The organism is Blautia sp. MSK17_66 (genome assembly GCF_020538025.1).
Lineage (GTDB): Bacteria > Bacillota > Clostridia > Lachnospirales > Lachnospiraceae > Blautia_A.
In genome coordinates, this window is sequence record NZ_JAJBNQ010000031.1 from 1 (window position 1) to 50,417 (window position 50,417).

At 44.9% G+C, this 50,417-nt stretch carries 52 protein-coding genes and 1 other annotated feature; of the genes, 5 read left to right on the forward strand and 47 right to left on the reverse strand.

Features of this window, described 5'->3' with window-relative positions:
- Positions 1-56: 56 nt before the first annotated feature.
- The 13 genes from LIR34_RS14975 to LIR34_RS15035 all read right to left on the reverse strand — a co-directional run bounded on the left by LIR34_RS14975 (position 57) and on the right by LIR34_RS15035 (position 13,286).
- Entirely contained in the window at positions 57-851 is a 795-nt protein-coding gene (locus tag LIR34_RS14975) for a zinc dependent phospholipase C family protein (RefSeq protein ID WP_173902351.1), read from the reverse strand.
- Between the two features lie 12 nt (positions 852-863).
- The gene (gene scpB, locus LIR34_RS14980) at positions 864-1,433 is read right to left on the reverse strand and encodes an SMC-Scp complex subunit ScpB (RefSeq protein WP_161284717.1); all 570 of its coding nucleotides are present in this window, start codon (positions 1,431-1,433) and stop codon (positions 864-866) included.
- A gap of 22 nt (positions 1,434-1,455) precedes the next feature.
- Positions 1,456-2,241 (reverse strand): segregation and condensation protein A, encoded by a 786-nt coding sequence (locus LIR34_RS14985; protein ID WP_173902352.1) that lies wholly within the window; start codon positions 2,239-2,241, stop codon positions 1,456-1,458.
- Entirely contained in the window at positions 2,219-3,070 is an 852-nt protein-coding gene (locus LIR34_RS14990; protein ID WP_173902353.1) for a metallophosphoesterase, read from the reverse strand. Before LIR34_RS14990 ends, LIR34_RS14985 begins: the two co-directional genes overlap by 23 nt.
- Before the next feature lie 17 nt (positions 3,071-3,087).
- The gene (locus tag LIR34_RS14995; protein WP_173902354.1) at positions 3,088-4,116 is read right to left on the reverse strand and encodes a molybdopterin-binding protein; all 1,029 of its coding nucleotides are present in this window, start codon (positions 4,114-4,116) and stop codon (positions 3,088-3,090) included.
- A gap of 116 nt (positions 4,117-4,232) precedes the next feature.
- Positions 4,233-5,546: a D-alanyl-D-alanine carboxypeptidase family protein gene (locus LIR34_RS15000; protein ID WP_173902355.1), complete on the reverse strand. Its 1,314-nt coding sequence runs from the start codon at positions 5,544-5,546 to the stop codon at positions 4,233-4,235.
- Between the two features lie 123 nt (positions 5,547-5,669).
- The gene (gene cls / locus LIR34_RS15005; protein ID WP_244092253.1) at positions 5,670-7,220 is read right to left on the reverse strand and encodes a cardiolipin synthase; all 1,551 of its coding nucleotides are present in this window, start codon (positions 7,218-7,220) and stop codon (positions 5,670-5,672) included.
- Positions 7,221-7,329: 109 nt separating this feature from the next.
- On the reverse strand, positions 7,330-7,506 hold the full coding sequence (gene rpsU / locus LIR34_RS15010; protein WP_004222305.1) for a 30S ribosomal protein S21: 177 nt from the start codon (positions 7,504-7,506) through the stop codon (positions 7,330-7,332).
- A gap of 163 nt (positions 7,507-7,669) precedes the next feature.
- Positions 7,670-10,309, reverse strand: coding sequence for an alanine--tRNA ligase (gene alaS, locus LIR34_RS15015; RefSeq protein WP_173902357.1), 2,640 nt, complete (start codon positions 10,307-10,309; stop codon positions 7,670-7,672).
- A gap of 12 nt (positions 10,310-10,321) precedes the next feature.
- Positions 10,322-11,551: a tyrosine--tRNA ligase gene (gene tyrS / locus LIR34_RS15020; protein ID WP_161284724.1), complete on the reverse strand. Its 1,230-nt coding sequence runs from the start codon at positions 11,549-11,551 to the stop codon at positions 10,322-10,324.
- Between the two features lie 42 nt (positions 11,552-11,593).
- Positions 11,594-11,813: a binding site (T-box leader), on the reverse strand.
- A gap of 68 nt (positions 11,814-11,881) precedes the next feature.
- Positions 11,882-12,622, reverse strand: a complete 741-nt coding sequence (locus LIR34_RS15025; protein WP_161284725.1) for a CpsB/CapC family capsule biosynthesis tyrosine phosphatase — start codon at positions 12,620-12,622, stop codon at positions 11,882-11,884.
- A gap of 144 nt (positions 12,623-12,766) precedes the next feature.
- Entirely contained in the window at positions 12,767-13,147 is a 381-nt protein-coding gene (locus LIR34_RS18135) for a hypothetical protein (protein ID WP_330659952.1), read from the reverse strand.
- Complete coding sequence (locus LIR34_RS15035; RefSeq protein WP_173902359.1) at positions 13,113-13,286, reverse strand: hypothetical protein; 174 nt, start codon at positions 13,284-13,286, stop codon at positions 13,113-13,115. Before LIR34_RS15035 ends, LIR34_RS18135 begins: the two co-directional genes overlap by 35 nt.
- Positions 13,287-13,367: 81 nt before the next feature.
- Here LIR34_RS15035 and LIR34_RS15040 point away from each other — a divergent pair, with 81 nt between their 5' ends.
- Both LIR34_RS15040 and LIR34_RS15045 read left to right on the forward strand, forming a co-directional pair.
- Positions 13,368-13,739, forward strand: coding sequence for a hypothetical protein (locus LIR34_RS15040; RefSeq protein ID WP_173902360.1), 372 nt, complete (start codon positions 13,368-13,370; stop codon positions 13,737-13,739).
- Between the two features lie 85 nt (positions 13,740-13,824).
- Entirely contained in the window at positions 13,825-13,989 is a 165-nt protein-coding gene (locus tag LIR34_RS15045) for a hypothetical protein (RefSeq protein WP_243149064.1), read from the forward strand.
- A 411-nt stretch (positions 13,990-14,400) separates the two neighbouring features.
- On the opposite strand, the gene LIR34_RS15050 is transcribed toward LIR34_RS15045, so the two are convergent.
- From LIR34_RS15050 to LIR34_RS15090, 9 genes are all read right to left on the reverse strand, one after another.
- Positions 14,401-15,003: a hypothetical protein gene (locus LIR34_RS15050; protein WP_173902361.1), complete on the reverse strand. Its 603-nt coding sequence runs from the start codon at positions 15,001-15,003 to the stop codon at positions 14,401-14,403.
- Positions 15,003-15,188 carry a hypothetical protein gene (locus LIR34_RS15055; protein WP_173902362.1) on the reverse strand — a complete coding sequence of 62 codons (186 nt, stop codon included), beginning with the start codon at positions 15,186-15,188 and terminating at the stop codon, positions 15,003-15,005. Before LIR34_RS15055 ends, LIR34_RS15050 begins: the two co-directional genes overlap by 1 nt.
- Positions 15,189-15,523: 335 nt before the next feature.
- Positions 15,524-16,795 carry a competence/damage-inducible protein A gene (locus LIR34_RS15060; protein WP_173902363.1) on the reverse strand — a complete coding sequence of 424 codons (1,272 nt, stop codon included), beginning with the start codon at positions 16,793-16,795 and terminating at the stop codon, positions 15,524-15,526.
- Between the two features lie 28 nt (positions 16,796-16,823).
- Positions 16,824-17,366 (reverse strand): CDP-diacylglycerol--glycerol-3-phosphate 3-phosphatidyltransferase, encoded by a 543-nt coding sequence (gene pgsA, locus LIR34_RS15065; RefSeq protein WP_161284729.1) that lies wholly within the window; start codon positions 17,364-17,366, stop codon positions 16,824-16,826.
- Complete coding sequence (gene rimO / locus LIR34_RS15070; protein ID WP_173902364.1) at positions 17,350-18,687, reverse strand: 30S ribosomal protein S12 methylthiotransferase RimO; 1,338 nt, start codon at positions 18,685-18,687, stop codon at positions 17,350-17,352. Before rimO ends, pgsA begins: the two co-directional genes overlap by 17 nt.
- Positions 18,688-18,743: 56 nt before the next feature.
- The gene (gene rpoZ, locus LIR34_RS15075; protein WP_161284731.1) at positions 18,744-19,079 is read right to left on the reverse strand and encodes a DNA-directed RNA polymerase subunit omega; all 336 of its coding nucleotides are present in this window, start codon (positions 19,077-19,079) and stop codon (positions 18,744-18,746) included.
- 33 nt (positions 19,080-19,112) lie between these two features.
- On the reverse strand, positions 19,113-19,736 hold the full coding sequence (gene gmk, locus LIR34_RS15080) for a guanylate kinase (protein WP_161284732.1): 624 nt from the start codon (positions 19,734-19,736) through the stop codon (positions 19,113-19,115).
- Positions 19,729-20,001, reverse strand: coding sequence for a DUF370 domain-containing protein (locus tag LIR34_RS15085; RefSeq protein ID WP_161284733.1), 273 nt, complete (start codon positions 19,999-20,001; stop codon positions 19,729-19,731). The genes gmk and LIR34_RS15085 overlap by 8 nt, the downstream gene beginning before the upstream one ends.
- Before the next feature lie 18 nt (positions 20,002-20,019).
- On the reverse strand, positions 20,020-20,898 hold the full coding sequence (locus LIR34_RS15090; protein ID WP_173902365.1) for a YicC/YloC family endoribonuclease: 879 nt from the start codon (positions 20,896-20,898) through the stop codon (positions 20,020-20,022).
- A gap of 278 nt (positions 20,899-21,176) precedes the next feature.
- Between LIR34_RS15090 and LIR34_RS15095 the strand changes: the two genes are divergently transcribed.
- Positions 21,177-22,934: an Rqc2 family fibronectin-binding protein gene (locus LIR34_RS15095; protein WP_173902366.1), complete on the forward strand. Its 1,758-nt coding sequence runs from the start codon at positions 21,177-21,179 to the stop codon at positions 22,932-22,934.
- Positions 22,935-22,985: 51 nt separating this feature from the next.
- Here the strand turns inward: LIR34_RS15095 and thrC are convergent, their stop codons facing one another.
- The 3 genes from thrC to LIR34_RS15110 form a co-directional block, all read right to left on the reverse strand.
- A complete protein-coding gene (gene thrC / locus LIR34_RS15100; RefSeq protein WP_173902382.1) occupies positions 22,986-24,476 on the reverse strand; it encodes a threonine synthase in 1,491 nt (496 codons plus the stop codon).
- 174 nt (positions 24,477-24,650) lie between these two features.
- Positions 24,651-25,520 (reverse strand): cell wall hydrolase, encoded by an 870-nt coding sequence (locus LIR34_RS15105; protein ID WP_244092254.1) that lies wholly within the window; start codon positions 25,518-25,520, stop codon positions 24,651-24,653.
- A gap of 226 nt (positions 25,521-25,746) precedes the next feature.
- Positions 25,747-25,941 carry a hypothetical protein gene (locus tag LIR34_RS15110; RefSeq protein WP_161284738.1) on the reverse strand — a complete coding sequence of 65 codons (195 nt, stop codon included), beginning with the start codon at positions 25,939-25,941 and terminating at the stop codon, positions 25,747-25,749.
- A 283-nt stretch (positions 25,942-26,224) separates the two neighbouring features.
- Here LIR34_RS15110 and LIR34_RS15115 point away from each other — a divergent pair, with 283 nt between their 5' ends.
- The gene (locus LIR34_RS15115; RefSeq protein WP_161284739.1) at positions 26,225-26,815 is read left to right on the forward strand and encodes a cytidylate kinase-like family protein; all 591 of its coding nucleotides are present in this window, start codon (positions 26,225-26,227) and stop codon (positions 26,813-26,815) included.
- A 35-nt stretch (positions 26,816-26,850) separates the two neighbouring features.
- Here LIR34_RS15115 and LIR34_RS15120 read toward each other — a convergent pair whose 3' ends face one another.
- The 7 genes from LIR34_RS15120 to LIR34_RS15150 all read right to left on the reverse strand — a co-directional run bounded on the left by LIR34_RS15120 (position 26,851) and on the right by LIR34_RS15150 (position 33,357).
- On the reverse strand, positions 26,851-27,942 hold the full coding sequence (locus LIR34_RS15120) for a DUF362 domain-containing protein (protein WP_173902367.1): 1,092 nt from the start codon (positions 27,940-27,942) through the stop codon (positions 26,851-26,853).
- A 139-nt stretch (positions 27,943-28,081) separates the two neighbouring features.
- Entirely contained in the window at positions 28,082-28,738 is a 657-nt protein-coding gene (locus LIR34_RS15125) for an ABC-2 transporter permease (protein WP_173902368.1), read from the reverse strand.
- The gene (locus LIR34_RS15130; protein WP_173902384.1) at positions 28,735-29,583 is read right to left on the reverse strand and encodes an ABC transporter ATP-binding protein; all 849 of its coding nucleotides are present in this window, start codon (positions 29,581-29,583) and stop codon (positions 28,735-28,737) included. Before LIR34_RS15130 ends, LIR34_RS15125 begins: the two co-directional genes overlap by 4 nt.
- Complete coding sequence (locus tag LIR34_RS15135) at positions 29,583-29,960, reverse strand: GntR family transcriptional regulator (protein WP_173902369.1); 378 nt, start codon at positions 29,958-29,960, stop codon at positions 29,583-29,585. The genes LIR34_RS15130 and LIR34_RS15135 overlap by 1 nt, the downstream gene beginning before the upstream one ends.
- A 193-nt stretch (positions 29,961-30,153) precedes the next feature.
- A complete protein-coding gene (locus LIR34_RS15140; RefSeq protein ID WP_173902385.1) occupies positions 30,154-30,708 on the reverse strand; it encodes a DUF5662 family protein in 555 nt (184 codons plus the stop codon).
- Positions 30,668-32,563, reverse strand: a complete 1,896-nt coding sequence (locus LIR34_RS15145; RefSeq protein ID WP_173902370.1) for a Type II secretory pathway, pullulanase PulA and related glycosidase — start codon at positions 32,561-32,563, stop codon at positions 30,668-30,670. Before LIR34_RS15145 ends, LIR34_RS15140 begins: the two co-directional genes overlap by 41 nt.
- A gap of 35 nt (positions 32,564-32,598) precedes the next feature.
- On the reverse strand, positions 32,599-33,357 hold the full coding sequence (locus LIR34_RS15150) for an exodeoxyribonuclease III (RefSeq protein WP_173902371.1): 759 nt from the start codon (positions 33,355-33,357) through the stop codon (positions 32,599-32,601).
- Between the two features lie 163 nt (positions 33,358-33,520).
- Between LIR34_RS15150 and LIR34_RS15155 the strand changes: the two genes are divergently transcribed.
- Entirely contained in the window at positions 33,521-33,895 is a 375-nt protein-coding gene (locus LIR34_RS15155; RefSeq protein ID WP_161284745.1) for a DUF1292 domain-containing protein, read from the forward strand.
- Between the two features lie 120 nt (positions 33,896-34,015).
- Here the strand turns inward: LIR34_RS15155 and LIR34_RS15160 are convergent, their stop codons facing one another.
- The 15 genes from LIR34_RS15160 to LIR34_RS15230 all read right to left on the reverse strand — a co-directional run bounded on the left by LIR34_RS15160 (position 34,016) and on the right by LIR34_RS15230 (position 50,266).
- Positions 34,016-34,531, reverse strand: coding sequence for a deoxyuridine 5'-triphosphate nucleotidohydrolase (locus LIR34_RS15160; RefSeq protein WP_161284746.1), 516 nt, complete (start codon positions 34,529-34,531; stop codon positions 34,016-34,018).
- 22 nt (positions 34,532-34,553) lie between these two features.
- A complete protein-coding gene (gene nrdG, locus LIR34_RS15165; RefSeq protein ID WP_173902372.1) occupies positions 34,554-35,045 on the reverse strand; it encodes an anaerobic ribonucleoside-triphosphate reductase activating protein in 492 nt (163 codons plus the stop codon).
- Positions 35,046-35,047: 2 nt separating this feature from the next.
- Positions 35,048-37,141: a polyribonucleotide nucleotidyltransferase gene (locus LIR34_RS15170; protein WP_173902373.1), complete on the reverse strand. Its 2,094-nt coding sequence runs from the start codon at positions 37,139-37,141 to the stop codon at positions 35,048-35,050.
- Between the two features lie 159 nt (positions 37,142-37,300).
- Positions 37,301-37,567: a 30S ribosomal protein S15 gene (rpsO, locus tag LIR34_RS15175; RefSeq protein ID WP_161284749.1), complete on the reverse strand. Its 267-nt coding sequence runs from the start codon at positions 37,565-37,567 to the stop codon at positions 37,301-37,303.
- 143 nt (positions 37,568-37,710) lie between these two features.
- Positions 37,711-38,616, reverse strand: coding sequence for a bifunctional riboflavin kinase/FAD synthetase (locus LIR34_RS15180; protein ID WP_173902374.1), 906 nt, complete (start codon positions 38,614-38,616; stop codon positions 37,711-37,713).
- A 23-nt stretch (positions 38,617-38,639) separates the two neighbouring features.
- Positions 38,640-39,524 carry a tRNA pseudouridine(55) synthase TruB gene (truB, locus tag LIR34_RS15185; protein WP_173902375.1) on the reverse strand — a complete coding sequence of 295 codons (885 nt, stop codon included), beginning with the start codon at positions 39,522-39,524 and terminating at the stop codon, positions 38,640-38,642.
- Positions 39,524-40,486 carry a DHH family phosphoesterase gene (locus LIR34_RS15190; protein ID WP_161284752.1) on the reverse strand — a complete coding sequence of 321 codons (963 nt, stop codon included), beginning with the start codon at positions 40,484-40,486 and terminating at the stop codon, positions 39,524-39,526. The genes truB and LIR34_RS15190 overlap by 1 nt, the downstream gene beginning before the upstream one ends.
- A gap of 62 nt (positions 40,487-40,548) precedes the next feature.
- The gene (gene rbfA, locus LIR34_RS15195; protein ID WP_161284753.1) at positions 40,549-40,935 is read right to left on the reverse strand and encodes a 30S ribosome-binding factor RbfA; all 387 of its coding nucleotides are present in this window, start codon (positions 40,933-40,935) and stop codon (positions 40,549-40,551) included.
- Between the two features lie 8 nt (positions 40,936-40,943).
- Entirely contained in the window at positions 40,944-43,643 is a 2,700-nt protein-coding gene (gene infB, locus LIR34_RS15200) for a translation initiation factor IF-2 (protein WP_330603645.1), read from the reverse strand.
- Between the two features lie 19 nt (positions 43,644-43,662).
- Positions 43,663-43,974, reverse strand: a complete 312-nt coding sequence (locus tag LIR34_RS15205) for a L7Ae/L30e/S12e/Gadd45 family ribosomal protein (protein WP_227239882.1) — start codon at positions 43,972-43,974, stop codon at positions 43,663-43,665.
- The gene (gene rnpM, locus LIR34_RS15210; RefSeq protein ID WP_161284754.1) at positions 43,958-44,239 is read right to left on the reverse strand and encodes an RNase P modulator RnpM; all 282 of its coding nucleotides are present in this window, start codon (positions 44,237-44,239) and stop codon (positions 43,958-43,960) included. Before rnpM ends, LIR34_RS15205 begins: the two co-directional genes overlap by 17 nt.
- A gap of 3 nt (positions 44,240-44,242) precedes the next feature.
- Entirely contained in the window at positions 44,243-45,421 is a 1,179-nt protein-coding gene (gene nusA / locus LIR34_RS15215; protein ID WP_173902376.1) for a transcription termination factor NusA, read from the reverse strand.
- A gap of 62 nt (positions 45,422-45,483) precedes the next feature.
- Entirely contained in the window at positions 45,484-45,948 is a 465-nt protein-coding gene (rimP, locus tag LIR34_RS15220; protein ID WP_161284756.1) for a ribosome maturation factor RimP, read from the reverse strand.
- A 128-nt stretch (positions 45,949-46,076) separates the two neighbouring features.
- Positions 46,077-48,323, reverse strand: a complete 2,247-nt coding sequence (locus tag LIR34_RS15225) for a DNA gyrase/topoisomerase IV subunit A (RefSeq protein ID WP_173902377.1) — start codon at positions 48,321-48,323, stop codon at positions 46,077-46,079.
- 17 nt (positions 48,324-48,340) lie between these two features.
- On the reverse strand, positions 48,341-50,266 hold the full coding sequence (locus LIR34_RS15230; RefSeq protein WP_173902378.1) for a DNA gyrase/topoisomerase IV subunit B: 1,926 nt from the start codon (positions 50,264-50,266) through the stop codon (positions 48,341-48,343).
- Positions 50,267-50,417: the final 151 nt, after the last annotated feature.

The following is a 50,417-nucleotide window of genomic DNA, read 5'->3' on the forward strand; positions in this document are numbered from 1 at the left end:
GGTGATTTGGAATGCATTTTGACCAAGTTACTGTGAACGGAGTGAACAGTAACAATTCAACCGCTATATGTCCTGTGCCATCTTTCGGAAAGAGGGCGGTCTTCTCTGGAAAGATTAAAAAGTTCTTCCAGATATCCGGGTGCTTCCCGGACTTCCCCTTCATAAAGTCCATATAAGTTGTGTACCGGAACTGCACTTCCGGGAACCGGATCCTTCGCCATAAAATACTCCATCACAGAATCAGACAGCTTCCTGCCCGCGAGTCTGGAAATTACCGTGAGGAGTTTCTTTCGTCTGCCTTTATTATCATAGACCATACAGTTTGTGATAAATTTCATACGGCTTAAGGAAGTCAGGATCTCACCTGAGGTCACCTTCGGAATTGCCCGGTGGATCACTCTGGCATACGTGATTCTTGGTATCACACCACACGCCGGATAGTAATGATATGGATTTTTGTGCGTTTTCAGCATAAGCATCCGGTCAAATTCTTTCTCCAGAAGGGTATGCGTGATCACCTTTTTGTCTGCCATATCCTCAATATAAGGATGGCAGGCACTGTCCAGAAGATAATGGCATCCGAACCCAAGCAGATATGCCAGAAGTTTCTCATCATGTGTATCCCGCACAAGTGCCATGCCTCTTTCAAAAAAAGGAGCAGCTATTTCCTTGTGCATTCGGATTCCGGTTTTGGATACTTCCGGTTTCAGCATATGATAAAACAGAATATCCGGTCCGTGGAGACCGATCCTGTACAGATTGACATTTCTTCGGATGACCGTCTGCATCTCCACCGGAAGTTCGTGATAAATCTTCTTGCCGAACAGATCATGTGCATACGTCGTAGGCATTTTAATTTCCTCCTAAACATCCAGGCGAAGCTGTATCTCTTCTTCCGCTTCTGCCTTAAAATCTTCCAAACGGACCGGATCCACAGTCGGAAGCTCATCCAGTCCCTGTACACCGAAACAGCGCAGAAACTCTTCCGTAGTTCCAAGAAGGATCGGCCGCCCCGGGGCATCCAGTCGTCCAAGTTCTCTTACAAGCTCATACTCCATCAGCTTGTTGATTGCATGGTCGCATTTTACACCTCGGATTTTCTCGATCTCTGCCTTTGTGACCGGCTGCTTGTACGCAATGATCGAGAGCGTTTCCAGCATGACATCTGTTAATGCCGGCTTCTTAGGATGCAGAGCCAGACGGATCAGACATTCATAGTATTCTTTCTTTGTACACATCTGATAGGACTGCTCCAGTTCAATAATCTGAATCCCGCGCTCCTCCGCCTGATAACGGTCCATCATATTATGAATGATTTTTCTTGTCGTTTCCTTATCCTGCTGGATCGCACCCGCGATCTGAGACAATTCCACAGACTCTCCCATCGTAAACAAAACCGCCTCTATCGCCGCTTCTAGTTTCTTTATCTCCATATAATTCCTCAATCTTTATTTTTTACTCATCTGCAAACTCTGTCAGATGTGTCCACTCCTGCGGCTCCCGGACCACCTCTACCAGAATATCATCAAACAATGCATCCTGTTCCACATGAATATATCCCATTTTCATAAGCTCCAGAATTGACAGAAATGTTACGATCAGCTGCACTCTTGATTTCTGACCGACAAGAAGCTGCCGGAAGCTGAATTTCCTGTGGCCTCCGGCATATTCCTTCATCTCCAGCATCTTTTCGGACAGACTGACCTCTTCTTTCTCGATCGTCCCGAATCTGCTTCGGATCGGATCGATCTTATCTTCCTGTTTCTTAAGGATCGACTGGTAAATGCTATGTAGTTTCTCCAGGGTAAGTCCCGCCAGAAGTTCCCTCGGATCTACCGGCTCTCTATATTTCATCACTTCTGCCGGGATCGTAGGCTGCTTATAAAACACCCCTACCGCCCCGTCCATTTTGTCTTTCAGTTCATAGGACATATATTTGTACATCTTATATTCCAGAAGCTTCTGGACGAGTTCCTCTCTCGGATCTTCTTCCTCGCCCTCTTCGTTCACTTCTTTCGGAAGAAGCATTCTGCACTTGATATCAAGAAGTGTTGCCGCCATGACCAGAAATTCGCTCATGATCCCCAGATCTTCTTTTTCCATGGAGTGGATATATTCCATATACTGATCTGTGATCTCTACGATCGGGATATCATAAATATCGATTTTATTTTTGTCGATCAGATGCAGCAGAAGATCCAGAGGCCCTTCAAACACATTAATCTTTACCGGTATTGCCATATAGTAATTTCCTTCCTGTCTTATGGGACTTTCTTTCTGTCGGGCAAAATTCGATCACAAGCAGCTCCCGTGGATTATGAAGCCGTATCGGTATCGTATGTTCCCCAAGGCCGGCACTGACGATCATCGTACTTCTGCCGCTCTGAAATCTGCCGCAGCAGTACGGAGGAAAAAGGAGGTACTGCGGGCAGGTCAGTCCGTGATTCTCATTGAAGCGCAAAATCCCCCCGTGGTAGTGTCCTGACAGAATAAGATCTGCCCCCCAGGAAAGATAGGTATTCCCATATTTTGGATTATGCGCCAGCAGAATATGTATTCCCGCTTTCGAGGGTGTTCCGATTAACTCTTCCAGGGCAGTGAGACTCAGTGCCGGAGAATTCGGCTTATGATAATATTCGATTGGAAGCTCCAGTCCATAAAATATAAAATCCGTTCCCCCAAACCTTGAAAATATGTGCTCATTATGAAGAAAGCAGACTCCTGCACTGGTAAGCAGACGTTCATAATTCAGATACTGCTGCCTGACCTCCGGATTCAGAAGCATCTTATACTCGTGATTTCCAAGTGCATAAAAAACCGGAACACGTTCACTCAGACGGACCAGAAGTCCTGCCGCCGTCTGAAGTGTTTCTTTTTCTCTGGTTACGATCATATCTCCCGCAACAAGCACAGCATCCGGCTTCTGCCGAAGAATCTCCTCATACAGATACTGATGGTTATTGCCATAGGTCATACCATGAAGATCTGTCAGAAAGGCAAATCTTACTTTCTGTCCACTTTTCAGTTTTCTGGAATGAATCTCATAGGTTCTGGTTCTGAATGTCTTCATGTGACTCCTTCATGTTTTTATTTGCCGAATCCACAGTTTGGAAATGTACAGGTCTGGCAGTTAAGACAAAGTCCGCCCTCCCCATAGGCAGAAATCTCTTTCGCACAGATTCTGTCATCTGCCATAACGCGCGGAAGGATCAGATCAAAGACTGTTCTTTTGGCATACATTACACATCCCGGAAGTCCCAGGATCGGAACCGTCCGGTCTTCTGTCTTATAATAAGCCAGAAGAAGCATTGCCCCCGGCAGTACCGGTGCTCCGTAAGTAACAATCTCCGCTCCTGTATCCTTGATCGCACCCGGTGTACGGTCATCCGGATCCACGCTCATTCCTCCGCTGCAGATCACAAGATCGGCACCTTCTCTGATAAAGTTCAGAATATCTTCTGTAATCTGTTTTCTGTCATCTCCGGGAGTAGTCTGACCGACAACCGAACAGGCATACTCATCAAGCTTCTCTCTGAGCACCGGTGTAAAAGTATCCTTGATCAGTCCTTTTTGTACCTCACTGCCGGTGGTAACGATCCCCGCTTTTTTGTTTCGGAACGGAAGAATGGAAAAAATCGGTGTCTCTCCTGCTACTTTCTCTGCGCGATCCATCTTTTCCTTTTCGATGACCAACGGAATGATACGGGTTCCTGCAATCTTATCTCCCTTTCTGACCGGGAAATCGCCATGTCTGGACGCGATCATCATTTCTCCCAGAGAATTCACCGCCTGCAGTGCATCTCTGCGTATCTTGAGAAGACCGTCACAATCTGCGATCAGCTCAATCTTACCCTCTTTGATCTCACTTCCGTGCATATGCTCTCCTGCTGAGATCTTATAGAGGATCTCGGCCGCCTCGTTTTCGTGCAACATCCCCTCTTTCTTCTCCCACACGAAAAGATGCTCTTTTCCTACCGAAAGAAGCGCCGGTATATCTTCTTCTCTTACAACATGCCCCTTTTTAAATAAAACTCCCTTTTTCTGATCTTTGATGATCTGTGTGATATCATGGCACAGAATCTGCCCAACTGCATCTACTGTTCTGATTTCTTTCATAGTTTTCTTCTCCTAGTTTTTGCTTACACATTCGAGTATTATTATAACTCTCACAGAGTCTCTTTGTCAAAAGATTGTTACTGCTCACTCCGCCTGTGGTTTTGCATCGTTACTGTTCACTTCGTTCGCAGTAACTTGGTCAAAATGCATTCCAAATCACCTTCGGTGATGGCATTTTGCCCCGTATGTCTCGGGATTTTGCCATATTCATGGCAAAACACCTCGCGGGATATTACCTGTGAACAGTTACTTTGCATCAACCACAGATAATTTATAACTTTACCAAGACTGTCTGAATACCCGGCACGCTCAACCGTTTCTCCGTAAACGATCTCCATACGTCCAAATTCCTTGCCTCCGGCAGAATAAATGATTTCTCCGGCTTTCGCCCCTTTTTGAACCGGAGCTTCCGTCTTTTGGGGAATCTTCATTTCTTTTTTCACTTCAGAAAAATCCCGCCCGTCTGTATCCAGATAGCGAAAAATCCCCTGACAGGAGAGAGAGACTTCTTCTTTTTTTCCTTTTCTGACTGGAAGCTTCGGAAGTTTTACCCCCTCTTCATCTACATAAAGACTGCATCTGGCAAACCCATAGTCCAGAAGTGCTGCCGCATCTTTCAGTCTGGCTTTATAATCCGGTGCCGCCATGATCACAGAAATCAGCATCAGATTATTTTTCTCTGCCACCGCACTGAGGCAGAATTTGGCTTTGCTGGTGCTTCCTGTTTTAAGTCCGATGCATCCCGGATAGGTCCGGATCAGGCGGTTTGTATTGGTGAGTCCGAATTCCTTGCTGCCCTGCCTTGTGACATGCGTAATGTTTTCCATCCAGATAGAAGAATATTCAAAAATCTCCGGGTAGTTCAGAATCAGTTCCCGGCTCATAAGTGCAATATCATACGCCGTCGTATAATGATCATCGGAATCTGTCAGACCACAGCAGTCAACAAAATGTGTATTCTTCATTCCCAGCTCATCCGCCCTTTTGTTCATCTCCTTCACAAAGCTCTCCTCGCTGCCCGCGATATGCTCTGCCATCGCAACACTCGCATCATTGCCCGAAGCCACTACGATGCATTTGATCATGGTTTCCACATCCTGTGTTTCTCCCTCTTCCAGAAACACCTGGGAGCCACCCATGGATCTGGCATGTGCACTTGTCGTCACCGTATCGGTAAGATGCAGATTTCCACTTTTCAGATGATCAAAGATCAGAAGAAGTGTCATGATCTTTGTGACACTTGCCGGACTTCTTCTGGTATCTTTGTCCTTTTCATAAAGAATGGTTTTGGTCTCCGGCTCCATTAATACAGCTCCGGGAGCAGAAATTTCCACCGCATTTTCTTCCGCCTGCACAGGAATACTGCAAAGCACAATACTGCATAACAGAAAAACAGATATCGTCTTTTTTATCCTCTTATAAAGCTTCATGCGATACCTCTTTTTACTTCTCCCTACTATTGTAAAATCTTCCCTGCAAAAATATACCTGAATAAAACAAAAAAGGAATGCGATGCACTCCATAAAGGATTCTCACATTCCTGCCGAAATTTCCTACAAAAGTGGAGCCAGAAGTCTGAGGATACTCTGAAATCCACGAACCAGAATATTTCTGTTTTTGCAAAATTCAATATTAATGGGATCGCAGTAATTCAGTGTTTCTTTGAAATCCTGAAAAATATCCGCGACCACTTTATTCTTATAAAACCAGACACCATTCTCAAAATGGAGATACAGGCTTCGGTAATCCAGATTGATCGTTCCGACAACTGCGATCTCATCATCACAGACAAACGATTTCGCATGCAGAAAGCCCGGCTGATACTCATAAACCCGCACTCCTGCTTCAAGAAGCTGCTCATAATAAGACTGCGTCAGCAGAAAAACCATCTTCTTATCAGGCACTCCCGGTGTCATGATCCGAACGTCCACGCCACTTTTGGCTGCCAGGCAGAGTGCCGTCATCATCTCATTATCAATGATCAGATACGGCGTACAGATATAGACATATTTTCTCGCACGGTTAATGATATTCAGATATACATTCTCACCAAGCACTTCTCCATCCAGAGGAGTATCACTGTACGGCTGTACAAAACCATCCTCCTCAAAGGCTTCCGGATGGTATCTGTGCGGCATATGAAGCTCATGCTCCATAGGAGTTCTCGAACCATTGACCACACTCCACATATGCATAAACATGACTGTCATATTCCAGACAGCCTCACCTTTCAACATGACTGCAGTGTCCTTCCAGTGCCCAAACCGCTCCTTCTGATTGATGTACTCATCTGCAAGATTGATTCCACCGGTAAAACCTGTTTTGCCATCGATCACGCAGATCTTACGGTGATCACGGTTATTCTGAACAATATTCAAGATCGGCCGGAACGGATTGAAGATCACACATTTGATGCCTTTTTCCTGAAGAATCTTGTCATATCTGTTCGGGAGCGTTGTAAGACAGCCAAATCCATCATAGATCAGGCGGACATCCACACCTTCCTTCGCCTTACGCTCCAGAATATCAAGGATTGTTCTCCACATCACACCGTCATTGATGATAAAATACTCAATATAAATATAATGCTGTGCCTGCTCCAGCTCCCGTACCAGAACCGGAAACATATCATCGCCGACCTGAAAATATTCTGCCGTTGTATTGCCATGGACCGGAAAGCCGGAATACCGATGAATGTATCTGGACTGAACTGCCGCACTCTCTCCCTGTTCTTTGAGCTCTTCGAAGGTTTTCTCATCCTGCCTCATGTAAGGAAGACTCTCTTCCTGAACCTGGGCGTATCTGTACTGGATCGCCTGCGCGATTCTTGACTTTCCAAACAGCAGATACAACAGTACGCCAAATACAGGCACTGTCAGGATCAGGATCGTCCAGCCAAGCTTATAGGATGGATTGATCTTTTTATTAACGATCCAGAGTACGACCAGAATGCTGATGACTGCAATCGCATTTGAAATATATTTTGAATATGCCGCCAGCCTCCATGCCATGATCAAAAGCCAGCCAAGCTGGAGCAACAGGGCAGCTGCAACATAAAAAATTCTATTAAACAGAAGTTTAAGAATTTTTTTTAAAAAACGCATAACATAACTCATCCTGTACCTTTGCTGCCCCCTGTTCTTATAAGTTATTTATTCCGGTAAAATCTTAAAAATCCCTGACGGATATATCGCCAGGGATTTTTGCGCACAATTAATTATATTTACGTTTTCTTGCGGCTTCAGATTTTTTCTTACGACGAACACTTGGTTTCTCGTAATGCTCTCTCTTACGGATTTCCTGCTGGATACCTGCTTTAGCACAGCTTCTCTTGAATCTGCGAAGAGCGCTATCTAAAGTCTCGTTTTCTTTTACGATAACGTTTGACATAGACTCACACCTAACCTCCCTCCAGTTGTAGATTGTGCTAAAATACAACTGTCTGGGTATTTTTCTTGCACGAGTGTTATTATATAACATAGTGATAACATTCGTCAACATATATTTTGGCTAATTTTAGAAAAAAATTCTTTTCCGTCAATTTTCGTGTTTTTTAGTGAATCTGCTGCTCCAGGATTCCTGCTGCTGCATCGATTGCTTCCTGTGCTTTTTCCGGATTCTTTCCGCCGGCCTGAGCCATATTCGGACGTCCGCCGCCGCCACCGCCTGCGATCGCTGCGACACCTTTGATCAGATTTCCAGCATGTGCTCCGGCCTTCTGTGCTGCATCGGTAGCCATGGCAAGAAGGTTTACTTTGCCGCCATTTACAGCCGCAAGAACAACAACGCCCTCTCCAAGCTTTTCTTTGAGCTGGTCGCCAAGGTCACGAAGTCCATTCATATCAACACCTTCTACTTTGGCAGCAAGAAGCTTCACTCCCTTAACCTCTACAACCTGGTTCATAACATCGCCGAGGGATCCCTGTGCCAGTTTGCTCTTGAGAGATTCATTTTCGCTCTGAAGAGATTTTACTTCTGCCTGAAGATGTGTGATCTTCTCTGCAACTTCTGCCGGCTGAGCCTTAAGAGCTTTGGCAGCCTCATGCAGCATAGCTTCCTGTTTCTTATAATATTCAATAACTCCGTTTCCTGTCAGTGCCTCGATACGACGTACACCTGCTGCAACACCAGCCTCAGAAACGATCTTGAAAAGCATGATAGTGCTTGTATTCTTGACATGTGTACCACCACAGAGCTCTCTTGAGAAATCTCCCATGGATACAACACGTACTTTCTGGTCGTATTTCTCACCAAACAAAGCCATTGCTCCGGATTTCTTGGCTTCCTCAATATCCATAACGTCTGTCACTACAGGAAGAGCCGCCTGAATTTCTTTGTTTACAAGTGCTTCTGTCTGAGCGATCTCTTCCGGTGTCATTGCCTGAAAATGTGCAAAGTCGAAACGAAGTCTGTCCGGAGTTACAAGAGAACCCTTCTGTTCTACATGAGAACCGAGAACTGTTTTAAGTGCCTTCTGAAGAAGATGTGTTGCACTGTGGTTTTTCTCTGTATCACGGCGTGCCTGTTCGTTGACTTTAAGAGTTACTGTCTCCCCTGTGGAAAGCATTCCGGATTCCATATGTCCGACATGACCGAATTTACCGCCACGAAGCTTGATGGTATCCTCTACCACAAATCTGCCATTTGCAGTCTCGATCACACCACAGTCACCTTCCTGACCACCCATGGTAGCGTAGAACGGTGTTTCTTTTACAAATACAGTACCTTTCTGACCTTCCATCAAAGAAGCTGCAATCTCTTTCTCTGTCGTAAGAACTGTGATCTCTGAATCGTATGTGAGATGATCGTAACCTACAAATTCTGTGGTTACATTGACATCGATCTCATCATATACAGTAGCATCAGCTCCCATATAGTTAGTTACCTCACGTGCTGTACGTGCCTTCACTCTCTGCTCTTCCATAGCCTTCTGGAAACCGTCTTCATCAATTCCATATCCCTTTTCCTCAAGGATTTCCTTGGTAAGGTCAAGAGGGAATCCATAAGTATCATACAGTTTGAATGCATTGTCTCCGGAAAGAGTCTTTTCTCCGGCTGCCTTCATCTCTTCTTCCATATCAGCAAGAATGCGTAAGCCCTGATCGATGGTCTTATTAAACTGATTTTCTTCGTTTGTCAGAACCTTGAAGATAAATTCTTTCTTTTCTTCCAGTTCCGGATAACCTGCCTTGGAACCGTTGATCACTTCTTCACTGAGTTTTGAAAGGAAGGTTCCCTTGATTCCCAGAAGACGTCCGTGACGGGCAGCACGACGGATCAGACGACGAAGTACATATCCACGGCCTTCGTTTGTCGGCATGATACCATCGGAGATCATAAATGTAGCAGAACGGATATGGTCTGTGATCAGACGGATGGAAACATCATCTTGATAGTTTTTCTCGTATTCCTTGCCTGCGATCTCGCATACCAGGTTACGAAGTGCACAGATAGTATCCACATCAAAGATAGAATCCACATCCTGTACAACAACTGCCAGACGCTCAAGGCCCATACCTGTATCAATGTTTTTCTGTTTCAGAGTCGTATAATTTCCATTTCCGTCATTCTCAAACTGTGTGAATACGTTGTTCCATACTTCCATATAACGGTCGCAGTCGCAGCCTACTGTACAGCCTGGTTTGCCGCAGCCATATTTCTCTCCACGATCATAGTAGATTTCTGAACAAGGACCGCAGGGACCTGCACCATGCTCCCAGAAGTTATCCTCTTTCCCAAAACGGAAGATTCTGTCTGCCGGGATTCCTACTTCTTTGTTCCAGATATCAAATGCTTCATCATCCTCCAGGTATACGGATGGATAAAGTCTGTTCGGATCAAGACCTACAACTTCTGTCAGAAATTCCCAAGACCAGTGAATTGCCTCTTTCTTGAAATAATCTCCAAAAGAAAAGTTTCCAAGCATTTCAAAGAATGTACCATGACGTGCTGTCTTACCAACATTCTCAATATCACCTGTACGGATACATTTCTGGCATGTGCTGACTCTTGTTCTTGGTGGTTTCTCCGCACCTGTGAAATATGGTTTCAGTGGAGCCATACCTGCATTGATCAGCAGAAGGCTCTTATCTCCCTGCGGTACCAGAGAGAAGCTTTTCATTACAAGATGTCCTTTGCTCTCCATGAAGTCAAGAAACATCTGACGAAGTTCGTTTACCCCGTATTTCTTCATGATCATTTCCTCCTATTTAACACAAACCTTGTTGAATTTCTTCTTACCACGTTTCAGGACAATGCCGTCACCTGTGAGGCTGTCTTTTGCGACAACGTGCTTAATGTCTGTGATCTTCTCGCCATCAATAGAAACTCCACCCTGCTCGATCGCACGGCGTCCTTCAGAACGGGTCGGAACAAGGCCTGCTTTGATCAGCATTGTGATAAGATCGATAGTTCCCTCTTCGGTAAAATCTTCATCTGTGAGTTCTGTGGTTGGCATATGTGCAGTGTCAGCCCCGCCGGAAAACAGTGCTCTTGCACCTTCCTGTGCTTTCTTTGCTTCCTCCTCACCATGAACCAGGTTTGTCAGTTCATATGCAAGGATTTCTTTGGCCTTATTCAGCTGGCTGCCTTCCCATGCTGCCATCTCATCGATCTGCTCGATCGGAAGGAAGGTAAGAAGACGCATACATTTGATAACATCTGCATCATCCACATTTCTCCAGTACTGATAGAAATCGAACGGAGAAGTCTTGTTCGGATCAAGCCATACAGCACCGGACTGTGTTTTACCCATCTTCTTTCCTTCTGAGTTCAGAAGAAGAGTGATCGTCATGGCATATGCATCCTTGCCCAGCTTACGACGGATCAGTTCTGTACCGCCAAGCATGTTGCTCCACTGGTCATCTCCACCAAACTGCATATTGCAGCCATATTTCTGGTATAACATGTAAAAGTCGTAGCTCTGCATGATCATGTAGTTGAACTCAAGGAAGCTTAAACCTCTCTCCATACGCTGTTTATAGCACTCTGCTGTCAGCATACGGTTTACAGAGAAATGTGCTCCTACATCGCGAAGCATATCTACATAGTTCAGATCCAGAAGCCAGTCAGCATTGTTGACCATCAGTGCTTTACCATCGGAGAAATCGATGAAACGGGACATCTGTTTCTTGAAGCAGTCAATGTTGTGCTGGATGGTTTCTTTTGTCATCATCTGACGCATATCTGTTCTTCCGGACGGGTCACCGATCATACCGGTACCGCCGCCGAGAAGTGCGATCGGACGGTTGCCTGCCATCTGAAGACGTTTCATCAGGCAGAGTGCCATAAAATGTCCTACATGAAGACTGTCTGCTGTAGGGTCAAAGCCAATGTAGAAGGTTGCCTTTCCGTTATTTACCATTTCTTTGATCTCGTCTTCATCTGTTACCTGGGCAATCAGGCCTCTCGCCTTAAGTTCTTCCCATACTGTCATAATATGTTCCTCCTGTTATTAAAAAAGCCCGGTTCCTGTCCTTCTTAGGACGAGAACCGGGTCCCGTGATACCACCTAACTTCGCAGAAAAAACTCCTGCCTCATTGAGCACGATAACGAGTGCCATTCCGTCGCAGCCTACTGCAGAATTTCGGTGCGAAGCTCCGGGATGTATTCACAGCAAGTTCTGCACGCGCCTCTCACCGTCCGGCTGCTCTCTGTGTGTGTTGCTTCTGTTACTTCTTCCCTTCAAAGCTGTTTCATATACTTCTAAAAGTATACAAATTGACTTTTTGTTTGTCAAGTGTGTTTTCTTTCTAGTTTAACAACTTAAAGTGATAAACAGTGCTTCGCATTATCCAGGATTTCCTGCGGATTATCGATAAATATCTCATCTGCCGCCTGACGCCCAAACTTCTTTGAAACATAGGCATAGGCATCTCCGATCCTTGTGACACGGCGTTTGCTGCCATGGCAGTCTGAACCAATAAACTGTACAAGCTCATCCTCAAGAAGCTTTCCACAGTATTTCTTCACTCCATGTCCGTTTTTTCCGATCACACTGTCTGCGTTGACCTGCATATAGGCTCCCTTATTTACGAGATACTCAACCAGTTCTATGTCCTTCATGCATTTATAACGCTCAATATGTGCCACGATCGGTTTATATCCACTGGAAAGCAGCTCATATATTCTGTCCCTGATATACTTTTCCTCTGTACTTGCAGAAAATTCTGTAAGTACATATCTGGATCCTGCCATCGAATACACTCTGTCAGCGTGCAGGTATTCCAGCATTTCTACATTCGCATGAAACTCACAGCCCAGAAAGACTTTAAGATCCGGTCCGATCTTTTCGGCAAGTCGTCTTAATACCAGGAAATGTTTTTTGACAATCTCCGGCGAGGTCTCAAACATCTCCCGTCTGAAATGCGGAGTTACAATAATTTTACGCACACCCTGCTCATACTCCATCTGAAGCATGGCAAAGGCTTCTTTCACACTCTGTGCTCCGTCATCTACCAACGGAACTATATGACAGTGCATATCAAACAGTCCTCTGTCTGCCATTCCACCCTCTCCTTTTCTGCTGTATTACCCGGGTAATTATATCCTATGAACGTTTCTTTTGCAACCGGATTTTATCACGCCGGACATCCTTCTCACATAAAATGAACTGTAGACAAAAAGCCGGAGGATTTTATAATGAGTGATTTAGCTGCTACAAACTGTGGATGCAACAACGATTGTGGATGTAATAACGGGTGCGGATGCGGCAGCGACTGTGGCTGCGGAACCAGTCTTTTTGGCGGCGGTTCCTCCTGCAGCTGCATTCTCTGGATCATCATTCTTATGTGTTGCTGCGGAAATAACGGATATGGCAATAGTTGCGGTGGATGCGGAAATGGTGATAATTGCTGGATCATCCTCGTTCTGCTTCTTCTCTGCGGCGGATACGGCAGCAACAATGGCTGCGGTTGTGGATGCAGCTGCGGATGCGGCAACAACTGTGGCTGCTGATTCTATTCCTGTAAGGGCATAACAGGCAAAAAGCAGAGGATCATTTCCTCTGCCTTTGTCTGTCTTTTTCTGCATTTCGCTCTTTTTCTCTCTGCAGTTTTTTCTGTTTATTTTTCAGACATTCCATGTCCAGTTCATAAAAAGCGTTTCCATCCAGTACCAGTTTTTCTTTTTTGTCGTCCATACGGATCCTCTCTCCTGTTTTTCCTACCATTTATCTTATGTCAGGCCATGCCTCTCTGTCATAATCTAAAAACAAAAAGCATATCTTCATATAAAAAAGGAGCCTTATTTTATGGAAGAAGAAATGATCTCCCAGACCAGATTTGACCAGCTGGTTTCTGATGACCAGTCACAGATGCTGAAGGCCTTTATTCCATATCTTCCGCCCAGAAGTCAGCAGGTTCTCTCTGTATTTACAAAAGCAAGAGAGCTTTCAAACACCATGGCTCTGTTTCAGGGCAGACCGCCAGAGATGCAGATCTGCGCCTCTCCTTCTGCTTCTCCTTCGGATCTTTTGGATGATATCCGTAAATTCAGCTATGGCAGAAGCCGGGAACAGATCGATCAGATCAGCAATTTTCTCGTGATGATACAATTAATGCAGGTGATGAACAGCTCCGGTATGGAAGAAGGTGATACCTCTGGAACAGAACTGGCAGAATGATCCCAGGCTCAATAACATTGACCCGTCAAAACTTGCTCTTCTTCAGAATCTCGCGGGACAAAGCGGAGGCAGATCTCCCTCAGATATGCTTCCTTTTCTGATGAGTGCAGCTGCACAGGGCAGGCAGAATGGACTTAATTTTTCTCCTGATGAAATTTCAACAATACTGAGTGTTCTTAAAACCGGAAAATCCCCCAGCGAAGCTGCAAAACTCGATCAGATCGTCCGGCTTATGCGTATGATCCGGTAAAACGGGAGGGTGTGGCTCATTCCGAGTCACATCCTCCCGTTCTTAAATCCCAGACAATATTATTGAACCATGGACATCGCAGACTCAACTAAAATATTGGCACTTCTTTCGCTGGATTCCTATGACCTTACTTTTTTTGTGTGTCTATATATATTTTTTGAATAAGTTTTTCCAGTGATTTATTTGATTTACTACTTTTAAGAACATACCTCAAGTGCTGTTATTGATAAGCATCAGAGTCCAACATTCCTATACAATTAATCACTTTCTCAATATCTTTGATATTTCTTTCAGTTTATGCTTGTAATATTAGCAACACAAGAAACTTCCTTCGACAAAGTTCGACATTTAATCCCCAACAAAACGTAAAAAAATAGGCATGCCAAGGATTGTACCTCCCTGATATGCCTATTAAAAAATAACATCTTCAATCTCTGACAAGGTTATTGCTAAAGAAGTACATCCTTCTGCTTTCGCATCATATGTACTCAAATATTCATCACACTCTATAAATCTATTATTTCTATAGAGTCTTTCTCCCTCATCATTTGCTCTAAGAAATACCATCTGAAATCCGATAGTATTCATTGACATATAATATAAATGCTCAAGAAACCATTTGAAAAAAATGCTTGAATAATGTTGTTGTTTTACCGGATCAAGTAAATATGCTACCTGACCTTTCAGTTTTCTACTGATTGCAAACATCTTTATCTCGACTGCTGGAATAGCCAATAAAAGTTTTCCTTCATCATTCATTTCTTTTGTGTGATACTTCTCTGCATCATCATAATAGTATAAACTATACGCTTTAATAGTTGCATAAGCATAAATACGCTTTCTGTCTTCTGCCACCAGAACGTATGTAACACCTTTACCCTCTATTGAATCATTTTTCGCATATTTATGCAGATATTCTGTCATGTCCTCGTTTCCACAATCAAACTGCTGTATCACTTCATCTGTGACTTTCGATTGATTCAGTTCGATAAAGTTTAGTTCTTGATTATCCATTAATCTTCCTTGTCCATCAGCTCATTCAGTGCATTAATTGATTCTGTATTCAAATTTTTGCGTAACTGTTCACACTCATTCCAAAATGCCTCAGTTGGTCGATTTTCATTTACTTTTTTAAAAAATGTTTTTTCTTTGCCATAAGTAATAATGCAACCTGGATTTCGTTTCTGTGCTAATGCCATATAATCAACCTCCTTCTGTTCTTTAGAATTTATATTATTATTCATAAGAATATAACACCCCAGTCATTCTATATCAATAACTGGGTTCATACAAATATCCTTATTTCTTGATTATATTGTATCATAAACCCAGTTTTGAATCAATTATTTACTCAATTATTATGCCCGTACTCTCTGCGATATACACATCAATACGGCTCTACCCGTATTGTAAGCAGCTTCTCATATATGTATTCTGGTATCTTGTCTCTGTATTTTGACACCGTAATTGCAATGTCGCATTCTTAAAAAAAGCCCATAACTTTTGTCATGGACTTTATCTTATCATATAGGCTTTATTTATTTTTCTTATCCGCGCGTTCCATCATGCAGTCGCGCAAAAATGCCAGTCCGTGCGCAACGGTCTGTTCTCTCACTCTCGCACGGTTTCCCTGGAAATGGAACTCTCTCACCCTGGTACAGCCCTTATAGGAGCAGCCCATAAAGACGGTTCCGACAGGTTTTTCTTTTGTTCCGCCGCCCGGTCCTGCGATTCCTGTAACGGAAAGGCAGATATCCGTCTCTGCCGCCTTACGTCCGCCCTTTGCCATTTCTGCCGCACATTCCTCGGACACAGCTCCATGCTTCTTAAGCGTGGACTTGCTGACATCAAGGCATCTTCTCTTGGCTTTGTTGCTGTAAGTGACCATGCCCTGAAGAAATACCTCAGAAGCTCCTGATACATTAACGATCCTTGCGGCGATCGCACCACCTGTACAGGACTCTGCCAGAGAAAGTGTCATTTCCTGTTCTTTCAGCATATCTACCACAGCTTCCTCCAGAGTTTTGGATTCTTCCGTCGCAAAAACGTTTCTTCCGAATCTTGCCTTCAGTTCTTTGACAACAGGTTTAATGAGTTTCTGACATTCCTTCTCATTCTTACCCTTGGCGGTAATACGAAGATGTACTTCACCTGTCTTGGCATATGGTGCGATCGTCGGATTTGTCTGTTTCTCGATCAGGTCCTGAATTTCCTCTGCAACCTGGCTTTCACCGATCGAGCAGATCTTCACCATCTGAGAATAAATGATCTCCGGCTGTTTCTCACGCAGATACGGGAAAACAGACTCTTCAAACATCGGTTTCATCTCACCTGGAGGTCCGGGAAGAAGAATTGCTGTTTTACCCTTTTTCTCAAGGATCAGTCCCGGTGCTGTACCATTATGATTATCCAGAACGATCGCCCCCTTTGGAACCATCGCCTGCTTATAATTGTTTGCTGTGATCTTTCTCTGTGGATTATTCTTCTTATACTTCTTAAGATATTCCTCCATCAGCTCTTTGCTGTGAAGATCCTCCACAAACTTCATTCCCATCACATCAGCCGTGACTTCCTTCGTCAGATCATCCTCTGTCGGTCCGAGACCTCCTGTCAGAATTACGACATCCGAACGGTCCAGTGCTGTCTGAATGGTTTCCCGCATACGTGCCTCATTGTCGCCCACTACTGTCTGATAATAGACAGACAGCCCAAGCTGTGCACATTTTTCGGAAAGATATGCACTGTTGGTATTTACAATGTTTCCAAGAAGTATTTCTGTTCCCACAGAAATCAGCTCTGTTATCATTTAGATAAGCCTCCTGTTTTGCTGCAGGTTATTCCTGCATGGACAGAACGCTGCGGTTCTGCCAGATGTAAGTCATAAGTGAAATAACGGTAAGTGCAAGAGAGAGCCAGATAAAAATCTGCTCCAGGATCACAAACACAGAAAGATCAAAGTGCAGGATCAACAGAATGATCATGATCATCTGTGATACGGTCTTGAACTTGCCCCAGTAGTTCGCCGCAATAACAATCCCGTTCTCTGCAGCGATCAGACGAAATCCACTGATAATAAATTCTCTTCCGATAATGATGATCACAAACCAGGCCGGAAGTCTGCCAAGCTCGATCATACAGATCATTGCAGAGCAGACCAGAAGCTTGTCTGCAAGAGGATCCATAAATTTACCAAAATTCGTCACTAAATGATTTTTGCGGGCCAGATATCCGTCAAACCAGTCCGTAATACTTGCTGCCACAAAAAGGATAAGAGAGATATAACGATTTGCCTCTCCACCCCATCCTGTCAAAAGAAACACTACAAGAAACGGCACCATGATCATTCTTGCCACTGTCAGTTTATTCGGTGTATTCATCAGCCAACTCTCCTATCAAATCGTATTCCAGTGCACCGGTCACGCGGACACGGGCAAAATCACCAGTTACAAGAAGCTCTCCTGTCTGAACAAAGAGATAACCGTCTACCTTCGGTGCATCTGCATAAGTTCTTCCAATGTAGGCACTCTCGCCGGACACCTTGCCTTCGATCATAACAAGAAGCTCCTGTCCGATCCGCTCACTGCCTTTCTCCAGGGAAATCTCCTGCTGAAGAGACATGATCTCATCCCTGCGCTCTTCTTTGACTTCCTCCGGAACCTGTCCTTCCATACTCTCCGCCGGTGTTCCTTCTTCCGGAGAATAGGTAAATACGCCAAGACGGTCAAATTCCATCTCGTCCACAAATTCCATCAGTTCCTCATGATCCTCCTGTGTCTCACCCGGGAAACCTGTGATCAGAGAAGTACGGAGCACAATATCCGGAATTTCGCGGCGAAGCTTTGTAATGATATCTGTAAGCTGCTTTCTGGTGGTACGGCGTCCCATTCTCTTAAGAATCCGGTCGCTTGCATGCTGGATCGGAAGATCAAGATAATTACATATCTTCTTTTCTTCCTTCATGACCTGAATCAGCTCATCATAAATCTCCTCCGGATAACAGTAGAGAACACGTATCCAGCGGATTCCCCTGATCTGGCAGAGCTTCTTGAGCAGAATGTGAAGTGTTTTCCTGCCGTAGAGATCCGTACCATAAACAGTAGTTTCCTGTGCTACAAGAATCAGTTCCTTCACTCCCTGAGAAGCCATATATTCTGCCTGCGCAAGAAGACGTTCCTCCGGAACACTTCTGAAACTGCCTCGAAGAGACGGGATGATACAGTAAGTACAATGCTTGTCACAGCCTTCTGCAATCTTGAGATATCCAAAATGACCACCTGTCGTCAGTACCCGTCTGCCGGAATCCTCCGGAAGTTCATTGATATCGCGGAATTCCTGAAAAACATGACCCGCCTGCACTTCATTTAATGCCTTTACAATATCCCCGTAGGAGGTTGTTCCAAGAACCGCATCCACCTCCGGGATTTCCTGTGTGATTTCTTCTTTATAGCGCTGTGCCATGCAGCCTGTTACGACCAGTGCCTTACATTTACCGGTCTTCTTGTATTCTGCCATTTCAAGGATCGTGTTGACACTCTCCTCCTTGGCATCATGAATGAAACAGCACGTGTTGATCACAATCGCTTCTGCCTCTTCCTCTGAATCAACGATCTCATGCCCGCTTCCCGTAAGAAGACCCAGCATCTCCTCTGAATCCGCAAGGTTCTTGTCACAACCCAGTGATATAAATAAAATTTTCATAATAAATCTCCTGATACACATAATCAGAAGACAAACTGCCTTCTGATTATCATACTTTACTGATTATTTTCTTCGTTTGTTTCTTCTGTTACAGCCTCTGCAGTCTCTGCAGTTTCTTCAGAAACAGCCGGTGCAGCTTCCTGTGTCTCTTCTTCCTCAGATGTTGCTACGATTTTGACTTTGCCCTTGTATAATTCATCAATGGCGATAGCAAGCGGTTTCTTACCTGCTGCACCATCAACAAGCGGCTCACTTCCTGCGATCAGCTGTCTTGCTCTCTTGCTGGTTGCCAGTACCAGAGAATAACGGCTGTTGAGCATCATTGTGTTATCATCTTCCTCTGCATTGTTGTTGATTGCCTGAATCAGTTCTGTATATGACGGATGTATCATATTAAAAATCTCCTTTCATGTGTCAGTTTTATTTTATTTAAAAAATTCGCGGGATTCCTTCTGAATCGTCCTGATAAATTCTCCGTTGCGCTCTGCACGGCGTCTTTCACTCAGGATAATCTCATGAAGTTCATCCACACAATTCTCCACAACATCATTCACGAGCAGATAATCGTAAGATTCGATTCCCTCTGCCTCCTCAGCTGCTCTTCTGAGACGTGACTCGATCACAGCCTGCGTTTCGGTACCTCTTCCTACCAGACGGTTCTTAAGTTCCCGGATCGTTGGCGGTGTCACAAATACCAGAACGGTGTCTGAGATTTTTTCCTTGATCTTCATGGCACCCTGGATCTCAATCTCCAGGATCACATTCTTACCTCTGGAAAGCATCTCTTCTACATAAGCACGCGGAGTTCCGTAATAATTCTCTACATACTGAGCATACTCCAGCAGCTCATCTGCCTCGATCATTGCCTCTACTTCTTCTTTTGTTCTGAAAAAATAATCTCTGCCATCCACTTCTCCCTCTCGCGGTTTCCTGGTAGTGACAGATATGGAAAGTACACAGTCGTCATACTTCTCGAGCAGACGTCTCATCACTGTACCCTTTCCGGCCCCGGAAAATCCGGATACTACGGTCAAAACTCCCTTACTCATGCTCCTCTTCCCTTTCCTCATAGTCATATGCCTCTGCAAATCTCCTGGCAATCGTCTCCGGCTGAAGTGCAGACAAAACAAGATAATCGTCAGATGTAACGATCACAGCCTTGGTCTTGCGTCCCTGCGTTGCATCAATCAGCGAACGGGTACCCTTGATACTCTGTACCATTCGCTTCACCGGTGCAGCATCAGGACTGACAACTGCCACGATCTTGCGGGAATTTACTACGTTTCCAAATCCTATATTAATTAATTTAGCCACAGAAACTGTCTGCCTCCATTACTCAATATTCTGAATCTGCTCGCGGATCTTCTCGATCTCTGTCTTAAGACCGATCGCAATATCAGAGACTTCAAGGTCACTGGACTTTGACAGGATCGTATTTGCCTCACGGTTCATCTCCTGTGCCATAAAATCCATCTTACGTCCCACACCTTCCTGCTCCTCAAGCATTTTCTTCATTCCGAGGATGTGACTGTGCAGACGGACAGTCTCTTCATCATTACAGATCTTATCCGAAAACAGTACCACCTCCGCCGCGATGCGGTTGTCATCAATCTGGCTGTCCTGCAAAAGATCACGAACCTTCTGCTCCAGTTTCTCTCGATAGATGCGCACCACCTCCGGAGAACGTACCTCCACTCTGCGGACCATTTCATCCAGACCATCCAGTTTCATAAGAAGATCCTCTCTCAAATGCTGTCCTTCTCTGGTGCGGGTCTCTACAAATTTCTCGCAGGCTTCCCTCAGAGGCTCCTCCAGAGATTTCCACAGTTCCTCCTCGTCTACCGTCTGCTCCTCCATCGTCAGAATCTCCGGATAACGGGAAAGAGCTGATACACGGATGTCATTCTCCAGACCAAATTCATCCGCCATCTGCTGCAGATATCCAAGATACGCCGCCGCCAGATCATGATTATATTTCAGTGCCACACCACCGCCTGTATAATCCTCATAGTTAATAAAAACATCAACTTTACCACGCTGCATATACTGCTTCATCAGGCTGCGCACCTGTCCCTCCAGCATATTGAATTTACGCGGCATCTTGATGTTCAGATCCAGATATCTGTGATTGACAGATTTAAGTTCTACTGTAATCTTCTGCTGTCCGGTTACTTTTTCTGCATGGCCAAAGCCTGTCATACTTTTTATCATAGGTTTTCTCACTTTGCAAGTCTGTTCTTTACTACATACAGATTTATTATAGTGCATTCTAAAATACTAGTCAATTTGTTTTTTTATTTATAACCCGGATTCTCGCGGAATATGTTACTGCTCACTCCGTTCGCAGTAACTTGGTCAAAATACATTCCAAATCACTATCAAACAGTAACCGTACATTGACATTTCCGGCTCGAAAAGGTTACAATAACAATAATTTCGTTATAAATGAAAATTTTGTATATCTGATAAATAAAAAGGAGATTTTAACTATGGCTTTTGATGGAATTACCATTGCGGCAATGGTTCAGGAATTACACCAGAATCTGGATGGCGGACGTTTTAACAAGATCGCCCAGCCTGAAGCAGATGCCTTAATGATCACAGGAAAGGGAGCAAACGGCCAGTGCAGACTTCTGCTCTCCGCCAATGCTTCCCTCCCTCTGATCTATTTTACGGATAAGAATAAACCAAGCCCGCTTACCGCACCAAACTTCTGCATGCTCCTGCGTAAGCACATCGGCAGTGCCCGCATCAGCAGTATCCACCAGCCCGGCATGGAACGAGTTGTGGAATTTGGACTGGAGCATCGCAATGAAATGGGAGACCCCTGTAAGAAATTTCTGATCATAGAATTGATGGGAAAACACAGCAATATCATCTTCTGCGATGAGAACCGTATGATCCTGGACAGCATCAAGCATGTTTCCTCTCATATGAGTTCTGTCCGCGAGGTTCTTCCGGGAAGAGATTATTTTCTTCCGCATACACAGGAAAAATCTGATCCGCTCACCATCACAGAAGCAGAATTTATCGAAAGAGTCTGCAGCAAACCCTGCAACATATCCAAGGCGATCTACAGCACTCTCACAGGTCTCAGCCCACTGATTGCAGAGGAGATATGCTACCGTGCTTCTATTGACGGAAGTGATGCCGCACAGTCACTGACTGAAACAGCCTCCATACACCTTTATCATACCTTCCGAAGACTGATGGATCAGGTTTCCGAAGGAGATTTTACTCCAAACATCATTTACCGCGGCAGCGAACCGATAGAATATTCTGTTCTTCCGCTGACTCAGTACGGAAAGGAATACCACAGTGAAACATTCTCTACTGTTTCCTCCATGCTGGAGACCTACTACGCATCCCGTGATACTCTGAACCGCATCCGCCAGAAGTCTTCCGACCTTCGCAGGATCGTACAGACTGCCCTTGAACGTAACCGCAAGAAATATGCACTTCAGCAGAAACAGATGAAAGACACTGCCAAAAAGGACAAATACAAAGTCTACGGTGAACTCATCAACACCTACGGCTATGGTCTGGAAGAGGGATGCAAATCTTTCAAGGCACTGAATTATTACACCAACGAAGAAATCACCATTCCTCTGGATCCAACTCTCACCCCACAGGAAAACTCCAAAAAATATTTTGACCGCTATGGCAAGCTCAAACGTACGGAAGAAGCTCTGAACGAACAGCTTGCCGATACCGAATCCGAGATCGAGCATCTGGAATCCATATCCAACGCACTCGATATTGCCCGTGCAGAAAGTGATCTGAGCCAGATCAAGGAAGAGCTTACCGAGTATGGTTACATCAAAAAACATTATTCCGGCAAAAAGGGTGCCAAAGCACAGACAAAATCCAAACCCTTTCACTATATTTCCAGTGACGGATTTGATATCTTTGTTGGCAAAAACAACTTCCAGAATGATGAGCTGACGTTTAAACAGGCGACCGGAAATGACTGGTGGTTCCATGCCAAAAAAATGGCCGGTTCCCATGTCATCGTCAAAACTTCGGATGGAGAACTTCCGGACCGTACCTTCGAAGAGGCCGGACGCCTCGCAGCTTATTACTCCAAAGGACGGACTGCACCAAAAGTCGAAATCGACTATATTCAGAAGAAACATGTCAAAAAACCGGGTGGTGCCAAGCCTGGATTTGTAGTTTACTATACCAACTATTCTTTGATGGCTGAACCGGATATTTCCGGAATCTCAGAAGCATCCGACGGGAAATAAAGTAACAAAGGCTGTGACTTAAAGTCACAGCCTTTTCTCTATGGTCTTATCTCAGTGAATTCCAAGAATATCCTTAACCGCTGCCGGCATATCCGGTGCATCTACAACTCTGTCGTGAAGAACCGGAGCTGTACGGATCTCTTCTACCGCTCTCGGAATCTTGACTCCGGAGATTCTGGTCAGTTCATCTGCCAGAGCAAAATCATCCAGTCCCTCTCCCTTATCAGAGATTGCAGCCATAACACTTCTTGTGAATTTGTATGGGCTTGCTGTGGATGCAATCACTGTCGGAGTCGTATCCTTGGTGTCCTCGGTATATTTCTTATATACTCCTGCTGCAACTGCTGTATGCGGGTCGATCACATAATCTGCATCCTCAAAGATTCTGCGGATCGCTTCTTTCGTTTCTTCTTCGCTGCAGTAGTTGCCATAGAAATCTGAAAGACCTGCTTTCATTTCGTCTGTAATGGTGTACTCTCCGCCCTGGCTTAATGCCTGCATCAGTTCCGCACATTTCTCTGCATCCTCACCTGTGAGACGATAGATCAGACGCTCCAGGTTACTGGAGATCAGAATGTCCATAGAAGGAGAAGTAGTAAGAATAAACTCTCTCTTTCTGTTATAGGTTCCTGTACGGAAGAAATCAAACAGAACTTTGTTCTCATTGGAAGCACAGATCAGCTTATGGATCGGAAGTCCCATCTGTTTTGCATAAAATGCTGCAAGAATGTTTCCAAAGTTTCCTGTAGGAACTACAACATTGATCTCATCTCCTGCCTTGACAGTTCCGTCTTTGACCAGTTTTGCATATGCATATACATAATATACGATCTGTGGCACCAGACGTCCAATATTGATGGAATTGGCAGAGGAAAACTGGAATCCGGCTCCGTCGAGTTCTGCTGCAAGTTCTTTGTCGTTGAACATCTTTTTGACAGCAGTCTGTGCGTCATCGAAGTTTCCTGTGATGCCTACGACTGCAGTGTTGGCACCCTTCTGTGTTACCATCTGTTTCTCCTGGATCGGACTTACTCCATGCTTCGGATAAAATACAATGATTCTTGTTCCAGGAACATCTGCAAAGCCTGCAAGGGCTGCTTTACCGGTATCTCCGGAAGTTGCAGTCAGGATCACGATCTCATTCTTTACCTGATTCTTTCTTGCTGCTGTTGTCATCAGATGCGGAAGAATGGACAGTGCCATATCCTTAAATGCGATGGTGGAACCATGGAACAGTTCCAGATAATAAGCTCCGTCTGCTTTATGAAGCGGGGCGATCTCTGTTGTATCAAATTTCTCATCGTATGCATTTGCAATACAGTTCTTCAGCTCTTCCTCTGTAAAGTCTGTAAGAAAACGGCTCATAACTTCATAGGCTGTTTCCTGATATGTCATCTGAGCAAGTTTCTCTACAGGAACATCCAGTTTCGGGATCGAAGTCGGTACAAACAGCCCTCCATCTTCGGAAAGTCCTTTCAAAATAGCCATGGACGCGGTTACTGTTTCACCTTTGCCTCTGGTGCTCTTATATAATACCTGCATGTATTCTTCCTGCCTTTCTTTGGTTATCTTTTTGATTTTTGTCATAGTATACCACGGTGACGTGTAAAATTCCATAGGAAATTTAAAAAGCTCCGAAAGATTCTGTTTCTTTCGGAGCTGTACGCCCTGTTATTCTTCTGCGGACATCTGCTTTACAAGCCCGGACACTAGCTTTTAATTCTCCGCGTTTTCTCTGAGAACCTCATCCGGATATGTATAAAACTCATGAACACCATGCTTAAATAATCTCTTGAGATTCTTATCAAACCAGGATATATTGCTCTTTGCAGCTGCCGATTTCTGAATAAAAAACAGTGCTCCCTTAGAATAATCCACCCCTTCGAGAACCTGCTTCACAGCTTCCTTCGTTTCCCTGGAAACAGTTACCTCAGAAATCCGGCCATCCTCAACCGGCGAAAACTGTGCTACACCATTATTGTATTCCCAGATCACATCTGTGACATTGTCCGGAAACTCACTGTACTTCACACGATTCATAATTACATTGGCAACCATGATCCTGCCTTTGATGTCCTCTGTACCTGCCTCAGCCTCTACAATCTGCAGAAGGTTCTGATAATCCTCATCTGACATCATCTTTGCAGAGGATACAACATTGGAATCAAAATTATCTATCGTAGTAGCCATGGATTCACTGACATTCATCTCAACAGCCTGGCTGGTGATCTTCTGTACACGCTGACCTACAATCACATCCTCACACGAAGTACCGATCCTGTTGATCGTTGCTCCTGCAGACGGAGTTCCGCTCACACCGGATGCCACGCCTGCAATTCCAGATGGAAGTTCATAACCCGCACCCTCATATGCACTGTTTACTGTACTCTCTGCTGCCGCATAAACTCTTTCCTGCCTGTTAAAACTGTCTGCGATCTTGAGGCCTCCTGAAACCGTCAGAACAGCAGCCGCACATACCGTCAGTGAAACAAAGCCTCTCATAGAAGCCGGCAGTTTCTTCCTGTTGTTATTCTCACCCTTAACGGGCGTTGGGATCTGATTTTCTGTTAATTCTGATTTCTTCATACTCTTATAATCCTTGCAATTTCATTATTTCTTTTTTTCTGAAATTATTTTTTCTGTAATATTTCTGTAATTTATAAGAAAATTATATTTAATAATCACCCATCTGTCAAGTGATTTTTATATTTCCCATTATAAGAGTCTTCGTTTTTGCGGTCAACAAATTTCGTTCGACAGAATCTGCCATTTCTTTCATCTGTTGCTGTTCACTCCGTTCTCAGTAACTTGGTCAAAATGCATTCCAGCTGATCAGCCCGCATAACGCAGTGCTTCTATTCTTTACTTCTGTCTGCTGCACGTTGTCTGTTTCTGTGGCTGCTGCCATCGGCCGTCTCACTTTCCTGCAGACCACCGCTCCTGATGTTCCTGTCACCGCCACAACAATGATCAGACTCAGGATTTTCTTTTTTTTAGATCTTTTCACTTTTCTTCCCTTTTGAAACATTTCTGCCCTCCAAGCTGTCCGTAACCGACTCTCCTGTTCTCTGTTTCTGAAACATACTTTAACAGGAAACTGTGTTCACTTATTGAGAGATCTGTGAAAGACCCATGAACTAACCTTAAGCGAACCTTAAAATCCGTCACATTTATCTGACTTATCAGATTTTCATAAAATATTTTCACTTTTTAGGATTTTATTGTGGATATTTTCCAACTATTATGTTATAATATTCACAAATAAAAGTCCATCGAAAGGAGGAATTTATATGAGTAAACGTATCATTACAATCAATCGAATGTACGGAAGCGGTGGACGTGCTATCGGAAAGGCTCTTGCAGAAGAACTTGGAATCGGATTCTATGACAGAGAACTGATCGAGATTGCCGCTAAGAAGAAAAACATTCCTCTCGGCGACCTCGCTGATGTAGACGAAAAGAGACCCGGTGTCTGGAGTTTTCCTGTAAATCATGAGATTCAGATCAACCCGGAATATCTCACAATTCCAATGAATGATGTTCTGTTTGAACTCCAGCGTGATATCATCCTTTCCCTTTCGGATAAGGAGGACTGCGTGATTGTCGGCAGATGTGCCAATCATATCCTCCTGGACCGGACCAGTGTGTTTATCTACGCACCGTTTGAAACCCGTGTAAAGACCATTATGGAGCGGCTTGACAGAGAAGAAAAGAGTGCCCGGAAGCTGGTTAAGCGAATGGATAAGGAACGTAAAGCTTATTACGAATTCTTTACCGATGAGAATTGGCTGGATATGGGGCAGTATGATCTTTGCATTGACAGCAGCAGATTTACTACGGAAGAAATCGTAAAAATCCTGAAAGAAGCATACGAACGATAAACGTGGGGGAATGTATTATCATTCCCCCACGCATTTTATCTGGAAATATATTCTTTTAAAAATTCATAGATCTGATTTTCTGTCGGCGGACAGCCTTCTGCATGATGTCTGAAGTTTCTGGTACAATGTCCGACTCCCAATTCTCCGCTCTTACCTCTGTATCCCTGTCCGATACAGATTTTTTCATGAAGTTTTTCGAGAAGCCCCTCCTGCTTCAGCATATCCAGTGCCGGGATCAGATATCCATAGCAGGCGCTACAGGAATCCACTTCCTCTACCGCATCAGCTACCTCTACTACCTTGCGTCGTTTCGGAATATTTTGCTGAACATCTTCACCCAGTATGCGGATATCTGCTTTTGAGATATCAGAACATCCGACTCCAAGCTCTCCGGCAAGCTTCACATACGGAACATCGGAAACTCTGTAATGAAGCTGCTGACAGACATATGCATCCACAAGTACCGGATCCAGTGCTGTCCAGATACGGTTCATGACTACCGGATTTCCACCGTCTTCAAAATCCAGGTCTCCACAGATATTGTCAACTACGATAAAGTCCTGATGGATTCCTGTGTTTAAATGTGCGATCGGCTTGTGAAGACCCATCGAATGGAAATGACGTTTCTCTGTGTTTGGGATCAGTCCTTTCATATTCTTAAGTGCACAGGTGATCTTTGTCTGACAGTGTCCCTTCATAACCGGCACATTAATCAGGAAGTCCACCTCTTTGACACTGTTGCAGATCTTGAGTTCCAGTCCTCTGCAGTCTTTTGTAAAGCTTTTGTCCTTCTGGGTATCATGAAATTCCACATCATAGCCATCACATATCTGCTGATAACCGCACACCTCAAATACATCTGAGGTACGATCCCCTACCCAGGAGCCTTCCAGGATCATCATTTTGCGGAAGCCATTTTCCTTCAGATATTCCAGGATTCCGGCAATGATCTCCGTATGTGTCGTGGCACCATTGGACGGATCCGATGCCGAAACCATGTTTGGCTTGATGCCAACCATTTTGTCACGGTCACCGATCAGCTCTGCCAGATTACTCTCTGCCAGAAGTTCTTTGGTGATCTTTTTGTATTCTGTTCCACTTTTTATAAAAATCTGGTTTTTCTCCATAAAATGCTCCTCCTGCCTGCATATATATCTTCTCTTTTTACAGGATAACGTATTTGGAAGAAATATTCCAGTTAATTATTTTAAGAGGGGGATTAGTTTTATTGTTTTGTTACTGTTTACTCCGTTCACAGCAGCCTAATCAGAACTCTTTCCTTTCCATGATCCGCTCGCTGGCTTTTACAGATACTGCCGTGCAGATCATCAGCAATACGATCAGCAGACATGCTGTCTGCCATCCGAAAATTCTTCCCAGAAACTCAAAACCTCTCGCAAAACCTTTCTTATATATATTGTACCCTTCCCTGCATACCGCCACCAGCAAAAAAAGTGCCGCTGCTGCCGCTACCATGATGATTCTGCTTTTCTCCGCTTCGTACTTTAACCGCAGTGGAATCGTTCCGCAAAGAATCATCCCTGCAAGGATCATTGAGACACCTGCACTGATCAGAAGGTCCTGCATTTCCTGATTTCCGGTAACCTGAACTTTCAATATCCCAATGAGCAGAGCAGCCACACCTGTCACTGCTGCAAAGCAGAAACCAAGCAGATATTTCGACCATACATACTGTTTTCTGGTAACAGGAAGGGTCATCAGATAATTCATTCCATGGTGATAAGCATCATAGGAAATCGTTCCGACAGAGACACCAATACTTACAAAAATCGAATAGGACACAAAGAAAGTGCTTCCATTCTTCTGTACGATCAGATACATAAATCCGATCAGGAAAACAGCCAGATATGTCTTCATATTTATTTTGAGCAGTTCCATATCTTTCGCTAACAATCCACTCATAATGTCTCTCCTTTCACCAGCATGGTGATCACCTCATCCACACTACCTTTCTCAACTACGATCTCCGGGTAGTTTTCCAGATAATAGTGCTTCTGGTCTGTCAGGCAGCTGTATCCAAACGGCTCCTTCCTCACACGCAGAAGATATTCTTTATCAAGTGCCTCGTATTCCTGCTCTGTCACTTTGAGAAATCCATATTCCTCAAGAATACGGTCCGTCTCCTCATGAAGAACAATTTCCCCTTCATGGATCATATACAGGTCATCGCAGAAATGCTCCAGATCCCCGGAAATATGGGAACTGACCACGATGGAACGCCCTGGGATCTCCATATATTCCCGCAGAAGATCGAGGATTTCTTCTCTGGCAACCACATCCAGCCCCGCTGTCGGCTCATCCAGAAGCAGCAATCTGCTGCCATGGCTGAGTGCAAGGAGTACATTCAGCTTTGCTTTCATTCCGGTAGAGAAATCTCTGATCTGTTTGTTCCGTGGAATCTGAAATTCCTCACATCTTTCAGCGAACTCTTCTTCCCTGAAGTCCGGGTAAAACCGCTTCATAACCGGAATAAGCTGATTCACTTTCAGATATTCCGAAAATCCGCTGTCTGAAAACACTGTGCCAATCTCCTGTTTCTGCTCGGGTTTCAGATCTTGCGCTGTCCTGTCCAATACTTTTACGCTGCCCTGATCCGGATGGATAAGACCAAGTATAAGCTTAAAGGTCGTACTCTTCCCGGCTCCATTTGCCCCGATCAGCCCGATGATCCGATCCTTAGGGATCTGCATATTCAGATCAAGCGTAAAATCATTATATTTCTTAATCACATGATCGAATTCTATCATCATAGCCTGTCCTCCATTATAATATCAAATGTCTCTCTAATCTCCTTCTCTGTCAGCCCTCCGGCCTGTGCCCTTCGGACGGCTGCCTCGAGTTCCTTCTCCAGTTCCTTGCGCCTCTCTTCCATCAGAAGCTCCTGATTTGTATTTGCAATAAAGCTTCCCTTTCCATGGACAGTTACGACCAGTCCCTCTTCCTCCAGACTGTCGTAAGCTTTTTTCACCGTGAGTGCACTGATCTTTAGTTCTCTGGAAAGTGCACGCACGGAAGGAAGTGCCTCTCCCGCAGTCAGTGTACCTTCTATTATTCCTGACTTGATCTGAATCATGATCTGCTCATAGATCGGTTCCATGGAAGTATGATTAATAATAAGATCCAACTTCATCCCTCCTTGTACAAACAGTATATAACAGCATTATACTGTTGTCAACTGTTATATACTGTTTATCCTTTTTTCTATCCCAACAGCCAACACATTACGGAGTAATTTCCTATAAAGCAAAAAAACCTTCTCCCTGTCACCAGACCAGACTGACCGATCATGACAGAAAAAAGGCTTTTATCCTGTTCTCTCAATATTTGATTTTTCTTGTTTCTCCCTTAAGATATCTGTATTTGATATAGTGGAGAAGTTTTTCTTCACCATGGTCATTCAGAATGCGAAGAAGCGCTTCCAGTTCTTTCTTGGTCTGTGGATGAATAAACCAGAGGTCTTCTTTGCTCTTCATGAAATATTCCAGAGGCTGGCTGTTTGTATAGGCATCTCCCAGATAATTCCGCGAAGCACTGATCCGATCCATAACCATCTCTGCCACATATTTACGTGGCATCTGAGCTCCCATGATCACATGATTCTTATCAAGAGAATAATCAACCCAGTGCTCAAAATGATGCTTGTTCCGGCCCTTGTGGTGCAGCCACGAAGTGGAAACTCCGATGTCCTCCCGCTCTGCATTGTTCGGGCTTCTCGTTCCCTGATAATATTTACAGCCCACCAGAAATTCCGCAGGCGTATATTTGGAAAGGTCATGGAGCAGCCCCTGCTTATACAGTCCGATCCGGAAACAATATTTCATCACCAGTAATTTATGCTTTGTTATCGTCTTGAAGTGCAGCCACGGATGCATCATCCTCTACCTCCTCCTGCCTTGCCACCAGCACCACAATGGTACGTGGATTGATATCTATTACTTTTTTGTAACTTACACTGTCCTCCCGGAACCATTTTTCTTCTTCCTGATCCGAGGTGTCGACAATCTTTCTCCATGTCACTCCATCCGGAAGGTTTGGCAATGCGATTTTCCTCTCCTCCCAATGAAAATTGTAACCTATATAAAGGAAGTCATCTTTTGTTCCGTCTGCTCTCTCAGCATAATCTCCACAGTACATGATCCCGATCAGGCGGCTGGTGTTTTCCATATTTAAAAACCACGCACGTTCTCCATGGAAGGAAATATCCGGAAATCCCTTGGCCATATAATCTACGTTTCGAAGCTCATCCGGCATATGAAGGATCGGATGCTCCTTTCGGAATTCAATTGCTTTCTTCACAAAAGAGAACAATTTCTCCTGTTTTTTGAATGATTTCCAGTCCGTCCAGCCTGTGCTGTTATCCTGACACCAGGCATTATTATTTCCTCCCTGTGAATTGCCGAACTCATCTCCTCCATAAAGCATCGGTGTACCCTGACTCAAAAGCAGCATGAGAAAAGCATTTCGAAGCTGCTGCTCCCTGAGACGGCGGATTGCCTGCTTCCTCGTCGCACCTTCTACACCGCAGTTCCAGGAATAATTATAATCACTGCCGTCATGATTCTCTTCTCCGTTCGCTTCATTATGGCGGTAATTATAAGTCACGGTGTCATACAGAGTAAATCCATCCTGACTCGCCATGTAATTGATCGTTCCGAAATGTCCTGTGTTTCTCTTAATATGAAACTGTGCTCCGGCGATCATCCCCTCGTCACTCTTGAGAAGGCGACGCATATCCTGCATAAATCCTCTGTTGTACTCTGCCAGCATATTCTCTTTGTCAGGCTGTCCGGAAATATCAGAAAACATTTTTTTGACTCCATACAGGAACGGATCTCTCTCGATCAGTTCCTTCGGGACACCATCTCCTACCAGATGGAAACCATCCACATGATAGTATTTTTTCCAGAACCACAATGCATAAAGGGCTTTCATCGGTGCGGTATCTGCCGGGAAATACATTTCCATAATACATTCTATTCCGGCCTCATGAAAGGCCCTCACCATATCGCAGAACTCCTTTTGCGGTTTCCTGGTAGCACAGTAAGCGCTTTTGGGTGCAAAATAAAATCCCGGCTGATATCCCCAGTAATTGATCCGGCTCTTCTGATGCTTCTGCCGGATCATGACCTTTCCAGATTCTGCCACAGATTTTTCCATAAATTCATAACATGGCATTAATTCAATCGCATTGATACCCAGTTCTTTCCAATAGGGAATCATTTCTGTAAGACCTGCAAAGGTACCTCTCTTTTTGGGTGAGATCTTTGCCTGTCTTGTATAACCTCTGACATGGATTTTATAGAGAAGCATATCCTGATAAGGGATCTTTGGCGCCGCATCTCCCATCCAGTTATATCCCTTTGTATTGAGAAAACTGCATCTTATTTTGTGCTCATCTTCCTTATCTGTTATTTTGCCAAATGCTTCTCTTCCTGTCAGACCATAAGCATACGGATCCTGACATACCTTTGTATCTATTCGAAAATTATATTCATATTGTTCCGGCTTAAATCCGGACACCATCATTGCACACATACGGCCGGTCCGATTTGCTTCTGTAAAAGGAATCTCTTCTGCCGGTTCTGCTTCTCCCTTATGATACAGAATCAGAGAAGCTTCTTCATCAGCGGGAACCTCCACAGCAAAATTTATTCCCCCGGAAACTTTTGTGACACCCGGCAGCATCGGATTGCCTTCGTGTATCAAAAGCCCGCTTTGATCGTACATAATCCCTCTCTCCTCCTTATACATGCCTTCTATGATCAGAGCTGCTCTGTATCCAGCTCAACCGGACAATGGTCCGATCCCATGATCTCCGTGTGGATCACCGCATCCTTCAAATACTCCCTGAGGGCAGGTGATACCAGGAAGTAGTCGATTCTCCATCCTGAATTCTTCTCACGGGCTCTGAAACGATAGGACCACCAGGAATAAATCCCCTCCTGATCCGGATAAAAATAGCGGAACGTATCAATAAATCCGCTTTCCAGGACTTTCGTAAAGCAGCCTCTCTCTTCATCCGTAAATCCTGCATTTTTGCGGTTGGTCTTAGGATTCTTAAGATCGATCTCCTGATGCGCGACATTCAGATCTCCGCAGCAGATGACCGGCTTTTTGTCCTGGAGCTTCAGAAGATATGCGAGAAAATCTCTCTCCCACTCCATTCGATAAGAAAGACGCTTCAGTTCCGTCTGAGAATTTGGCGTATATACCGTTACAAAATAAAAATGATCAAACTCAAGAGTGATCACACGTCCTTCCTTGTCATGTTCTTCTATTCCTATCCCATAAAAAACAGAAAGCGGCTCCTGCTTTGTAAAGATCGCCGTTCCGGAATATCCCTTCCTGTTTGCATAATTCCAGTACTGATGATAGCCCGGAAGTTCAATCTTGACCTGTCCCTGCTGACATTTCGTCTCCTGCAGACAAAAAATATCTGCGTCCAGTTCCCGAAATCTATCTTCAAACCCTTTGGTCAGACATGCTCTGATTCCATTTACATTCCATGAAACAAATTTCATTTCGTTTCTCCTTCATTTTTTTATATCATTTATTATACATGATTCCTGAGTGAGTTAAAATACATTTTTTTATTTTTTGCACAGGACAACCGTTGTAAATCCCTGTGTTTTCTGATAAAATGAATAAAATAACCAAAAGAAAACAAAAGTGAGGAATTCAATTATGAGTGATGAATTTACAAATTCCAAATGTGCACCGAGTGACTGTGCAACCTGCGGACTGAACTGCGGCGGAGCTGACCCTGAAGAAGGTCACAGCACAATTTCACTGACACTGGAGGATGATACAGAGGTTGAATGTGCGATCCTTACAGTCTTCCCGATAGATGAGCAGGAATACATTGCACTTCTTCCGCTGGACGAGAACGGCCAGAATCAGAGCGGAGAGGTTTATCTCTATCGTTTCTCCCGTACAGAGAACGGCGATCCGATGCTTGCCAACATCGAGGATGACGCGGAGTACCAGGCAGCAGCCACAGCATTTGATATTGTACTTGACAATGCCCGCAGAGCAGAAGAAGGCGAAACACTGGAATAATTCTTATTCGCAGTTACTGATATTCATTTACTATTTCACAGCACATATTTCACAGCACAAAACAAGCGGAGTATCCGGAACACTAAAGTCCGGGAACTCCGCTTTTATATTTACTGTATTTTATTTCTGCGTAGTGCTTCCAAAGCCGCCATTACGGATGCCCTGTGCATCATCATCTACTGTAATTCCATATTCTACAAAAATCCCCTGCATAAAGCCTGTTCCGGCCTGAATGCTTACAGACTTGCTCTCATTGCTGTCGTTGGTGATCTTCGAGAAAATATGTCCTTCATTGTCAGAATAAAAATAATCACTGTCAATGATCCCAACCGTATTATTGAGCTGCAGACGATATTTGAAGCCCAGTCCGCTCCTCGGATAACATTTCAGGACCCAGTCCTGCTCCATCTCCACACGGATCCCGGTCGGAATCTTGACGGTCTCGCCCGGATTCAGTGTAATGTCCACAGGTGAAAAGAAATCATATCCTGCACTTCCTGCTGTTGCTCTTACCGGAAGCTTGATTTTATTATAAATGTCGGCAATCGTTTCCTCTGCTGTCTCCGGAAAAGTATCTTTCCAGTCTGCCATAAAACGCTCTGCACTTACTTTGTGAAATTTTGCAATTCTTTTCATTTTGTCCTCCTGGATTTCTCATTTATTCGGCATGAAGAACGATCCTGTGTTCACAAAGAGTAGACGGAACATCAATCACACGCTGATTGGAAGATCCCTTCCATTTCAATCCGACATCCAGTTTATCTACCTGGAACTCTCCGTCTACAAGTACATCCAGATAGCGAAGGATTTCTTCATGCTGGATCTCTTCCCAGAGGGAACCTGTATAAAGCCAGATGGTTTTGTTCGGATATTTTTCTTTGATTTTACGTGCAAGGGCTGTTACTGCTGAAATATTGGACGGATGAAGCGGATCTCCTCCTGAAAAAGTGATACCGCTTACATACTCCTTATCCAGTTCGGTAAAAATCTCCCTCTCCTCTGCTTCTGTAAACGGAAGTCCGCCATTTGGATCCCAGGTGATGGGATTCTGGCACTCCCGGCAGCAGTGATTGCATCCGGCAACCCAGAGTACCACCCGAAGTCCGTCTCCATTCAGCATATCATCCTTGGTTATATTATGATATCTCATTTTTATGCTTCTTCCGGTACATCCTTAATGCTGAAACTCATTCTTCCCATCTTGTCTTTGCCAAGGCAGATTACTTTTACCTTGTCGCCAAGAGTAAGAACATCTTCTACTTTGTCGATTCTGTGATCACTGATCTTGGAAATATGAACCATTCCCTCTTTGCCAGGAGCAAACTCAACAAAGGCACCGAAATCCTTGATGCTTACAACTGTACCTTCAAAAATCTGACCTGCCTCGAAATCAGTTGCGATGGTTTTGATCATCTTTCTTGCTTCGTCCATTCCGTGCTGGTCAACGCCGCAGATAGATACAGAACCTTCATCTGTGATATCGATCTGAACACCTGTACGCTCGATGATGGCATTGATAGTCTTGCCTCTCTGACCAACAACATCTCCGATCTTCTGAGGATCGATCTGAAGCTGAATGATCTTCGGTGCATATTTATTTACCTGAGTACGCGGCTCTGCGATGCATTTCTCCATAACCTCTGTGAGGATATATTCTCTTGCTTCTTTTGTTCTGCGGATTGCTTCTTCTACGATCTGTCTTGTCAGGCCGTGGATCTTGATGTCCATCTGGATTGCTGTGATACCATCATGTGTACCTGCAACCTTGAAGTCCATATCTCCAAAGAAGTCCTCCAGTCCCTGGATATCTGTCAGTACGATGTAATCGTCATCTGTTGCTCCTGTAACAAGACCACAGGAGATACCTGCAACCGGTTTACGGATCGGTACACCTGCTGCCATAAGAGACATGGTGGATGCACAGATACTTGCCTGAGAAGTAGAACCGTTGGATTCAAATGTCTCAGATACTGTACGGATCGCATATGGGAACTCTTCTGCTGACGGGAGTACCGGAACAAGTGCACGTTCTGCCAGTGCTCCATGTCCGATCTCACGACGTCCCGGTCCTCTGGACGGTTTTGTCTCACCTACAGAGTAGGACGGGAAGTTGTAATGATGCATATATCTCTTGGATGTCTCAAACTCATCAAGTCCGTCAATTCTCTGTGCCTCTGAAAGCGGAGCCAGAGTTGTCATGGTGCAGATCTGTGTCTGTCCACGTGTGAACATAGCAGAACCATGAACACGCGGGATGATATCCACTTCTGCTGCCAGCGGACGGATCTGTGTGATCTGACGGCCATCCGGACGTTTGTGATCTCTTAAGATCATCTTACGAACAGTCTTTTTCTGGTACTGATATACTGCTTCTCCGAGAACAGCAAGCCACTCTTCTTTGTCAGCAAACGCATCCTGAAGTCTTGCTGTGATCTCACGGATATTTTCTTCTCTTGTCTGTTTGTCATCTGTGAAGACTGCCTCTTCCATTTCCTCTGACGGCACAATCTTGCGAATTGCCTCAAACAGTTCTTCCGGTACTGCACAGGAAGCGTAGAGATGCTTCTCCTTGCCGCACTCTGCGACAATCTTGTCGATAAAACGGATAATTTCCTGGTTCACATCATGTGCCTTGTAGATTGCTTCGATCATCAGATCTTCCGGTACTTCGTTTGCTCCGGCCTCGATCATGATAACCTTTTCTCTTGTGGAAGCAACTGTCAGCTGAAGATCAGAAAGCTCCTTCTGAGCCAGAGACGGGTTGATGATGAACTCTCCGTCAATCAGGCCAACCTGTGTGGTAGCACAAGGACCATCAAACGGGATATCAGAAATACAGGTTGCGATAGAGGAACCAAGCATAGCCGGAATCTCCGGATTACACTCAGGATCCACAGACATAACCATGTTTACCAGAGTCACATCATTTCTGTAATCCTTCGGAAACAGCGGACGCATCGGACGGTCAATAACACGGGATGTCAAAATTGCGTGCTCGCTTGCCTTACCTTCTCTTTTATTGAATCCTCCTGGAATCTTGCCTACTGCGTACATTTTTTCTTCATACTCAACACTCAGAGGGAAGAAATCGATTCCTTCTCTTGGCTCCTTGGATGCTGTTGCAGTAGAAAGCACAGTTGTATCACCATAATGCATCAGAGCTGCGCCGTTAGCCTGCTTTGCAACACGACCAATATCTACAGTCAGTGTTCTTCCGGCTAATTCCATAGAATAACTTTTGTACATATCTTTTCTCCTTTATTTCTTGCGTTTTAATTTTACAGAAGTCCGAAACGACTGAAAAATCCACTGAAACCAATAGCCTTTTCAGTAGTCTCGGAAATAACTTCTGTTTTTTCATTTAAAAATGGGGCGGATGGTTTATCCGCCCCGTCCGTATACTAATTATTTTCTTAAACCTAATTTCTCAATCAGTGCACGGTATCTTTCGATGTCTGTTTTCTTCAGGTATGCCAGAAGTCCACGTCTCTGACCAACCATCTTCAGAAGACCACGTCTGGAGTGATGATCTTTGTGATGTGTCTTTAAATGCTCTGTCAGCTCCTGGATTCTTGCTGTAAGAACTGCTACCTGTACCTCCGGTGATCCTGTGTCACCCTCGCATCTTGCATATTCTTTCATGATTGCCTGTTTTTTTTCTTTTGAAATCATTGTGATTTCCTCCTTAAAAATATTATTATGAATGAAACGCCGCATATTAAGAAACGGTTGGAGATTCCAATCTCTGAATATGGGCTGATTTACACCTCGAATAGTATAGCATAAAACATCCAACGTGTAAACAAGATAATTATTTATTTTTGAACTTTATTTTCGAAGAACAAGTGTCCTTCTTCGATGTCCCTTGCGATCTGTGCCTTGAGTGCCTCGAAAGAAGCAAATTTACGCTCCGGCCTCTGGAATCTGAGAAAAGAAACTACGCAGTCCTGTCCATACAAATCCCTGTCACAATCAAAAAGATAGGTTTCAACACCAAGGAAATCCTCACCGATTGTCGGCTTATATCCGACATTGGTGATTCCCTGATATTCGGTTTCTCCAAACTTTGACACTGTCACATAGACACCGTTTGGCGGCATGAGCTTCTGTTTGGGAGGGATCAGATTGGTTGTCGGGAAAAATTTCTTGTGCCCAAGACCTTTTCCGTGTTCCACCGTACCTTCCACAAAAAAATCGGTTCCAAGAAGCTCGGATATCTTTTTCATGTTGCCTTTTTTGAGTTCTTCCCGGATAAATGTACTGCTTATCTTACGGTTTCCGTCCATTTCCTTTGGAACGATCTCTGTACTATAGCCATATTTCAGACCGGATTTTTTGAGAAGTTCAGGTGTGCCCTTCCGCTCATAGCCGAACCGATAATCCTCTCCCACTACTACGAAAGAGGCCTGCAGTGCGCCAACCAAGATCTGGCGGATAAACTGATCTGCCTTCATATGCCGTATCTGCTCGTTCAGCGGACATTCCAGAAGGACGTCCACTCCCATATCTTCAAGAAGCAGTCTTCTTTCTTCTCCTGTGAGGATTGTCTGACGATCGGACACAAAGGCAACAACCACCGATGTGGTTCCATATTCTTTCTTGTGATCCTGGATCTTCTGGATCAGTTTCCTGTGTCCGCGATGAATTCCGTCAAACTTTCCAAGGGTGACTGCACAGTTGGAAAACTTTGGAAACTGACCTTCAATCTTCATGTATTCCATGTATTCTGACTCCTGATTTTAATTCAGAGAAACATTTTCTGAGGCTGATAACGGTGCTTTTTGTTATCCCACTCATAAATCCCCAGAAAAACTCCCTCTCTGGTGCACATCCGTACCCAGCCTTTTTTGCTCTGTGTTTCTGTCATGGTATCCGGCAGTGCATTTCCATTCAGAAGAAGACGGTCTCCGAATTTATTGCACCGGATCTGCGGATATGCTTTAAGAACTTCCGAAACAGAGAGGATTCTCTGTTCAAGGATCCCCTCTTCCATTTCTTTCTGCACTTGGTCAAGGGTGATACTGTCTTCCCAGCGATACTCACCGGAAGCTGTACGGGTAAGTTCTTCCATACAGGCACCGCAGCCCAGCTTCTGCCCGATATCATGACACAGGGTACGGATGTAGGTTCCCTTACTGCAGGTGACAGAAAAACGAACAAGCGGAAGTTTCATCTCCAGGATCTCTATTTCATAGAAGCAGACCGGACGCGCCTTACGTTCCACGGTCTTGCCTTCTCTTGCAAGCTCATACAGCTTCTTACCATTTACCTTAAGAGCCGAATACATCGGCGGAATCTGCTGCTGCTCTCCCAGAAAGCTGCGGATCGCGGCAGTCACTTCCTCCTCGGAGACAGTCACTGGTTTTTTGCTCAGGATCTCACCTGTCATATCCTGCGTATCTGTCTCTATCCCCAGACGCAGAAGTGCCTCGTACGTTTTACGCTTCTCAGTCAGAAGATCCACCAGTTTCGTCGCTCTTCCGAGCACAACTGGGAGAACGCCCTCGGCATCTGGATCCAGTGTTCCGGTATGACCAATTTTCTTCATGTGGAGGATTCCCCGAAGTTTTGCAACCACATCATGAGAAGTATATCCCTTCTCTTTTCGAATGATCAGAACTCCGTCCATTATTCCTCCTTCTCACCAAACTGTTTCTCGATTTCTGCCGTCAGATTATTCACAACATCGTACATAGAACCCTGAAGATCACAGCCGGCCGCTCTTGTATGTCCGCCTCCGCCAAAGAAGACGGCAACTTTGCTCACATCAACCTTACCGTTGGAGCGGAGTGAGACCTTGAAGGTCTGCGTCTCCGTCTCGTAGATGAAGATTGCAACTTCCACGCCTCTGGTCAGGCGGAGCTGGCTGACGATACCATCCAGATCACTGCCCTCTACTCCATAAAACTCCATGTCTCTTCTGCGGAGATAGCCTACAATGCACTTTCCGTCCTGAAGAAGGATACTCTCTGCCAGCACACGGCCCATAACCTGTAACTGAAGATAAGTTTTTTCATAAAAAGATTCATCAATGATCTTACTGAAAGGGATCCCCTGTTTCATCAATTCCCCTGCAATACGCATGGTCTCAGAAGAAGTGGAGGAATACTGAAACACTCCGGTATCATGGATCATTCCGGTATAGACCGCAGTTGCGATCGGACGGTCTACCTTCTCCGGATCCAGAAGCCCGTAGAGTACTTCACAACACGAGCTGATATCCCCTTTCACATAGTTGATATCCGCGAATTCCGGATTACTTATATGATGATCGATACAGACTGTTTTCTTTGCATGGTCAAAAGCAGCACCTGCAACTGCCAGGCGGTCACGCGCACTGACATCACAGGTAATAAACAGATCAAATTCTCTGCCTTCTTCTACTTCTGTCTTAATATCTCCGATACGGTCTATATGACCAAAAATCGGTTTCGGATGATCCAGATATACACTGACATCTACATCCGGAAAATAGTTCCTGATATAGAGATACAACGCCATACAGGAACCAACGCAGTCACCGTCAGGTCTGACATGTCCGCCGATACCTACTGTTTTAACATCTTTCAGTACTTCTGAAATATTCTTCATGACACTCCCTCTTATTCCGTTACTGTTTGGGACAATCCGGGCAGGCTCAGCCCCAGTCTGTCTTATTCTTCCTCCGCTGTCTTTCCTGCGGAAGCATCTTTTTTTGTTACATCGTCGATCAGTTTTGACATATTTACGCCGTACTCGATGGACTCATCCAGAATAAAACGGATCTCCGGTGTATTTCTCAGATTCAGATTTCTTGCCAGCTGTCTTCTGATATATCCCTCTGCCTTGTTAAGGCCCTGGATCGTTGCATCCTTTGCCTCTTTGCTGCCAAGGACACTGATAAATGCCTTGCAGGTCTTAAGGTCAGGTGCAACTTCCACAGCCATGACAGAAGTCATTGGATGAATACGGGGATCTTTGACCTCATTTCTGATGATCGTGCTCAGTTCCTTCTGGACCTCACCATTGATACGGGTATTCTTAATACTGTTTTTTCTCATGTATTCTCCTATCTTGGTACCTCTACCATGATATAAGCCTCTACTTTATCTTCCTCTTTGACATCATTAAAGCCGTCAAATACAAGACCACACTCGTATCCTGCCTTGACTTCTTTGACATCGTCTTTGAAACGTTTCAGAGATGCGAGCTCACCTTCAAAGACCTGCTCACCTTCTCTTGTAATACGAACCTTGCAGTTTCTCTGGAAAATACCATCCAGGATATAGCTTCCCGCGATCGTACCGACACCGGATGCTTTGAACAGCTGACGTACCTCTGCGTGACCGATGACTTTCTCTTCGAATACCGGATCAAGCATACCCTTCATTGCTGCCTCTACATCCTCGATTGCCTGATAAATAACTTTATAAAGACGAAGATCCACACCTTCCTGATCTGCAAGCTGTTTTGCCATCGGATCCGGACGAACGTTAAAGCCGATGATGATCGCATTGGATGTTGCAGCAAGGGATACGTCAGATTCATTGACTGCACCAACACCACCGTGGATCACACGTACAACAACTTCTTCATTGGAAAGCTTGGTAAGACTCTGTTTCACTGCCTCTACAGATCCCTGTACGTCCGCCTTGATGATAAGCGGAAGTTCCTTAAGATCGCTTGCCTGGATCTGATCAAACAGATTATCCAGAGAAAGTTTGCCCTTTGTTTCTTCAAGCAGATGTTTCTTATTCTCTGTAACAAAGGCAGCCGCAAAGTTCTTGGCTTCCTTGTCGCTTGGGAATGCCATCAGGATCTCCCCTGCATTCGGAACATCACTGAGACCAAGGATCTCAACCGGAGTGGATGGTCCTGCCTCTTTTACTCTTCTTCCTCTGTCATCCATCATCGCACGTACTTTACCGCTGCATGCACCTGCTGCAATGAAATCTCCAACATGAAGGGTTCCCTTCTGTACAAGGATTGTCGCAACCGGTCCTTTACCTTTATCAAGCTGTGCTTCGATCACAAGACCTCTTGCTGCACGGTTCGGGTTTGCTTTAAGCTCCAGTACCTCTGCTGAAAGAAGGATCATCTCAAGCAGATTATCGATTCCCTCTCCTGTATGGGCAGATACCGGTACAAAGATGGTGCTTCCGCCCCAGTCTTCCGGAATCAGTTCATACTCGGAAAGTTCCTGTTTTACTCTCTCTACGTTTGCACTTGGTTTATCGATCTTGTTGATCGCAACAATGATCTCAACACCTGCTGCTTTGGCATGGCTGATCGCCTCTACCGTCTGCGGCATGACACCGTCGTCTGCTGCTACTACAAGAACTGCGATATCTGTGGAGTTTGCACCACGCATACGCATAGCTGTAAACGCTTCATGTCCCGGTGTATCAAGGAAGGTGATCTTCTGTCCATTGATCTCTACAACAGAAGCACCGATATGCTGTGTGATTCCACCAGCCTCACCTCTCGTTACATGGGTATCACGGATCGCATCCAGAAGAGATGTCTTACCGTGGTCAACATGACCCATAACACAAACTACAGGCGGTCTGGAAACCATATCTGCTTCATCCTCTTCGTCTTCCTTAAGAAGTTCTCCGATCACGTCCACTTTCTCTTCCGGCTCTGCAATGATGTCATAGCCCAGAGCGATCTCCTGTGCTTTTTCAAAATCGATCTCATGGTTTACAGTTACCATGGTTCCTTCCATGAAAAGCTTCTTGACAATTACAGATGGCTGCATCTTCATTGCTTCTGCCAGTTCACGAATTGTCATCTTCTCCGGAAGTGTGATCTCTTTTACTTCTGGTTTCTTCTCTTCCTGCTTCGGCTGAGGAGCTGGCTTCTGAAGAGCCTTCGGGATTCTGGAGAGATTTCTTCTTCCTCCCTGATTTGGTCTGTTATGTCCTGCACCGGAATTCTTATCGAATTCTTTCTTCTTGTTCTTATTCTCTCTGTCGCGCTCTCTCTTGCTGTCCTTAGATGTCTTGGTCAGTTCCGGAGTAAATACAGCATCGTTATCTCTTCTTGTGCTTCCGTTTCTCTGTCCGCCGCGGTTATTGCCGCCGAATCCGCCTCTGTTGGAATCCGGTCTTCCGTTTCCGCCCTGCTGTGGTCTTCCCTGACCACCCTGCTGCGGACGACCTCCCTGACCTCTCATCGGACGGCCATTGCCATCACCCTGACGCGCCGGACGGCCTTCTCCCTGTGGTCTTGCCGGGCGGTTTCCGCCACGTCCCTGACCCTGGCCTCCGTTTGTATTATTGCGGTCAGAAAATCTTCTCTCTCCACCGCGGAAATCACGGCCTCTGTTATCACCGCCGCGGTTATCACGATTATTATCTCTTCCATCACGGTTGTTCTGACGGTTCTGATTTCTGTTATTATTGTATCCGGACTGTTCCTGTCGCTGTGGTCTTGCAGAATTATTCTGTGCAGGAGCTGCAGCCTTCGGTGCCTCTGCCGGTGCTTTCTTAACTTCTTCTGCAGGTTTCTGTGCTGCCTGAGGCTTTACAGCCGGTTTTCTCTCTGTATTATTATTCTGACGTTTCGGTCTTGTTTTACCTCCGTCACTTGCATTCTGTGCATGATATACACGAATGATATTTTTTTTCTTTTTAGGAGACTCTGCTTTATCTGCTTCCGGTCCCGCTGTCATCATCTTTTCTTCTGTTCTGGAATTATCCACCTTGGTAGTCCGCTCCTTTCCCCTGGTTAAAATTTCTTGTTCAACTGATTTTGTCTTCGGCACATGAACCCCTCCTTCAGATTTATAATTTCTGGAGTTCCTTTAACATTGCCTTTGCAAAGTTTTCATCCTGTACCGCAAGGCTGGCACGGAATTCTTTTCCGCAGAATTTGCCCAGTTCCTCTTTATCTGCAATAAAATAAATCGGTACTTCGTAAAAATCACACATATTCTGGAATTTCTTCTTCGTATTCTGTGATGCATCATCAGCAACCAGAACGAGGAATCCTCTTCCTGATTTTACAGATTTCTCTGTAGAAAATTCTCCACTGGCAACCTTGCCTGCTTTGGTGGCAAGGCCCAGCAGTGACAAAACTTTATTGTTGTTTTTCAATCTTACTTAACTCCTTTTTCAGGTCTTCGTAGACCTCCTGTGGAACCACGGTCTTAAGTGACCGCTCGATTCCGTGATTGCGGATCGCCTTCTCGAGACATTCAGAAGAAGGACATACATACGCACCTCTTCCGTTCTGTCTGCCTGTCGTATCAAGAACGATCTTATCTTCCGGTGTCTTAAGCACACGGATCATTTCTTTTTTGCTTTTCATTTCTCTGCAGCCAGTACACTGACGCATCGGAATTTTATTTTTTGTCTTCATAGATTATTCTTCTGTTGTCTCTTCTTCGGAAGTTTCGCTGGATTCTTCCAGAGCTGTTTCAGTTTCTGTCTCAGCTGCCGGCTCTGTCTCCTCAGAAGCTTCTGCGTCAAGTTCTTCTTCCTCATCATAGTCATACAGGTCGCCGGATTCTCTTGCCTGTGTCTCACTCTTGATGTCGATCTTGAAGCCTGTCAGACGGGCTGCAAGACGGGCGTTCTGACCTTCTTTACCGATTGCAAGAGAAAGCTGATAATCCGGAACTACAACCAGTGCAGTCTTCTCATCCGGATCTGCCATAACTGCGATTACCTTTGCCGGGCTTAATGCATTCTCGATCAGGATTGCCGGGTTCTCATCCCAGTTGATGATATCGATCTTCTCACCGCGAAGCTCCTCAACAACAGAGTTTACTCTCGCACCGTTCATACCAACGCATGCTCCGACCGGATCAACATCCGGATCATTGCTCCATACAGCGATCTTGGTACGGGAACCAGCTTCTCTGGCAATGCTCTTGATCTCGACTGTGCCATCCTTTACTTCTGCAACCTCGGATTCAAAGAGACGCTTTACAAGACCCGGATGTGTTCTTGAAACCTCGATACGCGGTCCCTTAGGAGTATCCTTAACTTCCAGAATGTATACTTTAATTCGTTCTGTCGGCTGGAATTCCTCTCCTCTGACCTGCTCTTTCTCAGACAGGATCGCATCTGCCTTACCGAGATTTACATTGACATTTTTGCCCATAATACGCTGTACGATACCTGTTACTACTTCTTTCTCCATTCCATAGTACTGATCATACAGAACCTTGCGTTCCTCCTCGCGGATCTTCTGAAGGATAACGTTCTTTGCATTCTGTGTTGCGATACGTCCGAACTCCTTGGACTGGATCTGAACCTTGATCACATCACCAAGCTCTGCATTGGCATTGATGTTCTGTGCATCTGCAAGAGAAATCTCAAGTGCCGGATCCTCTACAAATTCCTTTACCTCACGTTCAGCATAAACGCTGAAGTCACAGGTATCAGGATTGATCATTACATGTACGTTGTCTGCTTTACCGAAATGGTTCTTACATGCCTGGATCAGAGACTGCTCGATTGCTCCCAGAAGTGTATCTTTGCTGATATTTTTTTCTTTTTCCAGGACATTCAGAGCGTCCATTAACTCTTTGTTCATTTTTTTAATTTCCTCCTCATTTTATCAAAGCATATCTGTATCGTGTTTCCTGAAACAGTAATCTAAAATTCAATTGCCAGCCGGATCAGGGCTATGTCTTTCTTATCAAATGTGCGTAAGGTACCATCCTCCTCGATCGTCACACTGTTATCATCATATGCATTTAAGATTCCACAGAATTCCTTTTGTTTTTCTATTGGACGATAAGTACGGATTTCTACCAGCTTACCCATGCTTCTGACAAAGTCCTTTTCTTTCTTTAAAGGTCTGTCAAGACCCGGGGAACTGATTTCCATAATATAGCTGTCTTCGATAAAATCATCTTCATCCAGCTTATCGCTGAACTTACGGCTTACTGCTTCGCAGTCATTAACCGTGATTCCGCCCGGTTTGTCGATGTATCCTCTCAGATACCAGTTGCCTGCTTCCTTGACGTATTCCACATCTACAAGCTCAAACCCTGCTTCCTCAACGATCGGCGCCAGCATTGCCTCTGCCTTCTGTTCATATTCATCCCGTCTGCTCATATTTTCCACCTGCCTTTCACACATTTGGACAATCTCGCAAAAAGAGTGGACCGAAGTCCACTCTCATCCTGTCCTGTATCATGTTAATTTATATCATAGCACCTTACAGCCCGAAAAGCAAGGATTTTTTAACTTCTTGGTTTTATGCCCCTGGTATCGCGCTTTCCAAGCCGTACTTTATTGAGCGGGTATTCCCTGTCATGATAAGAGATCGCGTACTCCTGATGACCGCTGAGAAGATATGCATGCTCCACATAATCTTCCTGTGCAAGCTTCATTCCGTGCACACCCAGTGCTGCTCTGCGGGCGGTGGATATCTCCTGCTTCAGGAAACGAAGGAAGTATCCTCCATTGCTCTGGAACACTACCTGTTCCATTTCGCCTGCACTTCCCACAAAGACAAGCTCATCATCCTGCGCAAGCTTCGTGGCAGCGATCGTTCTCTTGGCTACATCAAATTCTGTTCCCTCCACAAGCTTGCACATAGAAGCCCTGGTCACAAACAAGAGCTGATCCTGACGGATCTGTCCAAGAGGTGCAACATACAGCATCCTCTCCTGACTGCTGTCATAATTACTCAGATTATCTGCCGGTGTCCCCTTATCCCTGAAGCGTACCAGCGGAATATCTGCTGCCTTGATCGAGTGCATCTTTCCTTTATCTGTAAAGATGCAGATTTTGTCCGTGTTCATGCACAGGAACACACAGCGGTTCTCATTATGCGCCGCTTCCTTGTTTCGCTCATAGGCATTTTTGTCTATCAGCTTCATATAACCGAAGCGGTCCATCAGGAAGCAGACCTCTGTCTCTTCCATCTTCTTCTCTTCATAGACAGCTTCCTCTGCATTCTCAACAGAAGTACGGCGTTTGCTTCCATATTCTTTCTTAATGGCATCCAGTTCTCTGATGATCACCGCCGCCATGGAATCATAATTGTTCAGGATATCCTGGTACAGGGCAATGTTCCTCATCGTCTCCTGATATTCTGCTTGAAGTGCCTCAATCTCCAGTCCGATCAGTTTATACAGACGCATATCCAGAATCGCACCGGCCTGTTTCTCTGTGAATCTGAGCTTTGAGGCCGCCTTTTCGCTGGTTTTGGTCTTAAAACGGATTCCTTCCGTCACACCATCCACCAGACACTTCTTGACCTGTTCACGGTTTTTGCTTCCTCGCAGGATCTCGATAATGAGGTCGATCACATCACAGGCTTTGATCAGTCCCTCCTGGATTTCCTGCTTCTCCTGCTCTTTGGCCAGAAGGGTTCTGTATTTTCTGGTCGTCACATCAAACATGAATTCCACATGATGCTCAATGATCTGCTTCAGACTTAAGGTTTCCGGTCTTCCGTCTGCCACTGCAAGCATATTGACGCCAAAAGTATCCTCCAGACGCGTTTTCTTATACAGCATATTGGTAAGATTCTCTACGTCTGTATCCTTCTTAAGTTCCAGTACGATACGGATTCCTTCCTTGGAAGACTGGTTTGAGATATCTACGATGTCCGTTGTCTTCCTTGTCTCGATCAGAGATGCAATATCATTCAAAAACTTACCAATATTTGCCCCGATCATAGTATACGGGATCTCTGTGATCACAAGCTGCTTCCTGCCGCCTTTGAGTTTCTCGACCTCCACCTTGCCGCGAAGTCGGATCTTACCTGTTCCCGTCTCATAGATCTTGTGAAGCTCATCCTTGTTGACGACAATTCCTCCTGTCGGGAAATCCGGTCCCTTGATGTAGCGCATCAGACCCTTGATACTGATTGTATTATCCTTCATATATGCCTTGACCGCATCCGCCACTTCTCCCAGGTTATGAGGCGGGATGCTGGTCGCCATACCTACCGCGATTCCTTCGGCACCATTCACCAGGATATTCGGAATTTTGACTGGAAGAACCGACGGTTCTTTCTCCGTCTCATCAAAGTTCGGCACAAAGTCGACAACATTCTTGTCAAGATCCCCAAGAAAAACTTCCTGTGTCAGTTTCTCCAGGCGGGCTTCCGTATAACGCATGGCTGCAGCACCATCTCCCTCGATGGAACCGAAATTTCCATGTCCGTCCACCAGAGTCCTGCCCTTTTTGAAATCCTGTGCCATAACGACCAGGGCATCGTAAATGGAGCTGTCCCCGTGCGGGTGATATTTACCCATTGTATCTCCGACGATACGGGCACATTTACGATATGGGCGGTCATAGCGGATCCCCAGTTCATACATATCATATAAGGTTCTTCTCTGTACAGGCTTCAGGCCATCTCTTACATCCGGGAGTGCACGGGAAATAATAACACTCATGGCATAATCGATATATGATTTCTGCATAATCTCCGAATAGTCTGTACGGATCACATTTTCCTGTTTTGTTTCCATAACTTGTGCATCCTCCCTTAAATATCCAGTTCCGCATCTGCTGCGTGTTCATAAATAAACGCCTTACGAGGAGGTACTTCGCTTCCCATAAGAATCTCTGTCACACTGGAAGCCAGACGTGCATCCTCAATCTCCACACGCTTCATTCTTCTTGTCTCCGGGTTCAGAGTTGTCTCCCAGAGCTGTTCTGCATCCATCTCGCCCAGACCTTTATATCTCTGAAGAGTAAAGCTTCCCGGTTTATGATCCTTGCGATACCTCTCCAGTGCCTTATCGTCGTAGAGATATTCCTCCGGTCCTTTTTTGGGCATTGCCTTATAAAGAGGCGGCATCGCAATATAGACATGCCCCTCATAGATAAGCTCCGGCATAAAACGATAAAAAAGTGTCAGGAGCAATGTTGAGATATGTGCACCGTCGACATCGGCATCCGCCATGATCACGATCTTGTCATAGCGAAGTTTACTGATATCAAAATCATTGCCATAGCCTTCGGAAAAGCCACATCCAAATGCATTGATCATGGTTTTGATCTCCGCATTGGCAAGAACCTTATCGATGGTCGCTTTCTCAACATTCAAAATCTTTCCGCGGATCGGAAGAATAGCCTGATAATTACGGTTTCTGGCTGTCTTTGCAGAACCGCCCGCAGAATCTCCCTCTACGATAAAAATCTCACACTGAGAAGGATCTTTCTTCTCACAGTTTGCCAGTTTGCCATTAGAGTCAAAGGAATATTTCTGTTTGACCAGAAGATTCGTCTTGGCTCTCTCTTCCGTCTTTCGGATCTTGGCAGCCTTCTCTGCACAGGAAAGAATGGCTTTGAGGGTTTCCAGATTCCGGTCAAAATAAAGGACCAGTTGTTCCCCGAGAACCTTGCCTGTAGCCTTGGCTGCATCCTGATTGTCGAGCTTTGTCTTGGTCTGTCCTTCAAATCTCGGAGCAGGGTGCTTGATGGAAACAACTGCCGTCATTCCATTTCGGATATCAGCCCCTGTGAAATTCGGGTCTTTGTCTTTGAGGACACCGATCTCACGGGCATAATTGTTCATCACCGTGGTAAACGTTGTTTTAAATCCGGTCAGATGTGTTCCGCCCTCGGCATTATAAATATTATTACAGAAACCAAGAACATTCTCACGAAAATCACTGGTATACTGAAAAGCCACTTCTACCTGGATACCATCCGCCTCACCTTTCAGATAAACCGGCTCATGCAGTGCCTCCGAATTGCGGTTCAGATCACGGATGTATCCGATGATCCCCTCCGGTTCATGGTATTCCAGTTTCTCCGGCTCTGCTGCACGCAGATCCTCAAAATAAATCGTCAGTGCCGGATTAAGGTATGCGGTTTCATGAAGGCGGCTTTTGACCTCTGTCGCAGAAAAACGGGTTTTTTCAAAAATTTCCGGATCCGGAAGAAAATTAATGCAGGTTCCTGTCGATTTCGTTCTTCCCAGTTTCGGAAGAAGTCCCTCCTCCAGCTCAACGGTCGGGATTCCTCTCTCATAATGATCATGATGTACATATCCATCTCTGCTGATACGGATATCCAGATACGTCGAAAGTGCATTGACAACAGAAGAACCCACGCCATGAAGTCCTCCACTGGTCTTGTATGCGGCATTGTCAAACTTACCGCCTGCATGCAACGTCGTAAACACCAGTCTCTCCGCAGACATTCCCTTCTCATGCATGTCTACCGGGATTCCCCGGCCGTTATCTGTCACCGTAGCGGAACCATCCTTCTCCAGTGTCACATGGATTTCACTGCAGTATCCGGCAAGATGCTCATCCACTGCATTGTCTACGATCTCATAGATCAGATGATTCAATCCCTTACGGGACGTACTTCCAATATACATACCCGGTCGTTTCCGGACTGCCTCCAGCCCTTCCAGAACCGAGATACTGCCAGCATCATAGGTTTGCTTTTTTGCCATGGGTATATTCATTTCCTTTCTTATACTCCAGTCGGAGTCTGCTATTCAAACATTTGTTCTATATCATACCTTATCCGTTTCCAATTTTCAAGACAGAGTTAAATGAATTTTTAAATTCTACCTTGCAAGAGTAAATTCTATACCTATAGAA

What these genes read in the sequence shown, in the direction of transcription:
- LIR34_RS14975 (WP_173902351.1), bottom strand. Translation starts at nt 851, where the DNA reads ATGCCTACGACGTATGCACATGATCTGTTCGGCAAGAAGATTTATCAC.
- scpB (WP_161284717.1), bottom strand. Translation starts at nt 1,433, where the DNA reads ATGGAGATAAAGAAACTAGAAGCGGCGATAGAGGCGGTTTTGTTTACG.
- LIR34_RS14985 (WP_173902352.1), bottom strand. Translation starts at nt 2,241, where the DNA reads ATGGCAATACCGGTAAAGATTAATGTGTTTGAAGGGCCTCTGGATCTT.
- LIR34_RS14990 (WP_173902353.1), bottom strand. Translation starts at nt 3,070, where the DNA reads ATGAAGACATTCAGAACCAGAACCTATGAGATTCATTCCAGAAAACTG.
- LIR34_RS14995 (WP_173902354.1), bottom strand. Translation starts at nt 4,116, where the DNA reads ATGAAAGAAATCAGAACAGTAGATGCAGTTGGGCAGATTCTGTGCCAT.
- LIR34_RS15000 (WP_173902355.1), bottom strand. Translation starts at nt 5,546, where the DNA reads ATGAAGCTTTATAAGAGGATAAAAAAGACGATATCTGTTTTTCTGTTA.
- cls (WP_244092253.1), bottom strand. Translation starts at nt 7,220, where the DNA reads ATGCGTTTTTTAAAAAAAATTCTTAAACTTCTGTTTAATAGAATTTTT.
- rpsU (WP_004222305.1), bottom strand. Translation starts at nt 7,506, where the DNA reads ATGTCAAACGTTATCGTAAAAGAAAACGAGACTTTAGATAGCGCTCTT.
- alaS (WP_173902357.1), bottom strand. Translation starts at nt 10,309, where the DNA reads ATGAAGAAATACGGGGTAAACGAACTTCGTCAGATGTTTCTTGACTTC.
- tyrS (WP_161284724.1), bottom strand. Translation starts at nt 11,551, where the DNA reads ATGACAGTATGGGAAGAACTTAAGGCGAGAGGCCTGATTGCCCAGGTA.
- LIR34_RS15025 (WP_161284725.1), bottom strand. Translation starts at nt 12,622, where the DNA reads ATGGCAGACAGAGGACTGTTTGATATGCACTGTCATATAGTTCCGTTG.
- LIR34_RS18135 (WP_330659952.1), bottom strand. Translation starts at nt 13,147, where the DNA reads ATGCAGAAAAAGACAGACAAAGGCAGAGGAAATGATCCTCTGCTTTTT.
- LIR34_RS15035 (WP_173902359.1), bottom strand. Translation starts at nt 13,286, where the DNA reads ATGGTAGGAAAAACAGGAGAGAGGATCCGTATGGACGACAAAAAAGAA.
- LIR34_RS15040 (WP_173902360.1), top strand. Translation starts at nt 13,368, where the DNA reads ATGGAAGAAGAAATGATCTCCCAGACCAGATTTGACCAGCTGGTTTCT.
- LIR34_RS15045 (WP_243149064.1), top strand. Translation starts at nt 13,825, where the DNA reads ATGCTTCCTTTTCTGATGAGTGCAGCTGCACAGGGCAGGCAGAATGGA.
- LIR34_RS15050 (WP_173902361.1), bottom strand. Translation starts at nt 15,003, where the DNA reads ATGGATAATCAAGAACTAAACTTTATCGAACTGAATCAATCGAAAGTC.
- LIR34_RS15055 (WP_173902362.1), bottom strand. Translation starts at nt 15,188, where the DNA reads ATGGCATTAGCACAGAAACGAAATCCAGGTTGCATTATTACTTATGGC.
- LIR34_RS15060 (WP_173902363.1), bottom strand. Translation starts at nt 16,795, where the DNA reads ATGATAACAGAGCTGATTTCTGTGGGAACAGAAATACTTCTTGGAAAC.
- pgsA (WP_161284729.1), bottom strand. Translation starts at nt 17,366, where the DNA reads ATGAATACACCGAATAAACTGACAGTGGCAAGAATGATCATGGTGCCG.
- rimO (WP_173902364.1), bottom strand. Translation starts at nt 18,687, where the DNA reads ATGAAAATTTTATTTATATCACTGGGTTGTGACAAGAACCTTGCGGAT.
- rpoZ (WP_161284731.1), bottom strand. Translation starts at nt 19,079, where the DNA reads ATGATACATCCGTCATATACAGAACTGATTCAGGCAATCAACAACAAT.
- gmk (WP_161284732.1), bottom strand. Translation starts at nt 19,736, where the DNA reads ATGAGTAAGGGAGTTTTGACCGTAGTATCCGGATTTTCCGGGGCCGGA.
- LIR34_RS15090 (WP_173902365.1), bottom strand. Translation starts at nt 20,898, where the DNA reads ATGATAAAAAGTATGACAGGCTTTGGCCATGCAGAAAAAGTAACCGGA.
- LIR34_RS15095 (WP_173902366.1), top strand. Translation starts at nt 21,177, where the DNA reads ATGGCTTTTGATGGAATTACCATTGCGGCAATGGTTCAGGAATTACAC.
- thrC (WP_173902382.1), bottom strand. Translation starts at nt 24,476, where the DNA reads ATGCAGGTATTATATAAGAGCACCAGAGGCAAAGGTGAAACAGTAACC.
- LIR34_RS15105 (WP_244092254.1), bottom strand. Translation starts at nt 25,520, where the DNA reads ATGAAGAAATCAGAATTAACAGAAAATCAGATCCCAACGCCCGTTAAG.
- LIR34_RS15115 (WP_161284739.1), top strand. Translation starts at nt 26,225, where the DNA reads ATGAGTAAACGTATCATTACAATCAATCGAATGTACGGAAGCGGTGGA.
- LIR34_RS15120 (WP_173902367.1), bottom strand. Translation starts at nt 27,942, where the DNA reads ATGGAGAAAAACCAGATTTTTATAAAAAGTGGAACAGAATACAAAAAG.
- LIR34_RS15125 (WP_173902368.1), bottom strand. Translation starts at nt 28,738, where the DNA reads ATGAGTGGATTGTTAGCGAAAGATATGGAACTGCTCAAAATAAATATG.
- LIR34_RS15130 (WP_173902384.1), bottom strand. Translation starts at nt 29,583, where the DNA reads ATGATAGAATTCGATCATGTGATTAAGAAATATAATGATTTTACGCTT.
- LIR34_RS15140 (WP_173902385.1), bottom strand. Translation starts at nt 30,708, where the DNA reads ATGCATCCGTGGCTGCACTTCAAGACGATAACAAAGCATAAATTACTG.
- LIR34_RS15145 (WP_173902370.1), bottom strand. Translation starts at nt 32,563, where the DNA reads ATGTACGATCAAAGCGGGCTTTTGATACACGAAGGCAATCCGATGCTG.
- LIR34_RS15150 (WP_173902371.1), bottom strand. Translation starts at nt 33,357, where the DNA reads ATGAAATTTGTTTCATGGAATGTAAATGGAATCAGAGCATGTCTGACC.
- LIR34_RS15155 (WP_161284745.1), top strand. Translation starts at nt 33,521, where the DNA reads ATGAGTGATGAATTTACAAATTCCAAATGTGCACCGAGTGACTGTGCA.
- LIR34_RS15160 (WP_161284746.1), bottom strand. Translation starts at nt 34,531, where the DNA reads ATGAAAAGAATTGCAAAATTTCACAAAGTAAGTGCAGAGCGTTTTATG.
- nrdG (WP_173902372.1), bottom strand. Translation starts at nt 35,045, where the DNA reads ATGAGATATCATAATATAACCAAGGATGATATGCTGAATGGAGACGGA.
- LIR34_RS15170 (WP_173902373.1), bottom strand. Translation starts at nt 37,141, where the DNA reads ATGTACAAAAGTTATTCTATGGAATTAGCCGGAAGAACACTGACTGTA.
- rpsO (WP_161284749.1), bottom strand. Translation starts at nt 37,567, where the DNA reads ATGATTTCAAAAGAAAAAAAACAGGCAATCATGAAAGAATATGCAAGA.
- LIR34_RS15180 (WP_173902374.1), bottom strand. Translation starts at nt 38,616, where the DNA reads ATGGAATACATGAAGATTGAAGGTCAGTTTCCAAAGTTTTCCAACTGT.
- truB (WP_173902375.1), bottom strand. Translation starts at nt 39,524, where the DNA reads ATGGACGGAGTTCTGATCATTCGAAAAGAGAAGGGATATACTTCTCAT.
- LIR34_RS15190 (WP_161284752.1), bottom strand. Translation starts at nt 40,486, where the DNA reads ATGAAGAATATTTCAGAAGTACTGAAAGATGTTAAAACAGTAGGTATC.
- rbfA (WP_161284753.1), bottom strand. Translation starts at nt 40,935, where the DNA reads ATGAGAAAAAACAGTATTAAGAATACCCGTATCAATGGTGAGGTCCAG.
- rnpM (WP_161284754.1), bottom strand. Translation starts at nt 44,239, where the DNA reads ATGAAGACAAAAAATAAAATTCCGATGCGTCAGTGTACTGGCTGCAGA.
- nusA (WP_173902376.1), bottom strand. Translation starts at nt 45,421, where the DNA reads ATGAACAAAGAGTTAATGGACGCTCTGAATGTCCTGGAAAAAGAAAAA.
- rimP (WP_161284756.1), bottom strand. Translation starts at nt 45,948, where the DNA reads ATGAGCAGACGGGATGAATATGAACAGAAGGCAGAGGCAATGCTGGCG.
- LIR34_RS15225 (WP_173902377.1), bottom strand. Translation starts at nt 48,323, where the DNA reads ATGGAAACAAAACAGGAAAATGTGATCCGTACAGACTATTCGGAGATT.
- LIR34_RS15230 (WP_173902378.1), bottom strand. Translation starts at nt 50,266, where the DNA reads ATGGCAAAAAAGCAAACCTATGATGCTGGCAGTATCTCGGTTCTGGAA.